Raw genomic sequence first — 57,671 nt, 5'->3', positions numbered from 1 at the left:
GGGGCTCACGCCTTCCACGCTGTTGCCGAATACCCCGTCGACGCCCGCGCAGGTGACGACGATGTCGACTCCGCCCATCTGCTGGGCCAGCTCATCGACCGCGTTGCGCAGCTGCGTCGGGTCCGTGACGTCGCCGCGCACTGCTACGCATGCCGGATCGTGTCCCGTCGCATCGCGCAGGGCCTCGACGGAGGACTGGCGGCGGGTGATGACCCCGACCTGGGCCTTCTCGGCCAGCGCGAGGCGGACCACGCCCAGGCCGATGCCGGAGGCCCCGCCGGTGACGAGCAGGCGCTTGCCCGCGATGCCCAGCGTGGTCACCTAGGCCCTCCCCCCGACCGCGGCATGCCGCGCCCACTCGCCCTGGGCTGCCTCGGCGAGGGCGTCCTCGAGTGCCGAGGCCAGGGTGCGGGCATCCTGGGAACCGAAGACCAGCGGCGGGCGCACCTTCATGACGTTGTCGTGGCGCCCGATCCGGCTTGCCAGCACACCGCGTTCCCGCAAGGCCTCGCTGAGCCACCCGGCCAGTGCCGGGGCGGGCTCCCCGGCCACCGTCAACTCGATGCCGAGGTACAGGCCCTGTCCGCGTACATCGGAGACGAATGGATCGGTCAGCGCGTAGCCGGTGAGATCCTCGCGCAGCGCACGTCCGATCTGCTCGGCGCGTGCCGCGAGCTGCTCGTCCGCCATGACGTCCAGCACAGCCTGTGCAGCCGATGAGGGAACCGCAGTGGTGGCGAAGGTGTTGAAGTACTGATTACGCGATCCGAATTCTTCCAGCAGCCCGTCCGGCAGGACGACGGCCCCGATGGGGATGCCATTGCCCATCGGCTTGCCGAGTGTCACGAGATCGGGGTCGACACCGAAGCGCTGGTGGCCCCACATCCATGAGCCCAGCCGCCCGAAGCCCGACTGGACCTCGTCGGCGATGTACAGGCCACCCGCCTTGTGCACGCGCTCGACGAGGCCGCGCAGATAGCTCACCGGGACCCGGGGCAGGCCCTCGGTGGAGAAGGAGGGGTCGAGCAGCACCGCCGAGAGGCGGTGTCCCCGGGCAGTGAGCAGATCGATGGCCCGGTCGACCTCGGCGAGCGCGCTGCTCACCAGCGAGGCAGTCTCCTGGGCGGAGGCGTCCTGGGGGACGTCGGGGATGCGGATGGGACGGACGTGATCGCCCAGCGGCTCGGCCACCTGCAGACCGGTGGTCATCTGGGCAAGGGAGGTCGTATTGCCGTGATAGGAGAAGTCGGAGATGAGCACGCCGTCGCTTGCGGTGTGCTGGCGCGCGATGCGCAGCGCCAGCTCGTTGGACTCGGAGCCGCTGTTGGTGAACATGACGCGGTCCAGCTGCGGTGCGAAGGTGGCGAGCAGGCGCTCGGCGTAGGCGATCGGCTGCTCGGTGAGATAGCGGCTGTTGATGTTGATGGTTCCCAGCGCCTTCGCAACGGCCTCACGGACACGCGGATTGCTGTGCCCGACGTGCGGCACGTTGTTGTAGGCGTCCAGATAGCGCTGGCCCTGCCGGTCGCTGACCCAGACACCCGAACCGCTCACCAGCTCGAGGGGCTCGCGGTAGAACAGGGGCGAATAGGGGCCGAGGGTGGCGATGCGCCGGCCCAGCAATTGGCTGTGTGCCTCCACCTTGCGGGGCTGTCCGTTGGATGCGTACCCGACTGCTGTCATGGGATGTCCTTCGTCTTGTCTGTCGTCGATCGTCGCTGCCATGTCGTGGTCCATCGGCGGTTCAGCCGCGCGGCTGAGCCTGGGGGACCGAGAGATAGTCGCGTGCCCGCTGCACGACATGGGCCATGAAGTGGTCATGGAGGAATTCGGCCGCCTCGTCACCGCGGCGATCCGCTGCCCAGCCCAGATAGGTCAGTGCCCGTGCCAGCAGCACGTCGGGCCAGCTTGCCAGTGCCTGCTGCGAGAGCGGACGCACCCTCTCATAGCCCCCCAGAAGGGCCTGCTCGTAGCGCACGAAGTCCGGCCTCGCCGTGAGGAACACTACTGCCGTTGCGAGGTCGAACAGATGCCAGCCCGTGCCGGCGTCGTCGAAATCGATGAGGATGAGCGAGCCCTCGCGGACCAGCAGATTCTCCGGGGTGAGATCGCCGTGGATGAGTCCGAAGTCCTCCTCGCCCTGGCCCAGTGCTTCCAGTCGCTCCGAGATCCGCCTCATCGCCCGGTCGATAACCCGCCGGTCGGCGTCGTCGTCGAGCAGACGCCGCGGATCTCCCCACAGCGGATGGGGGCCCACCAGGGCGTCGCGGTCCCAGCTCGGGCGTGCGGTGGCGTCGACTCGGCCCTCGGCGACGGCCCGAGCCAGCGCCGAGTGGGTCCGGCCAGCCAGTTCCCCAATTGCCTCGAAGGTGGCGGGCTCGGGAACCGGACCGCCCAGGAAGAGCTGTGTGACCTCGCCGAGCGGCTTGGTGTCGGCAATCCATTCCTGGATGTCGAGCTGATAGCTGCGGGAGTCATCCCCACGCAGGCTGAGCACCAGTTCGTCGCGGCCATTGGCCCGGGGGCGGGGAACCGGGAGCCCCTCTCGGCCCAGTGCGGTGAGCATGGCCATCTCGCACTGGATGGATGCTCTGCTCTGGTAGCCGGGGCGGTGGATGCGCAGTGCGAACTGGTCCCCACCGCTGGTGAGCTTGAAGACCCAGTTCTCCCGGTATTTGATGAATTCGGCGGTCGTATCGGTCAGGCCCCAGGCCTGGCAGGCGGCTCGGACGAGTGCTGCGATGGTGGGCTGGGGTTCGATGTCGAATCGGACGGGGGAGGTGGGCAGCTGCGAGGCCTGCGTCGCGATGCTCATGCGAGCGCCTCGATGTCGTCGTCGAGGGCCAGGTAGACCGCAGGGCGACGTGCCTTGAGGAACAGCGCATAGATCACGCCGGCAACGGCCACGATCGGGAGAAGCCAGGGTAGTGCCGCCACGACAGGGGAGTTGGAGCCGGCCATCACGCCGAAGTTCGCAATGGCGAGCGTGAGGATCACGGCGAGCCCGACAGTGCCGATTCCGGGGATCACGAGGGTGGTGAGCAGCCTGGTGTCGTGGCGGCGCCGGAAGAACACGATGATGGCAACTGCGGCGATCAGCTGGAGGGCGATGATGGCCAGCGTCCCGAAGCCGGTCATTGCCGGGACGACGGAGGTCATGGGCTGGGCACCGGCCACGACGAAGATCATCAGCACTGCCAGGGAGAGAACCACCTGGGTGGCCGATGCATGGACGGGAGCCCCATTGTCCGGGCGGGTGTGGCTGAGCCAGCTCGGCAGTGCCCTGGCTCGCCCCAGGGCGTACAGATACCGGGTGGCCGAGTTGTGCAGCGCGAGAAGGGCAGCGAACAGGCTCACGAGAAGGAGCAACTGCATGACAGTCGTGAAGGCGCTGCCGAGATAGTGGGTGGAAATGGTGAACACCAGGTCACCGGCCGCCAGGTGTTCGGCGGCGATCGACTGCGTTGAGGATGCCCCGAGTGCGCTCACGAACGCCCATGTGGTGAAGGCCGCGAACAGTCCGATGGTGAGGATTGCGGCGAAAGTGGCCCGCTTGATGGTGCGGTGGGGGTCGCGTGCCTCCTCCGAGAACAGGCTGGTGGCCTCGAATCCGACGAAGGCGTTGGCCGCGAAGAGCAGGCCGAGCCCGACCGAGCCGGACGTGATCACCGAGGGATCGAAGGCGTGGATCGTGAATCCCGTGGTCGCGAGGATCTTGACATCGAGGACCAGCAGGATCGCCATCTCGAGCACGAGCGAGATGCTGAGGATCTTGGTGCTGAACTGGATGCCCTGGCGGGTGAAGAGGAAGGCAATGACACCCAGCACGACGGCCCAGATCATCCAGTGGATGTCGATGCCGGTCAGCGACGCCACAATCGTCTGGAAGTAGAAGCCGGTGGTGCCGAATGCGCCGATGACGAAGCCGTTGTAGCCGAGCAGGGCGATGAGCCCGGACGCCATGCCCGCCTGCCTGCCCAGCGCCCGCACGGTATACGCGTAGAAGCCTCCGGCGTTCACGACGCTGCTGGACATCTGGCCGTAGCCGGTTGCGAAGCAGATCATGACGAGCATGACGGCGATGAACGATGCCACCATGCCGCCGCCGTTGCCGAGCGCCATGCCGATGGATGCGACGACGATCATCGCGGTGAGCGGCGCCACGGCCGCCATGACGAGGAAGACGATCTGGGTGGTTCCGAGCTGATTGCCCTTGAGGCGTGAACTATGGCCGGTAGCCGGTGGAGCGAGCTGGGTGTCAGCACTCATGGAATCCTCCGATGGGTCTCGGCGATCCGGGAGGACCGCTGAACCCACTGAATCAGACTCAGAGTATGAATTGACGACTTGAAATCTACCTTTAACGCGCTTGCAACATTCCCTTCCGAACAGCTTCGGGGAACCGCGGCGCGCCTGCCCAGGCGCCGTCCCGGCCAGCGCGCGACCGGCTCAGGCTCACCCGGGCGGCGTTGCCTCCGGTGAGAGGCCTTTGCGGCGTGGCGCACCGCCCGATGCTAACCGGCGCACGAGCGGCAGTTCCCACCTCCCGCTCACCAGCCGGACCCGCACCGCTCCGGAAATCTGGTCGATGGCCATCGTCACGATGATGACGACGAGGAGCAGCATGCCCACGACATCCCAGTTGCGGAACTGCACGTTGTCCTGGAGCATCTTGCCGATACCGCCTGCGCCGATGAGTCCCAGGATCGCCGAGGCGCGCACATTGATCTCGAAGCGGTAGAGCCAGAAGGACAGCACCTCGGGGGCCGAGCTGGGCCACACGCCCCAGCGCAGCAGGGCAACCATGCCGCCGCCGCTCGTGCGGATGGCCTCCAGCGGTCCGCTCTCGGCGGCCTCGAACGCCTCATATCCCCATTTGCCGAGCGTCCCGATCGAGCCGATGGCCAGCGCCAGGGCCCCGGTGAAGGGGGTCAGGCCGGTCACCGACAAGATGAGGATCGCGGTGACCACCTCGGGCACGGCCCGGATGATCGCGAACAGGCCGCGCAGCGGGAGCCGCACACCGAGGGGGGCCAGGGGCCTGGCCGCGAGAAAGCTGAGCGGGAACGAGACGACGATGCCCAGCACGGTGCCGAACCAGGCCATCTGAACCGACAGAATCATCGACGAGAAGGCCTCGCCGGCCTTGTGCCAGGCCGGCGGCACGAACAGCGCCCGCAGATACTTCGCGGACTGACCGGGGAAGTCGAGCAGCGCCGACCACTTGATGCGCACCGACCAGAATGCCGCCACCACGATGAGCGAGACCAGCCACCAGGCTGCCCGCTGGCCCCAGTTCGCGGGCCTCACGGGACGCACCGACCCTGCAGTGGCGCTCACAGCAACTTCTTCCGCAGCCAGGAGGAGAAGCCCTCGAGCAGGACGACGAGCACCAGGATCTCCACGATGATGAGCGAGAGATAGTGGTAGAGGAAGTAGTTGCGCACATTGTCGATGAGAAGGCCCAGCCCGCCGGCGCCCACCAGGCCGATCACCGTCGAGGCCCGGATATTCAGCTCGAAGGTGTACAGCACCTGCGAGGCGAAACTGGGCAGGATCTGGGGCAGCAGGCTCATCCTGTTGGCCCCGAACCAGCTGCCTCCGGCAGCCAGCGCAGCCTCCTGAGCGCCGAGGTCCTGGCCGTCCAGCGCCTCGGACACCAGCTTGACGATGATGCCGATATTGAACAGCACGAGAGCCAGGATGCCGGCCAGCGCCCCCACGCCGACGATGGCCACCAGGATTGCCGCGTAGAGGATGTCGGGAACCGAGCGCACCAGGTTCATGACGAAACGCACGACGCGTAGCACGGTGAGATTCGGGTTCGCGGCGCGCGATGCCCCGAATGCCAGCGGCAGGGAGAGCGCTGAGCCGACGGCTGTGGCGATGACGGCCATCTGGAGGGTTTCCACCAGAGCGGGAAGAGTCTGGGGGAAGAAGCTGTAGTCGGGCTGGAAGAGCTGGACGAGATTGCCGACGGCATTGGGCCAATTGGCGAGGATCGCCGCCGGATCCACGTCGATGCCGCGGGCCGACCACACTGTGATGGCCATGACGAGCACGATCACAATGCCGGTTCGCAGCCTGTGGTCGGGCCTGCTGGGCCGAGCCGTCGGCCGCTGCCCGCTCCCATCGACGGGGATCACAGCCTCACCCCCGAGTCCAGGACGTCCTCGGCGCTCAAGGAGCGTCCGTAGATCTCCTCGAAGACCGACTCGCTCGCATCGGCCACCGGGCCATCGAAGATCACCTCTCCGGCGCGCAGGCCCACCAGGCGCTCGCAATAGCGCCTGGCCAGGTCGAGGAAATGCAGGTTGACGAGCACGGTGATGCCCAGATCGGAACAGATGCGCTGCAGATCGCGCATGACGACGTGGGAGGTGGGGGGATCGAGTGAGGCGACCGGTTCGTCGGCCAGGATCACTCGCGGCTGCTGGGTGAGGGTGCGGGCAATGGCCACCCGCTGCTGCTGGCCGCCGGAGAGGCTGGCTGCCTTCTCGTAGGCCTTCGACACGATCTCGACGCGCTCCAGGGCCTGCATGGCCAGTTCGACATCGTCCTTTGACCACGCGGCAAGCAGGACTCGCCAGGCCGGATTGTGGTACAGCCGGCCCATCATCACATTGTTGAGGACGCTGGTGCGCTTCACGAGGTTGAAGCTCTGGAAGACCATTCCCACCGAGGAACGCAGCTGGCGCAGTTCCCGCGATGCCATCTGGCGCTGGCCGGCGGGGCGCAGCTCGTGATCGCCGAGCGTGATGGTGCCGCTGGTGATCGGTACGAGCCCATTGATGGTGCGCACCAGGGTGGACTTGCCTGCCCCAGACAGGCCGACGATACCGACCATCTGGCCGGCCGGAATGTCGAGGCTCACATCGCGCAAGGCGGTGAAGCCGTTGGGATAGGTGACCCCGACATGACGGATGCGGATGTCCGCCCCGGTGCGCGTCATGGGATCAGCCCAGTCCGATCGACCGGGCGGCGGCCTGCGTCTGGCCAAGGGCCTCGACGTCGGCTGGCTTCATGCCGGTGATCTGGTAGATGGCGGTGAGCGTCTTCACCCCGTCGGGAGTGCCGGCGTAATCGAGCATGGCGTTCTTCACCTTGTCCTGCCACTGTGCGCTCATCTTGCCGGTGATCGACATGCCGTCATTGGGAACCTCGTCGGTCAGGGCGAACACGACGACCTTGTTTCCTACGTCGGGGTTGTCCTTCTTGACGACCGTACGGGCGTCCCAGTAGCTGAAGCCCACCTCGGCATCACCCTTGTACACCGCAAGGACCGAGGCATCGTTGGCGGTCACCTTGACCGGGGTGACGTCGCCGACGGAGACGCCCTTCGCCTTGAGGGCTGCCACCGGGAAGATGTAGCCGGCCGGCGACGCGGCCGAGAGCATCGCCACCTTGGCGCCTTTCACCTTGGTGATGGAATCGAGCCCGGCCGGGCCATTGCCCGACTCGGTGCCGTTGCAGTAGAGCATGCCGTTCGCCCCGGGCTTGGGCGTGTCGGAGCAGTACTTGTCCGGATTGTTGGTGAACATCTGGGCGGCATATGTGCTCTTTCCCTGCCGCAAGGTCTGGAGAGCGGGAACGGCGCCGTATTTGTCGCAGGCCTGGCTCATCTGCAGCGAGGGGAGCATGCCGATCTGAGCCTGATTGGAGCCGATGGCCTCCACGGCGGCCTGGTAGTCGGCGGTGACGACGCCCTCGACGGGGATACCGAGCCTGCTGCTCAGGGCTGATGCCAGCGGCTTGACCGATTCGACGAGCTTGGTGGCGTCGCCCGAGGGCACGAGAGCGAGGGTCAGCTTGGTGGGCGCGGCGGCCGCGGGATCGCTCGTGCCGACGCAGGCCGCAGCGCTCGCCGACGCCGAGGCCGAGCCGTTGGTGCCCGAGGCGGCGTTCTGGCTCACGCCACAGGCGCACAGGGCGAGGGCACTGGCGAAGGCCAGTCCTGTCGCGATGACTCTTGATTGTGTGATCTTCACTGTTGGTCCTTCATGAGGGGTGGCACTCGGTAGCGGGTGGCGGCCCATGGGACTGCCGGAGTTCGGCGACCACAGACCGCGGTTCTGGGAGGGGCGGACGGATGTGTTGTCAGGAGCAGGCTAGCCAGTTATGAACGCTTCGTCCGCACGACGCTTGTAGATGAAATTACGGTTCACGCACTGTTCACCTTCGGTCAGCTGCCCGGGAGCGTCTGGTCTGCGTCGTTTCCGATAATGTGTCAGACACACTATAGTTGGTGACATGGGATCCGTAGCCCTCGAAGGACACCTGCAGGAGCTGCGGCGGGGCACCGTCGTACTCGCCTGCCTGCGGATCCTGGCGGTGCCCGGATATGGCTACAACCTGCTTCAGCAGCTCGACGATGCGGGCTTCGCGACGGACGCGAACACGCTGTATCCGCTGCTGCGGCGTCTGGAGAAGCAGGGCTTCCTCGACAGCGAGTGGAACACCGAGGACACACGTCCCCGCAAGTTCTATCGCACCTCGCCCGCCGGTTCCCGCCTTGCCCAACGGCTCGACCAGGAGTTCCAGGCGATCTCGAAGGCGATCGCCGCGCTGCCCCAGGAGGGTTGACATGACCAGCTACACCGAACGCTATGTGGCCGCCGTGACCCGCACGGTGCCACCCGCCGCCCGCCGCGATGTCGGCGCAGAACTGTCCGCCTCGATCACCGACCAGGTCGAGGCGCGGATTGCCGATGGCGAGTCCTTGCGAAGCGCAGAGCGGGCCGTGCTCGTCGAGTTGGGCGACCCGCTCGTGTTGGCCTCCCGCTTCACCGATCGGCCGCTGTGGGTCGTCGGTCCGCGGTTGTACGCCTCCTGGGTGCGACTGCTCCGGGCGCTCCTGTGGATCATCCTCCCGCTCACCGCGGCCGGTATGGCACTGGGTCAGCTGCTCGCGGGCGCGAGCATCGGCGCAACGGCGGGTGGCACTGCGGTGGGTGTCCTGCAGACTGGCGTGCACATCGTCTTCTGGACCACCCTCGTGTTCTTCGTCCTCGAGCGCGCCGGCGCCACTGAATCGGTGGGCGCTTCTTGGGAACCCGAACAGTTGCCGCAGGCACCTGAGGACTCCGGATCGGTCGGTGAACTCGTCGGCTCGCTGGTGGCCTCTGCGCTGTTCGCGGGCGCTATCGTGTGGGATCGCTTCCTGGGCTGGAACGGTGAGGGCTTGTGCGTCTTCGCCTCCTCGCTGTGGCCCTGGTGGATGTCTGCCCTGTTCGTCGCCCTCGCGCTCAGCGCAGCCATCGAGGTACTGGTCTTTCGCCGCCGGGGGTGGACGATCCCGACGGCCCTCGGCTATGCCGTGGTGCAGCTGGCGGTCACGACCGCGGCACTGGTGCTGCTCGGGCAGGGGATGCTGCTGGACGCTGCGCTGGTGGCCAGTTTCGACGCCGTGGCGCCTTCTGTGCGCACCGTGCTCGGCGTGCTGCTCGCAGGGGGCATCGCCGGTGTGGGTATCGCTTCGGTGGTGACTCCCCTGGGCAGGGCGATCACCGCCCGCGCCCGCCCCAGCTGAGGCAGGAGTGCGCGATGGAGATGCCCCTGCACCGGGGACCAGGTGACGTGCAGTTGACCGTGGCCCCTAATCTTGCTGTGAGTCATGCACCCCCCGGTCGGGGGCTGCAACGGTGCGCCGCCGGCCACCGGGAAAGGCATCGACGGTGCAATTGTCGCCCCACGCTGGTTCCGGGGACACCTGGGCCAAGATCATTCTGTTCGGTGAACACTCGGTCGTCTATGGCCATCCGGCCCTTGCGCTCCCGCTGCGTAGCCTGCGAATGCACGCCCAGGTCCGTCCAGCGGCCGGTGTCCCCATGCTGCGCAGCCTGGACTATCGCGGCGAGCTCGCCGCCTCGGGCCGGCGCTTCGCCTGCCTGCGACGGGCCGTCGACGTCGCTCTCGAAAGGGTGGGGCAACCCCACGCCCGGCTCGATATCGAGACGGTCAGCGATTTCCCGCCGGAACGGGGGATGGGCTCGTCCGCAGCATCCGCCGGCGCGGTGATCCGGGCAGTGCTCGGCGCCTTCGGCGTATCGGCCAGCCCAGCAGAGCTGTTCGAGCTGACCCAGCAGGCAGAACAGGTGGCCCACGGGCAACCTTCCGGGCTGGACGCAGCGGTCACCGCGGCACAGGGGCCGGTCCGTTTCGAGTCGGGGCGCATGGAACTCGTGCAGATGAAGCTCGATGCCCACCTGGTGGTCGCCGATTCAGGGATCCGTGGCAGCACCCGCGTTGCCGTGACGGGGGTGCGCGAGCGCTACGAGCGGGAGCCGGGTGCGGTGGGCGAGCTCCTGGCGGACCTGGGAGGACTCGCCCGGCAGGCCCTGCGCGATGTGGCCGAGGGCAATGTTCATCCCCTGGGCGAGGCGATGAACCACGCCCAGCAGCTGCTCACGAGCCTGGGGGTCAGCCACGAGAGACTCGACGTACTCAATGACGCCGCGATCCGGGCCGGGGCGCTCGGCGCGAAGCTGACCGGGGGAGGACTGGGAGGCTGTGTCATCTCGCTGGCGCCCACCGCCCGGATCGCCCAGCAGGTCCGCTCTGCACTGACAGGCGCGGGTGCGGTGGCGACCTGGATCCATCCGCTCCAGCCGGTCGAGGTGACGGCGTGAGCACGGCGTCCAGGTCTTTCGGGCCCGGCCGGGCGACCGCAGTCGCCCACGCGAACATCGCGCTCATCAAGTACTGGGGCAAGGCCGACGAGACGCTGGTGCTGCCCCGCACCTCAAGCCTGTCCCTGACCCTGGACGGGCTGGCCACCACGACCACGGTCACCTTCACCGGGGCCCGGTCCGACAGCCTGTCGCTGGACGGCGAGGAGCAGTCCGGGGAAGCACTTCGTCGGGTCAGCCGCTTCCTCGACATCGTCCGCGGTCTCGCGGGCATCGAGCAGCACGCCCAGGTCGACTCACGCAACGACGGACCGACCGCCGCCGGGCTGGCGAGTTCGGCATCCGGATTCGCGGCCCTGGCACTCGCTGCGTCGGCCGCCGCGGGCCTGGAGCTGTCCAGCCGCGAGCTGTCTCGACTCGCCAGGCGGGGTTCGGGGTCAGCCTGCCGCTCGATCTTCGGAGGTCTGGTGGTGTGGCGGGCCGGTCACGACGATCTGAGCTCGTTCGCCGAGCCACTGGACTGTCCGATTCCGCTGGCGGTGCTCGTCGCCCAGGTGAACGCCGGGCGCAAGGCGATCTCGAGTCGGGAGGCCATGCGCCGCACCGTGGCGAGCTCCCCGCTCTACGAGGCATGGGTGCAGCGCAGCGCAGTCGATCTCGAGGACGCGCTGAGTGCCCTGCGTGCCGGCGATCTGGGGGCCGCGGGGACGATCTTCGAGGGCAATGCCCTGGGCATGCACGCCACCATGATCTCGGCCCGCCCGGCGATCGTGTACTGGGAACCCGACACCGTGCGCGTCCTGGACGCGGTGCACCGGGCCCGGGACGCCGGGCTGCCGGTATGGGCCACAATGGACGCCGGCCCGAATGTGAAAGTCGTCACCAGCGCCGAACTGGCCACCGAAGCGGCGGCCTGGCTGTCAACGAGACTGGAGAACATACCCGTGTCGGTGAACTGCTGCGGCCCTGCCGCGCGTCTGATCAGTGAGGATGAGCGTGGCTGAGGTCCGTGCCCCGGGAAAGCTCTACATCGCCGGCGAGTATGCCGTGGTCGAGCCCGGGCAGCCAGCAGTGCTGGTTGCCATCGACCGATACATCACGGTGCGGGTCGTCGCCGCCACCGACGCCGGGCACATCCGTTCCGATCAGTACGAGAACCTTCCTCTGGTGTGGCATCGACTCGACGGCGATCTGGTCATCGAGTACGAGGAGACCCCCTACAGTTTCGTGCTCTCGGCGATCCGGGTCGTCGAAGAGGCCGCCCGCGCGCTGGGTGCTCCGCTCACGCTGTTCGATCTCGACATCACCAGCGAGCTCGACGACGCGTCCGGACGCAAGTTCGGGCTCGGCTCCTCGGCGGCGGTGACGGTGGCCACGGTGCGCGCCATGGCGCAGTTCTACGGCTTGCAGCTGAGCGAGATGGAGATGTTCAAGCTGGCCCTCATGGCCAGCGACGATGTGCAGCGCTCCGGCTCTGGCGGGGACATCGCCGCCAGCTTCTTCGGTGGTTGGATCGCCTATACCTCCTTCGACCGCTCGTGGCTGCGGACCCAGCGCTTCGACGTCCCCGTCGCCGAGTTGATCGCCCGCTCGTGGCCGGGCCTGTCGGTGCGCGAGCTCACCCCGCCCGGCGGGCTGCGGCTGCTCGTCGGCTGGACGGGCACGCCGGCCTCCACCTCGCGCCTGGTGGGCGATGTGCAGGCCCGCAAGGGCATCCGAGGGGTGCACTACGAGGACTTCCTCGCCCGCAGCGCCCAGTGCGTGGCCACCCTCATTGCCGCGTTCGACGAGGGCGATGCGGCGACGATCCTCGTCCAGCTCAGCCGCAACCGGGAGCTGCTCAATGCGCTGAGCGAGCACACCGGGATTGTCATCGAGACCCCCAAGCTGCGTCGGCTCGTCGAGATCGCCGAGTCGGCCGGTGCGGCGGCGAAGAGCTCCGGGGCGGGCGGGGGAGACTGCGGCATCGTGCTGTGCGACACGGGCACCGATGCCGCCAGGATCACCGAGCGCTGGGCGGGGGCCGGGATCACGGCTCTGGGCCTGTCGGTGCATCAGCCGATGCGGATGCCCCGATGAGCACCGAGCGGAAGGACCAGCACGTCGCACTCGCGCAGAAGCTGCGCGACGAGAGCCGGCCCAACGGCTTCGACGACATCGGCTTCATCCACCACAGCCTGGCCGCGATCGATGTGGCCCGGGTCGACCTCTCCACGAGCGTGCTCGGTGCGCGATGGCCACTGCCCTTCTACATCAACGCGATGACTGGCGGCTCGCAGCGCACCGCTCGAATCAACGCCGGGCTGGGCCGGGCCGCCCGGGCTGCCGGGGTGGCCATCGCCACCGGCTCGCAGCACATCGCGCTGCGCGATGCCAGCCTCGAGGACAGTTTCCGGGTGGTGCGCCGCGAGGCGCCCGATGCCTTCGTCTTCGCCAATGTCGGCCCGACCGTCAGTCCCGAGCAAGCTCGCCGGGCCGTGCAGATGCTCGACGCCGATGCCCTTCAGGTGCACATCAATCCCGCTCAGGAGATCGTCATGCCCGAGGGCGATCGACAGTTCAGCGACTGGGCACAGCGCATCGAGGCGATCGCCGGCGCAGTGCCGGTGCCGGTGCTCGCCAAGGAGGTGGGCTTCGGGCTGAGCCGGCGCAGCATCGAGGAGCTGGCCCGCAGAGGCGTCAGAGCAGCCGATGTGAGCGGGGCCGGCGGCACGAACTTCATCGACATCGAGAACCACCGCCGTCGGCGATCCGAATACGGCTATCTCGCCGGCTGGGGCCAGTCGAGCGCCTTCTGCCTGCTCGAGAGCCTGCACCTGCCTCCAGCCGTTCCGCTCGAGATCCTCGCCTCGGGCGGCGTGCGTCATCCACTCGACGTGGTCCGGGCGCTGGCGCTGGGGGCCCGCGCGGTGGGGGTGTCGGGGCACTTCCTCCATACCCTGCTCGACGAGGGCGAGGAGGCGCTCATCGCCGAGCTCGCGCGCTGGGCCGAGCAGCTGAGCTCGATCATGGCGCTCATGGGCTGCGCCAGCCTGGCCGAGTTGTCGAAGGTCGATCTCCTGGTCACCGGGCGGACCGCCGAGCTGGCCCGGCTGCGGGGCATCGACCTGGCGGCCCTGGCGCACCGCCAGCACTGAGCCGCCGGGCTCGGCTTGCTCAGTGGACCGCGAGCAGGTGGCCCAGCTGCGGCACGATCCAGGCGGAGGCGTACAGAGTCATGAACTGCACGCCGTAGTTCACGCCCATCTTGTTGAGCGTGCCGCAGACGATGCCGATGAGCAGCACGCCGAAGATGTTGAGGAATCCCGCATCGATGTAGGCGAGCAACAGGATGAAGGCGATGAACAGCGCGAGCACCGCCTCGTGCGGCACCTTCGTCATGACGAAGTGGGTGATCTGTGACGACCAGCGCACCGCGATGATGTAGGTGAGCACCAGGGCGACGAGTGCCCCGAAGCAGACAGCAACGACGAACTGGGGCATGGTGAGCAGATCGTGCAGGTTGTGCCCGACCGAGTAGACGGGCGGAGCGATGAACAGCGGCGAGGCCGGGCCCACCGAGACCCCGGACAAGGGGATGCCCAGCGCGACGAGCGGGATGATGACCCCGACCAGATAGGTGGAATGGGTCAGGGCGCTCATGACCGTGACCGCCCGCTGCGAGCGGGCCACCGGATCCTTGCGGCTGCCGGCCGTCGCCTCGCCGAGCAGGAAGGTCAGGCCGACCGGGCTGAGGAAGAACAGTGGCGTGGACGCCGCCGCCATGGCCGCGCTCCACCAGCCCTCGGTCCTGGTGATGAGCCGGTTGGGCAGGAGGCTCTGCCGCTCGAATCCGGATCGGGCCAGGGCCACCTGGGTGCGCCCCATCCTCGGCAACGCCGCGCGCTGTGAGGAGTTGAGCAGGCTGAGCAGGGAGACGAGCATGGGCCCCACCGTGATGCCGAGGAAGAAGGAGATGCTGATCGTCTTCTCCTGGGGAATCGCCCCGATGCTCTTGTAGAGCATCGGCAGGGACTGGAAGAGCAAGGACAGCGGGACGATCGCGATGAGTGCGAGCAGGCGGTTGCGCCCCAGCAGGGCCAAGACGACGGCCCCGACAGTGAGCAGCAGCGCGGCCTGGGACTTGAAGGTGCTGGCCAGTGGGGCGATCGCCACCGCGATCCCGAAGCTGATGGGGATGGACACGAGGGTGCCGATCGCCGAGCCGACGGCCATCTTGCGAATGGTCGTGGATGCCAGGCCCTTGGCCCTCAGCAGCAAGGAGTGCTCCATCATCGGCGCCGACATCACCCCGCCCGGCAGACCCACCAGTGCGGTCGGGATGGCGTTCATGAGGTTGAGCGTGACGATGGCGGCGATGAAGAAGGCGAGCACCACCATCGGCTGTACGCCGGCCAGGACGACGGCAAGAGTCACTGGGGCGAGGACGCTCGTCTCGTCGGTGCCCGGGATGAAGCCGATGAAGGTGTAGAGAGCCACCGCGGCGAGCACGGCGAGCAGCATCTGGAACACCACGGTGGCGGTCACCGCACGCCACCTTCCCAGGCCGCGGCGGATGCATCGATTCCGGCCTCGGCGTCGTCGACGATCCGCACATCGCGCTTGGGAGGCACGATGAGGCAGTTGACCGCGAAGCCGACGGCGGAGCCGCCGAGCCCCCAGAAGAGCAATGGCTGCCTGAGCAGGGTCGCGATGAGGCAGGCCAGGACCACTGCCGCCACGGAGACGGCCAGCGAGATGAGCAGATCATGCAACGAGACGAGGTCGTTCCAGACCTCGATGGTGCCGGTCTGCGCTGGCCGATCGGGCGTGGGGGAGTCGGGGGCTGAAGGAGGTACGGCGAGCGAGGACGTGATCGGCTCCTGTCATCGGGAGGCTGAAACGTCGCTACTGTAGCCGTGCCTTACATGACGGCGTTATGGCACGACAATGCCTGGTCTGCCATGGCCATGACGCCGTTATCGACGTGGCCCGCCAGGTGCGCAGGGACCACTCGCGGTGGATCTGGTGAGCTTTCGACCGCTCACGAGGAAGTCATGTCAGGATCGAGGGGTGAGTTCCTTGCGCGCGGTCTTTCTCGACTTCGATGGAACGCTGGCCGAGGGCGGTGTCGTGCCGCCCGCCCATGTCGAAGCGGTGCGCAGGGCACGGGGGCGGGCGCGTGTCCTGCTGTGCACCGGGCGCTCGAAGGCGATGCTCGGGCAGATCTGGCCCATCGGTTTCGATGGTCTGGTCGCCTCGGCCGGCGGATATGTGGAGGTGGACGGGCAGGTGCTGCTCGACCGCCGCTTCCCCTCGCCGCTCGCTGCGCGCACCGTCGAGGTGCTGGACGCGCATCAGGTGGCCTATCTGCTGGAGGCACCCGATAAGGTGCTCGGGCCGCCGGGAGTCATCGGCCGTATCGCCCAGCGGCTGGAACGCGGCGGGATCGATCCCGGCGCGCTCCTCCCGGGGCTCGGGGTACAGGAGAGCGGCGAGCTGCGCAGTGCATCGTTCGCGAAGGTGAGCTGCTACGACTCGCCCGTGCCCCTCGAGCGGCTGGTCACCGAGATCGGCGCGGGCGTCGCCACCATCGAGTCCTCCTTGCCCGGCGGCGCGCACGATGGCGGGGAGATCTACCTTCCGGACATCCACAAGTCCCTCGGCGCGGATCTCGCAGCGCGGGCAATGGGTGTGCCGCCCTGCGAGATCATGGCGGTGGGCGATGGCATGAATGACCTCGAGCTCCTCGAATTCGCGGGCCTGGGGGTGGCCATCGAGGGCTCCGATCCTCGGCTGCGCGCTGTCGCCCAACGGCTTGCCCCGCCTCCTGGCCGCAATGGGCTCGCGACACTGTTTGCTGAGCTGGGGCTCACCGACACCGCAGCGCCGGAGTGCTGAGGACAGCTAGGCGCCATTCGTGGCTGGGGCAGCGTCGGGCGATCCGGCGACCAGTGGGTCCACGAGTTCGCGTTTCATGAGGTCGAGGAGCGCAGAGGTCGCGCGGCGCAGCGGACGGCGGCGCGAGACCGCTGCCCACACCTCGAAGGGCGGGATGTCCTCCTGGGGGCGCAGCAGCCGCACGTCCTGGGCACCCATGGCCGCGAACTGTGGGACCAGGGCCAGCCCCAGCCCGGCCACCACATACTCGGCCACTGTGTCGATCTCCGCCACTTCCATGAGCACCCGTCGGCTGGTGCCCGCAGCAGCGAACGCGTCGTCGCTGATGCGCCGGGAGCCATAGCCCAGCGGCACGTCGATGAATCCTTCGCCGTCGAGCTGGCCGAGCGACACGGACTGGGAGCGCGCCAGTGGGTGCTGGGCCGGCACGACGACAACGAAAGGGGAGGACGCGACGACTCCGCCGCGCAGCGAGGCCGGCAGTCGGTTCACCGCCGCGAGCAGGGCGATGTCGATCTCGCCGCGCTCCAGCTGGGCCACGAGATCGGAGGAACCGAGCCGGGCCGTGCGCAATTGCACCGTGACCTGCGGGTTCGTGGCGTGGAACTCTCCGAGGAGACCTGGTACGTCCACGAGATTGACGGCCGTCATGAGCCCCATGCTCACTGTCCCGCGCAGCCCGGTACCCGGCTCGCTCATCGCCTCCTCGATCTGGCGCATCCGATCGACGATGTCCAAGGCCCTCACGAGCAACTCGTCTCCGGCACGGGTCAGGCGGATTTGGCGGTGGGTGCGATCGAACAGCTCCACGCCGAGTTCGTGCTCGAGCTCGCGCACGGTGGTCGACACGGCCGACTGGGCGAGCAGCAGCCGCTCGGCGGCTCTGGTGAAGCTGAGATCTTGGGCGACGGCCGCGAAGACCGTGAGGTGACGAATGTCCATGACACGATAATGCATCTGCCGATCAGATGAGACAGTTCGCGAATGGCGTCTTCTTCAGAAGGGACGGGCGCGTCACGATGGATCCACGCACAACGAAGGAAGAGTCTTGACAACGTTCGCCCAACCACTTTCCCCAGCCGAGCCGAGCCCGGAAACGACACCTGAGCCAAAGGTGGCCGCCAGCCAGCTTCCCCGACGATCCGCCGATCGCGTCGTCGAGGCGCTTTGCGCCGAGGGCGTGAAGTGGGTCTTCGGGGTCCCCGGCGCCAAGATCGATCCGGTCTTCGATGCCTTGGCCGAGGTCGAGGGCCAGCAGGGCGCCCCCCGGCTCGTCACCTGCCGTACCGAACAGGACGCCGCGTTCATGGCCGCCGCTGTGGGCCGTCTCACCGGCGTCCCCGGCGTCGTCCTGGTGACCAGTGGTCCGGGCACGAGCAATCTTGCTACCGGCTTGGTCACCGCCACCACCGAAGGCGACCCCGTCGTGGCGATCTGTGGTGCTGTCGCGAGGTCCCAGCATCTCAAGCGCACCCATCAGGCAATGGACGCGGTGAGCCTGCTCTCGAGCGTCACGAAGTCGGCCTGTGAGGTCACCGATCCGGACAATGTCGCGGAGGCCCTGATCGGGGCGTTCCGCACGGCACTCCACGAGCCGCGGGGCGCGGCCGCCGTGGTGCTGCCCTATGACGTGTCCACCGAACCTACCCGGATCGGCTTCAGCGATCCGGTGATGGCCGCTGCGAAGGGGCCGGCGTCCGCCCAGTCTGTCGACCGGGCGCTGGAGCTCATTCGCCAGGCCCGCTTCCCGGTGCTGCTCGCCGGCGCGCGCAGCGGCGACGACCATGTGGTTGCGGCCTTCCACGAGCTGCTGCGCGCGAGCGGCCTGCCGGTGGTGGAGACCTTCCAGGCCGCCGGTCTCGTCTCGCGCGAGCTGGAGGCCAACTACCTGGGACGTGTCGGCTTTGCCCGCAACCAGCCGGGCGACGTGCTGCTGGACCAGGCCGATCTGGTGATCTCGGTGGGCTACGACTTCGTGGAGTTCGGCCCGGCCGAGTGGAATGTCGGCAAGGCGCGCCCCATCGTCCATATCGACGAGATCGCCGCCGATGTCGACAACGACTACCGCCCCACCGTCGAGCTGGTCGGCGATATCGCCACGACCCTGGGCCTGCTCTCGCAGCGGATCGGCACCATCGAGTTCAGTGACGCGGCTCGGCATGTCATCGCGCGTGAGCGCGGCCGACTGGCGCTCACCGACCTCGGCGATCCCGATCACGACGATTCGGCAGGCCTTGACCCGGTGGCGGTGGTGGCCGCCATCCGCGAGGCGCTGCCCGATTCGGCGACTGTGCTGTGCGATGTCGGCTCGCACTATCTGTATATGGCCCGTCACTTCCGTACCTACCGCCCGCGTTCGCTGCTGTTCTCCAACGGCCAGCAGACGCTCGGGGTGGCGCTGCCCTGGGCCATCTCCGCGAGCCTGGCGCGTCCCGGCACGCCGATCTTCTCGGTCTCCGGGGACGGCGGCTTCCTGTACTCGGCCGTGGAGCTCGACACCGCCGTGCGGCTGGGCACCTCGTTCACCCACCTGGTGTTCAACGACTCGTCGTACAACATGGTGGCCTTCCAGCAGGAGCAGAAGTACGGCCGCACTGCGGGAGTCGATCTGGGCAATCCGGATCTGGTCGGATTCGCCCGAAGCTTCGGGGCGCACGGCCATCGCGTGACGCGGATCGGCGATCTCGTGGGGACCATCCGCGCAGCCATGAGCGAGGCCGGCCCGTCGGTCATCGACGTTCCGGTGGACTACAGCAACAATCTTCGCCAGCTCGGCGGCGATCTCCTCGCCGACGTCCTGCTGTAATACGGAAAGGTTGACAATGAGCAGCAATTCCCGTCATGCCCTTTTTCAGACGAGCCTCATGAGCGCGCTCCTGGATGGCGTCTACGAGGACGAAATGACCGTCGCCGAGCTGCTGGAGCACGGCAGTTTCGGTATCGGCACCTTCAACGCGCTCGACGGCGAGATGGTCGTCGTGGACGGCACTGCCTACCAGTTGCGCGGCGACGGCACTGTCGTGGTCGCGCAGGGCGCGGACAAGTCTCCCTATGCGGTGGTCACCGATTTCGAATCCACCGTGACGCGCCCCGCCCCGCACAATGCCACCCGGGCCCAGTGCGGCGCCTTCATCGACGAGCTGACCGATTCGCCGAACTATATGTATGCGCTGCGGATCACCGGGCGATTCTCCTGGGTGACGGCGCGGACCGTGACCCGCCAGGAGAAGCCCTACCGTCCGATGACGCAGGCCACCGATGACGACGCGGTGCTGCGGTTCGAGGACACGGTCGGCACGATCGTGGGTTTCCGCACCCCGCTGTACGAGCAGGGCATCGGCGTCCCGGGATGCCATGCGCACTTCATCAGCGAGGACCGCACCCACGGCGGGCATGTGCTCGACTTCACGATCGCCGAGGGCACCATCGAGCTGTGCCTGTGCACCGATCTGCACCTGCGCCTGCCCCTCAACCACGAGTTCCGCCGCGCTGACCTCAGCCCCGAGGATCTTGCCGCTCAGCTGGAGAAGGCCGAGGTGCACTCGGCGGCCAGTGCGGCCGCAGACCGCTGAGCTCAAAGATCGGATGGGCTCAGGGCCGCAGAGCTGGGCAGAGCCCGAGCGTTCTGTTCGCGGCCCGTGAGGCGTCAGCTGCGTCCGCGGGCCGCGAACAGGGCCCACACGGCGGCGACGAGAGCGATCCCCGCCACCATCGTCACCAGGCCACCCCAGCCGTAATGCAGCCAAGCCACCCCGCCCAGATAGCCGAAGACGCTCGACCCGGTGTAGTACCAGCAGTTGTACAAAGAGGTCGACTGGGAACGGTTGCGCGTGGTGCGCGCGCCCGCCCAGCCCGAGGCGATGGAGTGGGCCGCGAAGAAGCCGGCCGTGAAGATGACAAGCCCAACGATGATCACGGGCAGCGATGAGGACAAGGTGATGCAGATACCGGCGATCATCATCATCGTCGAGGCGATGAGCACCGTCCCACGGCCCCAGCGGGCCGCCAGATCCCCGGAGGCTCGCGAGGACACAGTGCCGGCCAGATAGGCGAGGAAGAGCAGGCTGGTGAGCCCGACCGGCATATTGAACGGCGCAGCCTCGAGCCGGAAGGCGAGATAGTTGTAGGTGGCCACGAAGCCGCCCATCAGCAGGCATCCCTGCACATACAGCACGACCAGCCGGGGACTGCGCAGGTGCTCAAGCGTCGCCCGCGCCACCTGGCGGATGGAGACGCTGTGGGGCGTGAATCCCCGTGGCGGAGGAGTGATCCAGAAGAAGGTGGCGGTGGCCAGTGCCGCCATCACCGCCACGACGAAGGTGCCGATCCGCCAGCCGGCCACGTCCGCAATCGGCGCGGCGACGAGCCGGCCGAGCAGGCCACCGATGGAGGTGCCCGAGACATAGCTGCCAGCCGCGATGGCCGCGTGGCGGGCGTCCACCTCCTCGTTGAGATAGGTCACCGCGATCGCCGGGATACCCCCCAGCGCAGCACCCTCAAGGATCCGCACCACCATGAGGGAGCTGAACCAGGGGCTCCACGGCATGACGAGGCCGAGAACGGTGGCGGCGACCAGGGCGATGCGCATCGCCCTCACCCGCCCGATCCGGTCGGCCACCAGCGACCAGGGCAGCACGGCCACCGCCAGGCCGATGGTGGACGCCGAGATCACCAGGCCGGAGGCCGCGGCGCTCACGTGCAGGTCGTCGGCGAGCCGAGGCAGGATGCCCTGCGGGGAGTACAGCTGGGCAAAGGTGGCGATTCCCGCGCCGAGCAGCGCAATGAGGATTCGGCGATACTCCACTGAATCCTTGCGATGCCCCGTCCAGGTCTGCTGAGCCTCTTGTTTGATCGTCACCGAACCCCCACACGTGCGCACTGCTCCCCTCGACGTTATGCCCGCCGCCTCGTCCGGGGCAACGCGCATCGAGTGTTCCCGAGGGGTGGACGGACCTGCCGATGGGTCCAAGTACCCGTGAATCAGCTGCGGTGCATGTCGCCACTCGTTCCGCACCTGGCCCGGTGACAGACCCGCAGGGCCGGCGAAAAGGTGTCGTGGACAGCGCTGACCCGGCGTTCCGCGATGGAGTTCGCCGTGTCGTGCACGGCGGCGCCCGAACCTCCAGATGCAATATTATGAAATAATTTGACACCGCGATCATCAAGATGTTTCACTCGCCATATGTTCTTCCCGCAGCGCACTCACGCGACGCCGGTGGAGTATCCCGCGTTCTCCTTCTGTTGGTGTTGATTCAGGGGTTCGCCAATGCGAACGAGGATGCTTGAATCCGCCGAATCAGATGTGAGGACAGTTTGTCATCGTGGTCTCTTCAATTGTGGTCATGTCGTCTATCAATGCCCTGCTTCAGACGTCGAATCGAATACTCCCATCAGCCGTGAGCGACATTTCCTGCGAATTCGGAGGCCAGCATCGGGTAACTGGTGACATGGCGAGCGGGTGGAATCGCTACCGATGATCAAATTACTGGTCCGGCGCTCGACGAGCTGGCTGATCCTCATTGTTGTCGCTACAAATGTCACCTATCTCCTGGCAAACCTTTTCCTCGATCCGCGCTCGAACTACCGGGAGACCCGGCCGATTCCCAGCGAGAAACAGATCGATGACTCGCTGGCAGCCTATGGACTCGATCCACGCGTTCCACTCATCGAACGCTGGTGGTCGTGGTTGCGCGATATCGTGCTGCACTTCGACTGGGGTCGATCGCCCAACGGTGGCTCGGTCAACGCCGAAATGGCCTATCGCACCCTGGTCAGCGCCCAGCTCGTCCTCATCGCGACCGTCCTGTGCGTCATCGTCGGCGTCGGCCTGGGGGTGGTCAGTGCAATCCACCAGTACGGTGTCATCGACCGAGTGCTCCAAGCGGTCTCGATCCTGCTCTACAACGTACCGACCGTCGTCATGGCCCTGCTCCTGGTGTTCGGGGCCATCCGGATCAACGAGTCGGTGGGGCACACCCTGTTCCTCGTCGCTGGTTCGCAATCACCGCAAGTCAGCGGCTTGTTACCGACCATCGTGGATCGGCTGGCGCACCTGCTGCTGCCTACTGTGTCACTGACACTGCTGGGATATGTCGGCTATCACCTGACCCAGCGCTCCTTGCTGCTTGACACCATCAATGCAGATTTCGTGCGCACCGCCAGAGCCACTGGGCTTCCCTACGGAAAGGCCATCCGGCGTCATGCCCTGCGCGCCGCGCTCATCCCCACGGCGACCTCCGTAGCCTTCAGCATCCCCGGAGTGTTCACCGGCGCGATCATCACCGAGAGCATCTTCGGCTGGCACGGCATGGGGGAGTACTTCTCGCTCACCTTGGCCAAGAACGATGTGAACGGCGTGGTGGCGGTTGCTGCCTTCGGCGCACTCATGACGGCCATCGGCGCCATTCTGGCCGACATCGCCACGGCCTTTCTCGATCCGCGTGTGAGGCTGGCATGAGCGTCACCACGGCCTCCATCCTCCGAATCGAATCGGTCCATGCTGAGCCCGAGCGGCTGGGACGCACACGCCTGTACGTGCGCCGTTTCATGCGCAATCGGGCGGCCTTCGCAGGCCTGCTGATATTCGCACTGTTCGTTCTAATATCGCTGTTCGGCGGCTTCCTCAGCCCGTACAACTATGCCACCCCAGATTTCTTGGCGCTGACCCAGCCTCCCAGCGCGGCACACCTGTTCGGCACTACGAGTGGCGGGAACGATGTTCTCGCGCAAGTGATTCATGGAATGCAAAGATCTCTGACAATTGCGATATGTGTCTCGCTCGCCACAGTGATTCTCTCGGCTGTTATCGGAGCCGGTGCGGCATATCTTCGAGGTACTGTGGAAAAAGTATCGCTGGGCCTCATCCATTTCCTGCTCGTCGTGCCATCCTTTCTTATTCTTGCGCTCATCGCGAATAGTGTGGCCGGCGATTGGCGGGTTCTCATCGTCGTACTGTCGGCATTCGGCTGGGTGGGTGCGGCCCGTGTCATCTGGTCGGTCTCCACGACGCTCAGGGAACGCGAGTACGTCGTCATGGCTGAGCTCATGGGAGTGGGGAGGTGGCGGATCATCGTGCGGCATCTCATTCCCAATCTGGCGTCCCTCCTCATCGTCAACGCCACCCTCGGCGTGGTCGGCACCGTGCTCACCGAGACCTCCCTGTCGTTCCTGGGCTTCGGCATCAAAGTTCCCGACGTCTCATTGGGTGTCTTGTTGCAAGAGGGTTCGAGCTCGCTGACGACGGCCCCGTGGATCTTCTTCTTCCCCGCGGCGGTGCTCGTCCTGCTCACGGTCTCGGTGACGCTCATCGGCGACGGGCTACGCGACGCCTTCGATCCCACCTCGGCGGCTCGAGGCCGGCGATGAGCCTACTGCAAGTACGCGACCTGAGCGTCACCTTCCCCTCCGAGCACGGGCCCGTGCACGCCGTGAGGGGTGTCGATCTCGAACTGGAGGCCGGCAGAACCCTGAGCTTGGTTGGCGAATCCGGCTCTGGCAAGTCCACTGTGGCAGGCGCCATCATTGGGCTGCTGCCACCCTCGGCGATCATCAGCGGCCAAGTCCTGCTCGACGGGCAGGAACTGACCGGCCGCACCGATCAGGAGCTTTCCCGGGTCCGCGGCCGGCGAATCGGCATGGTCTTTCAGGATCCGCTGTCCGCGCTCACCCCCATGTTCAGCGTTGGGCGCCAGGTCTGCGATGCCATCCGGGTGCACCAGAATCTCACCGCCAAGCAGGCGTGGAACAAAGCGGTGGACCTGCTGGAACTCGTGGGGATCCGCGACCCTGCGCGCCGCGCCAAATCCTTCCCTCACGAGTTCTCCGGCGGGATGCGCCAACGGGTCGTCATCGCCATCGCCATCGCGAACAACCCCGATCTTCTCATCGCCGATGAGCCCACCACCGCACTGGACGTCACTGTGCAGGCCCAGGTGCTCGAAGTGCTGCACACTGCACAGCAGGAAACCGGCGCGGGCCTGTTGCTCATCACCCATGATCTAGGGGTCGTGGCAGGTCACGCCGACGATGTCAACGTCATGTACGCCGGCGCTGTCGTGGAACACGCGAAGGTCAACGAACTGTTCGCCCGCCCACTCATGCCCTACACCATCGGCCTGCTCGGTGCCGTACCCACCGCAACAGCCGGGCAGCGCACTCCACTCATCGCCATCCCAGGCGATCCGCCCCAGCTCCATCAGGAGCCGTCCGGGTGCCCATTCATCGACCGCTGCCCGGCTGCCATCGAGGCTTGCGCCCAAGCCGAACCCGCATTGCGCTCCGAGACCTCGGGTCATCTCGTCGCCTGCATTCGCTCCGGCGAGATCGCCCACGACGGACTCGATATCGCCGCGCTGTATGCACGAGGAAACGAAGCCGTCGAGCAGCGCAGTATCCAGCACGGTGAACTCGTGCTGTCGACCCGTCGACTCGTGAAGTCCTATCCGATCACCAAGGGCACCTTGCTGCGTCGCCAAGTGGGCACCAATGTCGCGGTGCGAGGTGTCGACTTCGATCTGTTCGCTGGGGAGACGCATTCCCTGGTAGGGGAATCCGGAAGTGGCAAGACCAGCACGATCATGGAGATCCTGCACCTCAACCCGCCCGAGAAGGGCCAGATCGAGGTACTCGGCACGCCCATCACAGGGGCACTGGATGCGCACACCCGGCGCAGGCTGAGGGCGGGAATCCAGCTTGTGACCCAGGACGCGACTGCCTCGCTCAATCCACGCCTCACCGTCTACGATGTGCTGGCGGAACCCCTCCAGGCGGCCCACCGCTCGCGGGCGCAGATTCGCGGACGCATCTATGAGCTGCTCGACCTGGTGGGCCTGGCCCACGACGTGGCGGACCGTTTCCCGACAGCGTTCTCCGGGGGGCAACGTCAGCGAATTGGCATCGCCCGGGCGCTGGCATTGGAACCGAAAGTCGTCGTGCTCGATGAGCCGGTCTCCGCACTGGACATGTCAGTGCAGGCAGACATCCTCAATCTGCTGGTGCGCCTGCAGTCCCAGCTGTCGGTGGCCTATTTCCTGGTGGCCCACGATCTATCGGTGGTGCGCTATCTCAGCGACCGGGTGTCGGTCATGTATCTGGGAACGATCGTCGAGAGCGCGCCCGCCGAGGACCTGTTCGACTATGGCTTGCACCCGTACACGAAGGCTCTGCTGTCGGCGAGCCCGGTGCCAGATCCGGTGGTGGAGAGGACCCGTCAGCGCATCGTCTTGCACGGCGAGACCGGCTCCGAGGACGACGACGGCGGGTGTGTCTTCCGCCCGCAATGTCCGCTCTATTCGGCCCTTCCGGATGAGATGCGTGCCCGATGTCACCAACCTCAGGTGATGCGCGCTCGCAATGGCGTCCCTGGCCACCGCGTGGCGTGTCATGCAGTCGCGGTGGACTGAGCACACTCGCTGCCCGGAACCGTTCAGCACGCCTGCCTGCCAGCATTCCCTGCTCGGCACCCAGAAGATGCCCGATCGGGGCAAAACCGCCGGGCGAAGAGCCGTGAATTCCCTTTCCCCGATGAACCAATTCACCATGGAAGAAGTCTGATGAGAACAACCCGAAGACTGTCCCTCGCTGCCACGATCGCCGCGCTGGCGCTGCTGGCGAGCGGCTGCTCGTCCAGTGCCTCGGCCGGCGCCTCGCAGTCCCCCTCGGCCTCCGCCTCGGCGGTGAGCGCCAAGGTCGATTACAACCCGCAGAGCTATGACAACCTCAAGGATGGCGGCACCTACACCAGTGGCGGATCCTTCTCCGGGGACGACACCCAGGGATTGCCGTGGAATGTCAATGCATCACTGACCGGCGCTCGCATCTGGGCGTGGTACAACCCGGTGGCGATCACTTTCTCGCCGTCTGGCGATGTTCAGATCAACAAGGACTATTACACCGACGCCACATCCGCGACCGTGAACGGCAAGCAGGTCGTGACGATCACGATCAATCCGAAGGCCAGCTACAACGACGGGACACCCATTGACTGGCACTCCATCGAGGCCACCTGGAAGGTGAACAACGGCAGCAACAAGAACTACAAGGTCGGCGGTACCTCTGGATTCGACCAGATCGAATCGGTCAAGCGGGGCATCGATGACCGCCAGGCCGTTGTCACATTTGCGCAACCGTACAGTGCGTGGCCGGCGCTGTTCGCCCGCTTCATCAATCCCGAAGCTGCCAGCGAGGACGATTTCAACAACGCCTACTCAAATCGCCTGCAGCCCCAATGGGGTGCCGGCCCGTTCACAGTCGAGTCCTACGATCAGAATTCCAAGCAGATTGTCTTCACTCGCAATCCCAGGTGGTGGGGACGCACCGCGAAGCTGGACAAGCGTATCTACCTCGATCTTGGATCCCAGTCGGCCATCAATGCATTCAAGAACGGGCAGATCGACTACACGGGGCTGAGCACTGCTGAGGCGCTGAACCAGGCCAAGGGAACCCCCGGTACCGAGATCCGTCAGGGTGGTAGCCCCTTCGAGTACTATCTCTTCGCGAACGGCAGGTCGGAAGTCCTCAAGGACGTCGACGTGCGTCATGCCGTCTTCGCCGCGGTCAATCGCGCCGAAATCGCCCAGATCGAGTTCCAGGGGCTGAACTACAGCGAGCCGCTACCTGGATCGTCCATCTACTACGGGTTCCAGAAGGGCTACCAGGACAACGTCTCGAAGGTCTTGTCCTACTCCACCGATCAGGCCGGGCAGATCCTCGACAAAGCGGGCTGGAAGGTCGGCTCGGACGGTATTCGGACCAAGGACGGAAAGGCACTCGAGGTGAACTACGTGCTGTTCGGGGATGATCCGCTTGACAAGGCGGTCGCCCAGTCACTGGTTGCCTCGGAGAAGAAGGCTGGGATCAAGGTGAACATTCAGGCAACCGACTCCTCGGAGTGGGCGTCCACCATCAATGGCGGCAAGTTTGACCTGGTCCTCTCGGGGAACCGCTCGCTGGACCCGTACGGCTCGTACAGCCTGTCCGGTTTCTACAGTTCTGACAGTGAGAGCAATATCACCGGCATCGGAACTCCCGAGATCGACCAGGAGATCAAGCGTGTCAATGCCATTGCCGATCCTGCCGAGCAGATCGAGCAGGCGAATGCGGTGGAGCAGAAGGCACTTGCCCTGTACGGTGTACTGCCGCTGTACAGCGGCCCGTCGACGTACGCGGTGAAGAAGGGCCTGGCGAATGTCGGTGCGACGATCTTCTACTCACCGCTGCCCGAGGAAATCGGCTGGCAAAAGGGCGTCTGAGGGTCCCCGCCCGGTGGACACCAAGAATGCGGTCCAGTCTCTGCACGCTTGATGTCCACCGGTTCGCGCCGAGGTCGCGTGCTGCCCGGCGCCGCGGGGGACTGCCCTCAGCCGATCAGCTCGGTGTGGACATCGCGAACCCCGTCCTCGTTCATGTCGGCGCTGCGTGTCTTGTGGACATCCCACCGCAGCATGCCGGCCGCGAGGGTGGCGGAGATCAGTGTCGCGAGCAGGATGGCGATCTTGGCCCCCTGAGTGTGCTCGCTGTCGGGGAAGGACAGTTCGGCGATGAGCAAGGACACGGTGAAGCCCATTCCCGCCAGGAATCCGATGGGCAGCAGATCGCGCAGGCCGATGGCGTCGGGTAGGCGCAAGGGTGTGAGCCTGGTGACCAGGGCAGTGGTCCCCAGCACCCCGATGAGCTTGCCGAGCACGAGCCCGATGACGATCGCGAGAACAATCGGCTGGCCGATCACCCGGCCCGGGCCCCCGTCATCGACGAGAGAGACACCGGCGGAGAAGAACGCGAACACCGGCAGGGCCACTCCCGAGGAGAAGGGGCGCCAGGCGTCGTCGAAGCGGAGGGTCCGCGGTTCCTTGTCGTCGTGGATGGGCCGCGCGGGCACGCTGACACCGATGAGCACGCCGGCGATGGTGGCATGCACCCCCGAGGTGTGCATGAATGCCCAGGCCGCCACCGCGACCGGGACGAGCAGCCACCACCGCACACGGCGCATCCGCACGAGCAATCCGAAGACCACGACGGTTCCCAGCGCCGCGGCGAGCGCCAGGAAGTCGATGCTGTGGGTGTAGAACACGGCGATGACGATGATGGCGAGCAGATCGTCCACCACGGCCAGGGTCAGCAGGAAGGTGCGCAAGGCCTTCGGCAATCCGCGTCCGAAGATCGCCAGCACTGCCAGTGCGAAGGCGATGTCGGTTGCGGTCGGGATTGCCCAGCCGTGCACCGCGCTGTGCTCCCCAGTGAGGAGGATGACGAGGGTGAACAGAATCGCCGGGGTTACCATCCCCCCGACAGCTGCGAACACCGGGACAGCCGCTTCCCTGGGGTTGCGCAGGCTTCCGGCGACGATCTCCTGCTTGAGCTCGATGCCGACGACGAAGAAGAAGACGGCGAGCAGTCCGTCAGCCGCCCACTGGGCCAGGCTCAAATGCAGGTGCAGCGCCTCGGGCCCGAGCCTGAATCCGGACAGTGCAGTGAAGCCGGCACGCCATGGCGAGTTCGCCCACACCAGCGCGATGACCGCGCACACCAGCAGGAGCAGGCCGCTGACCGTCTCGGTGGTCACCCACCGACGGTAGCGATGGCGTAGCTCACGGATGCGGGCGAAGTGAGTCATCAATCTCCTCTGGCCGAAGAACTGCCGGTGGGCATGCCACCGATGATGTCGACCAGACTTCCCGACGCACCGGAATCGATTCTACTCAGTGCGCCCAGGGCTGCCCGTCCGGGCGGATGCGGTTCTGTCCGGACGGGCCGGTGGGGTGTCCGCAGAGCCCGCGAGGTGCTCGCCGTGGGTCCGGGCGCCGTGGGTCCGGGCGCCGTGGGCTCGGGCGCCGTAGCTGCCGAGGGTGCTCACGGATGCCGAGGTGCGGACTGCCCGTGAGCGGCGGCCGGGCGAAGGTCGATCCTTCGCAGCAGCTGGGCGTTGAGCGCGACAACGACGGTGGAGATGGACATGAGGATCGCGCCGAGCTCCATTGGCAAGGTGATGCCGATCGGGGCAAGGACGCCGGCAGCCAGCGGCACCGCGAGGAGGTTGTATCCGGCGGCCCACCACAGATTCTGGATCATCTTGCGGTAGCTGGCCTTGGACAGCTCGATCACCGAGACCACCGTGCGCGGGTCGTCGCCGGCGAGGATCACGCCTGCCGAGGCGATGGCGACGTCGGTTCCCGCGCCGATCGCGAGTCCGACATCGGCCTGGGCCAGGGCGGGAGCGTCATTCACGCCATCGCCGACCATGGCCACCCGCTCGCCTGCCGCCTGGAGCTTGGCGACCTCGGCTGCCTTGTCCTCGGGCCGCACCTCGGCCCGCACGCTGTCGATGCCCGCCTGGGCGGCCACTCGCTCACCGACCGGCTTCGCGTCGCCGGTCATCATCGTCACCCTGACCCCGAGCCGGTGCAGCGCGGCGACAGTATCGGCAGACTCGGGGCGAATCTCGTCGGCCAGGCTCAGCGCTCCCACAAGCTGTTCGTCTCGAAGCACGTACAGCCTGGTCAGTCCGGGGTCATGTGCCGTCGAATGGGCGAAGGGATCAGGGATTCCGGTCTGGTCGAGCAGTCGCGGTCCGCCGACGCGGATGGTCGACCCGTCCACCTGGGCACGCACGCCGAGTGCCGGCTCGGAGCTGAACTCACGGGCTTGCGGCACCTGGAGTTCCGCCTCCTGCGCTGCACGGACGATCGCTCGGGCGAGCGGGTGCTCGGAGCCGGTCTCGGCGGCAGCGGCGAGCCGGATCACGTCATCGCGGGTCGTGCTCTCGACGGTCTCGACGAGCTCGAGGGCGGGTTGGCCCTTGGTGAGAGTGCCCGTCTTGTCGAACACGACCGTGGTCACGGTCCGCATGCGCTCGAGGGCAGCGCGGTCCTTGATGAGGACTCCGGCGCGAGCCGCTCGTTCGGTCGAGATCGCCACGACCAGCGGGATCGCCAGGCCGAGAGCATGGGGGCAGGCGATGACCAGCACTGTGATGACTCGCACCACGGCCTGTTGGGGCTGACCGATTGCCGTCCAGACGATGCCGGTGAGCGCTGCCGCGCCAAGGGCAAACCAGAACAGGCCAGCTGCTGCCCGGTCCGCCAGGGACTGGGCTCGCGAGGTCGAGGTCTGTGCCTGGCGGACCAGGCGGCGGATGCCGGCCAGGGTGGTGTCCTCACCGGTGGCCAAGACCTCGACCCGGAGCCCCGAATCGGTGCTCACCGTGCCTGCCGTGACGCTCTCCCCGGGACCCCGGTGTACGGTGCGGGACTCACCGGTGACCATGGACTCGTCCAGATCGGCCTCGCCCTCGGTGATCCGGCCGTCGGCCGGGATGCTCCCGCCCGGGCGCACGAGGACGACGTCGCCAACCACCAGGTCGGCGGTTGGCAGCTGCTCGACCTGGTCGCCGCGCAGCACCTCGGCGGTATCGGGCAGCAGCTCCGCGAGGGAATCGAGTGCGCTCGTCGTGCGGGCGAGGGAGCGCATCTCCAGCCAGTGCCCGAGCAGCATGATGACGACGAGCAGGGCGAGCTCCCACCAGAACTCCATGGTGTGGCTCAAGAGGCCGAGGGTGGCACCCCAACTGGCCAGGAAGGCGACGGTGATCGCCAGGGCGATGAGCATCATCATCCCCGGTCGCCGAGACCTCGCTTCACCCAGCGCACCGGTGAGGAAGGGGGAGCCGCCCCAGGCGTACAGGACCGTGCCCAGGATCGGCGGCAACCATGTCAGGGCGCCGTCGACGGGAAGCCGGTAGCCGACCACCATCGCAAACATCGGCGACAGGGCGACAACCGGCACCGCCAGGACGAGCATCGTCCAGAACAGTCGGCGGAAGCGTCCGGCGTGGCCCTCGTGTCCGGCGTGGCCTTCGTGTTGGGTGCGGCCTTCGTGTCCGGCATGGCCTTCGTGTCCGGCGTGGCCTTCGTGTCCGGCGTGGCCTTCGTGTCCGGCGTGGCCCTCGTGTTGGGTGCGATCCGCATGGTCGGTGCGGTCCGCATGCTCACGGGGGGAACCGTGCTGGTCCGAGGCAGCCGCGCCGGTGGCGAGATGTCCTGCCATGTGATCCGAGTGAGTTGGATGTGCCTCCGTCGTCTCGGGCTGGGTCAGGTCGCTGTAAGAACCCTCGTGGTTGCCCATCTCGGCCTCCTCAGGAATGCTTCGCGAACACCCGCCCCAACCGGTCCGCCAGCCGATCCATTCCCCACCTGGCCCGGCTATGACCGAGCATCGGCATCGGCGGGCCGCGTCACCCGATAGCGCAGATAGACGACACCGGGGCACACGGTGCGGTTCTCCACCAGCTCGAGGTCGGTCCGAGCGCGCAGCGGCGCGAAGAACGGCGTGCCACCTCCGAGGAGCACCGGGTGGATCCGGATCCGGTATTCGTCGATGAGATCCAGTGCCGCTGCCTGCGCGGCGAGGCCTGCACCGCCGATCGCAATCTCACCCTGTACCGATTCGGCACGCAGCCGATGGAGTTCGCCGGCGAGTCCTTCGGTGGCAAGACGGGCATTCCCCTCCACCTGGTGCAAGGTGGTGGAGAAGACGACCTTCGGCAGGGCCCGCCACAGACGGGCCCATTCCAGTGTCGAGAAGTCCAGCGAGGGGCTCTGGTCCACGTCCTCCCAGTACAGCATCGTCTCGTACAGGCGCCGTCCCAGCAGATAGGTGCCCGTCTGCTTGATCTCATCGACCGAGATGCCGAAGAGCTCCTCGCTCGGGACCGTCCAGTCGAAACGGCCATCGGGGCCCACGATGTAGCCGTCCAGGGAAATGCCCATCGAATAGATCACGCGGGACATGTGTCCGCTCCTCACTCGGATGCCGTTCGCGGCGGCACCGCCGGCGCCGATTCTTCGGGTGGATGACTTCGCCCGTGTATTACCCCAGCTGGGGACAATCCATCCAGGCACCATCCACTCCGGCGCACCATCCACTCCGGCGCCGAGGCCCGCCGCAGGGGCAGATTCCCGCCGGTGAGCGGCGCGGATGACAGGTCAGTCTCGGTCTGCGGCGGCGACGAACCGGGTCACTGCCTCGCGTTGTTGCTGCACACGGGCGCGGTTGTCGGCGATTCGTTGCTCGAGGGCTCGCACCCTCTCGAGCAGCTGTGGGCACATGTGCACCCTCGTTGCGCCGCCCCGCAACTCGACGCAGTCGAGATAGCTGCGTGCCGCGGCCGTGCCGAGCCCGGCGTCCAGGATGACACGGATGCGCGCCAGGCTCTCGAGCTGGTCCTCGTCGTAGTCGCGGTAGCCGCTGCTGGTGCGTCGCGCAACGAGGAGGCCGCTCTGTTCGTAATGACGCAGGGCCCGCGGGCTGACGCCTCCGCGCCGCGCGAACTCACCGATCCGCATGTCATCTCCTGCATGCCCGGCACCGCAGCTGGGGCGGTTGTGCTTGACCTTCACGCTGACGTCAACTCCTAACGTCATCGCCATGACCGCCATTCCCTTGAATCCCACTGTCACCCGGGTGATTGTCGTTCCCGGCTTCGGCGCGACTCCGCAAGACCACTGGTTTCCTTGGCTGACCCGAGCGATCCCAGGTGTCGAGGTGCTGTCGATGCCCACCCCTCACGCACCCGAAGCCGCTCGTTGGGTGCCGGTGATCGCCAGGGCGATCGACCACCTGAGTGCCGACACGGCTCTGATCACCCACAGCCTTGGTGGCATCGCCGCTGTGCGGGCAGTCGAATCCCTGGCGAGACACCACAGCGGGCATCTGGCGGCATTCATAGCAGTGGCTCCGTTCGCCCAAGAACTGCCGGCCACCGGCGAGGGGGAGCTGGACAGCTTCGTCGCCACCGGATTGCCGGCATTCCTCACGGGTGCACGCCTCAGTTCTCTGCCAGACCGCCTGGCATCGGTCACAGTGATCCGCTCCGACAACGACCCCCTCGTGCCACCGGCCATCTCGGACAAGTTTGCCGAGCAGACCGGAGCCAGGAGCGTGGTCATCGCGGGAGCGGGCCACTTTCTCGCGAGTGAGGGCATCACCGAACTGCCGCAGGTGGTGCAGGCGCTCAACCGCGGAGCATCAGGCTGACTCAGCCGAACGGTGCGCTCGATGAGCCGCTCAGGCTCCGACGTCGATACGGGGCCCAGGTTTGCGATGCTGAGGCTCGGATGGCGATGCTGAGGCCCCGACGACGAAGGTTGTGTGCCTTTTCTGACGCACGTTGGGCCTGGCGGTGCCGAACCCCGCGTAACAGGCCAACGTGCGTCAGGAAAAGCACGCCTGACCGCCCTGACCAGCAGCACCAGGTTCGCCGTAGGGGGCGAGCCTGCCCGGATAACCCGCATCCCAGATTCGCTGCGCGATGGGTGCTCGGCATGGGGTGGGTGCTTGGCATTGGGTGGGTGCTTGGCATGGACATCATGTGCGCTGGGCAGCCCGATTCCCCCGGGCGAGCGTCCGGTCATCCGCTCCGCTTGGTGCCGGTGCGGATAACCGCGGTCGGTCCGGGAGCCAGTGTCGGTTCGGCGTTCCTAGCCGGCGTGCCGGACGCGCATTCGATCCGAGCCATCCCCGGGGTCCTGCTCGATTCCGGCGATGATGACGCGGATCGTGAAGTCGCGTCGGGCCCGCTCGTCCGGGCCTGTCAGGAGTGCTGCCGACCGCGTGACGCGGGGGAATAGCTGGGGGTCGGCATTCTGGTAGGCAGTACGGACATGCTCTCGCTCGCCGTCACCACGTGCGCGATCGTGCCGCACCGTGCGCTCGACTGCCGTGACGGCGGCGAACTGGGCGATGAGGTCTACCGCCAGGGCAGCACGGTCTTCGGCGATCCCGCCGGCTTCCATGAGCGCGAGCTCGTGTTCGGCGAGCCGGAGCGCTCCGGGAAGCGTGGGGATCGTGCCCAGGGCGACAGCGCTGAGCCCGGGGTAGAACTCCAGGGTCTCGATGGTGTTGGTGATCGTCCCACCCAGCGCCTCCCGCCAGTCGAGGGCGCCGAGTTCGACGAGCTCCACCCTCCCGTAGACGGCGTCGAGCACGTGCTCGAGCAGCACGTCGCGGCTTTCGAAGTAGGCATAGAGCGAGGCCGGACCTGTCTCGACCTGCTCAGCGACATGGCGCATCGACACGGCCTCGACGCCGTGCTCGCGGATGAGCGTCATCGCCGCGTCGAGGATCGAGCGGCGCGAGAGCGGGGACTTCGCAGGGCGCGCCCGTCGTGACACTGGCTCGCGGTGGTCTGGCATGGTTCGACGATAGCAGTTGACACGATTCATATTCGTGACGAATACTGTTCGCGAACGGTGTTCGTCAAAGATGGGGGAGAATCGTGACTGTTCTTGTCGTGGGGGCCAGTGGGTCTGTCGGCGGTGGCGTTGTGGCTGGATTGCTGGAGCGGGGTGTCGACGTACGGGCGACGAGCCGCACACCCGAGAAGTTGTCGCTGCCCGAGCAGGTGGGGGTGTTCGCCGCAGACATGAACGACCCGGCCTCATTCGCGGAGGTGCTGGAATCCGTCGACCGGATCTTCCTCTATGCGGATCTCGCACAGCCGCAGGCGCTGCTCGCTGCTGTCGCTGCAGCAGGCGTACGGCACGTGGTGCTGCTGTCGTCCTCGTCGGTGACATTCCCAGGGGCGGCCGAGGATTTCAACGGATCCCGTTTCCTCGCGGTGGAGCGTGCTGTCGAGGAGTCGGGGCTGGCGTACACCTTCCTTCGCCCGGGCGGGTTCGCCAGCAATGCGGCGCGCTGGAGCTGGGGGATCAAGGCAGACGGCGCCGTGCCTCTGCCGTATCCGGAGGCGGTCCAGGCTCCGGTCCACGAGCAGGACATCGCCGACGTCGCCGTCGTTGCCCTCACTGGTGACAGCCTGATCGGTAAGAGGCCGGTGCTCACCGGTCCTGAGCGACTGAGCTTGCGCGAGCAGGTGGCCACGATCGGCGAGGTGATCGGCCGTCGGCTGTCCGTGATCGAACAGACCGAGCAGGAGTCGTCCGCCATGCTCTCTCGCTATGTGCCCGAGGTGTGGGTGCGTCAGATCATCAAGGGGTGGCGGGAGGCCGTCGGGGCCACCCCGATCATCTCGGGCGAGTACACCCAGATCACTGCGCGGCCCTCTCGCACGTTCCGCACCTGGGTCGACGACAACATCGATCTGTTCCGCTGAGCGACGCCCGGAACCCATCGGGGTGCGCCGGGGCGATGGCGTGCTTTTCATGACCGAAGTTCGCCCTGGCGGCGCGGAACGGTGGTTTTGGGCAGACTTGGGGTAGAAAAAGCACGCCTTTCCCCCCTATAGGAGTCATTCTCGGTTGCGTGTCGCACCCTCGCGGTGCGAATTCCTGGAGTGGGACCACGTGGACTCGCACGGAGCTAGTGGCAGCGGTCCCATGCTTCGGGGGAAGCGCCGCCGCGATCCTCGAACGGAACACCGACATCGCGCGCACCCTTGCGACCGCGCGGCTGGTCGCGGTCACCGGATCGTGGGATCGCCTCAGGTCTGATTCCGCGTTCCATGCGGTGCTGTGGGTCTCGGAGTGGCCGCTGTCACAGGTGTATCCAGGATTCCTCGCCCCGGTACTGCTGTCGTCGGGGATTCAACGCTCGTTCTCGCTCGTGTGCACGCCGATCCGGTCGGATCAGGCAGCACGTGACATCAGGAAGAAGAAGACCGAACTGAACTCGGACGCGGCGCAGCGGCAGGAGATGGGGCGAATCGAAGACGCCTCCCAAACCGCCGAATACGGTGACGTGCTCCCACAAGAAGCCGACCTCACCGCCGGCCACGGCGTCCTCCGCTACACCGGCCTCATCAGCGTCTCCGCACCAACCCCGGAAGAACTCGACACCGCAGTCGCAGCAATCGAACAGGCCGCAATCCAAGCCTCTTGTGAGACCCGGCGTCTCGTCGGGCAGCAGGCCCAAGCCTTCACCGTCGCAGCGTGCCGCTGTGCCGCACCGTCTGACCGAGTCGATGCACGGTTCGAGGGTGGCGCTCGGTGGGGGATATCCTTGAGGCGTGGATTCCTGATACGTCTCCAACTCTTCGACACCACGACGTCGGCCATTATCGACCCCAGGAACTCACACGCACCAGTCTTCTCGTCCCGCTCCGTTTTCGTCGTTCACGACGGTTGAACTGTGGAGCGATCCGCACATCTCCGAGCAGATGCTGATTCAGCATCTCGACCCGATCGCCCCGTTGGCTTCACGAGCACACGGGTTCATCGACCAGTCGGCCGAGTGGCTCATCGGGGCGCTCGCGCTGCATCCGGGTTCGAGAGTGCTCGACCTGGGCTGTGGCCCTGGACTGTACGCGCATCGCCTCGCACGGCACGGCATCCAGGTGCTCGGCATCGATGTCTCACAACGATCCCTCGATCACGCCCGCCACATCGCCACACGCGAAGGTCTGCCTACGTGTTCCGGCTCGGTGACTACCTGAGTGCTGACCTGGGCGAGGGTCATGACGCGGCCCTTTGATCTTCGAGGGCTACTCCGCCCTCAGCCCGGACCACCGTGCGACTCTGTTGCGGCGGGTGCGGGCCGCGCTCCGGCCCGGTGGAAGGATCGTGTTCGACGTCACCGCTGCCGCTAGGTTCGGCTCCTTCGTCGAGGGAATCGTGCAGGAGCCGAATCTGTTGGGCGGGTTCTGGGCGCCGGAGCCCTATGACGGTGTCGTGGAGACGTGGACCTATCCTGCCCTGGCGCTCGCGCTGGAGAAGTACACGATCACCACGGCGCGTGAACAGCGAGAGTTCTGGAACTGGACCCACTGCCTCACTCCCGACCTCGTCACACAAGAACTCCAATTCGCAGGCTTCGACGCACCCGAGGTCTACGGTGACATCGCTGGTGCCGAGTACGAACCGTCGTCTCCGACATTCGCCGTGTGCGCGCAGCGGACGTAGCCGTCACCGCGCCGCCAGCTTGTGATCCACCACCGCGCCTGAACTGGTGCGATATCGGTCCTGTCTCGTACCTCGAACGTCACCGGCAGAAGTTTCCCGCTCAGCGCGGTCTCCGCGATCCACCGGCGAACCTCTGCGGGCAGCTCAGGAAGAGCGCAGAGCCGGTCGGGGTGGCGTTCGGAGAAGTGGAACGTGACTCGCACGGAGCCCTTCCCGACAGCGAGCCACGCGATCGTCTTGGTTTTCAGCGTCGCCTTCGCTAGCCAGCCCCCGTCGCGGTAGTACCGCCATGACACGGTGACCCCCGAATCCGTCAGCACCGCGGTCAGCAGGTCCCAGACCTCGGGGTCGGCGCTCAGGGCGGCACGGATTATCCGCCCATCGGGCTGAATCGCACTGTCCTGGAACACTGACCCCACCCATCAACGGCACAGGCCGTGGCGTACCTACTCGACACCCAGCAGAGCAGGAGGCCCCAGTGTCAACGTTCGAGAACCCGACTGTCGACGCAGCGGAAGCATCCGAAGCGCTGCGCGGCCTCGCACACGCGACCCGTGCGTGTGAGAACCCCGCCGACACCTACACGGTGCTCGGTGATGTCCTTGCCGGGGTGCGCTCCCTCCGGCACGTGCTCGACCAGCTCGCCACCGCCCACGGGACGAACCGGGTGCGCGCATACGACGACGCCGCGGATCAGACTGCCGGCGCGACCTTTGCTCTCACAGCAACAGCCGCGTTGCAGCCGGCCGCGGCGCTCCCGGACGGGGGTGCATGACCGGGTCAATGTGGCGATGTCTGCTTCTGGGCGGATCGCCTGGCATCCCGCACCACCGGTGTCGCGGTGGGGGAGCGTGGTGTTCTTGCAGGGTCAGGATGCTGACGAGGTGCTGGCGATCGTCGACCGCGACTGTACAGACGCCGCGATCGAGCATCTGGCCGGGTTCGACATGGGCGAGGAAACCACGCAGGCTGCGCTTGTCGACGGATACGTCTACGACACGATCCCCACCGGTCCCCTCGACCGCACCACCACCACAATCGCCTACGCGCTGACCTACAACCATGACCACGGGCACGTCTCCCTGCTCCGCGCACACCCAGAACCACGAGAGCGGAAGGTAGGAGGTGCGGCGGCGCGAACCGCGCCGAGCCGGTCACTGGCGCAGGCAAACACCCGTGGTCGAAGACGAGGATGACTGGTTCGCGCCATCGCAGTCCTCGTCGGCGCTACGGGGGCGAGCATTGTGAGCGATCAACAGAAGCCCCATACCGCGGCGCTGGTCGAACCGGCCGGAGAGCGCCGCCGGCAAGGGAAAGCCCGTAAACATGCCGCGAAGATCGAGGCCGAAGAACCTCGTCGTCATCGCACACCAGATCTTCCCCGGCAAGGGCGGGCTCGTCACGAAACCGACCAAGAGCCGCAAAGAACGCCGCGTGCCGATCCTGGAACCGCTGCGGCCCGTGCTGGAACGCCTTGCTGAAGGGAAGGAGCCCGAGGCGCAGTTCGTGGTCGGGCCCAAGGGTGGGGTGCTGACGAGGCCGACCGTCCGCGACGCCACGAACTGGGACGGCATCGTCGCGAAGCTCGGGCTGCCCGACCTCACCCGGCACGGGCTCCGTCCCACGGGCGCGACCTGGATGGCCGATGCCGGGGTCCCGCTGCACGTGCTTCAAGAGATTCTGGGGCACGCCTCGATGGAAACCACTCGCGGGTATCTCCACCCTGACGACCGTCACCTTGCCCCCGCCGCCGAGCAGGCCAATGCCTTCCTCTCCGCTGCCGGGCAACGCAAGCACGCCCGACGCAGCATCCCGGCACCCAGGGGCCTGGGATGCGCTCAGATGCTCGCGGGAGTGCTCCTGGAAGCGTTCTGGTCCCCTTTTGGTCCCCTTATCCACAGGAAGGGGGTTCAAGGCGCCCCTTCGGCCACAGGTGACCGCTGGCGAGAGCGCCGGGAGGGACCAGAGGGGACCACGGAAAAACGACCGCCGGACATGATGAAGCCCAGGCGAGAAACCTGCTCTCACCTGGGCTTTTACGTTGCCCTTATTGACCTCTGTTCCAGTAAATACCCAACAGGGGTAGAAACCGAGAACCTGCGCCGGATCAGGGGTTCTCTCGTCGCATCCCGGACAGCGGGCGCTGACACCTTGCCGGACGGCGCTCAAACCTCTCGCGCTGTCACGGCTCCTCGCCGCAAGTGGAAGCGCCTGAGCGACGAAGCCCGCGCGCAAGTGGTCGCACGGTACTCGGCAGGCGACACTACGACAGCCTTGGCGAAAGACTACGACGTCGCCAAGTCCACGATTATCGGTATTCTCCGCGCCAACAATGTCGTTGTCCGCCGACAGCCGATGACGACAGACCAGGTCAGTCAAGCCGCCCGCCTCTATGAGTCCGGCCTCTCCTTGTCACAGGTGGCCGAGGCGCTTAGCGTGAACCAGGAAACCATGCGGGTGGCGATCATCAGGGCAGGGGTCGCCCTTCGCGAGCCGCGAAGGCGAAGGCGCCGCAGCCGGGCTGAAGGGTATGGATATCACCGCTCAAGAACGCGTCAATTACCGACCAAAATCGATTGTCGCCTATCCATAGTTTTCAGATAGCTCGCAACCATGCTGGCGTCGAGAATCAGCAGCTACACAAGTTCCAGCAGCCCTATGGAAGCGTCTGGCATTGGACGCCAGAGGGCCATCCGAGTAGTTGGTGCACCAAGCTACTACACCCAGCATCGGCAAGCGCGATCGTGCCCATTGCGACGATCAGCGAGACGATCGCGACAAAGAGTGCCCAGCGGCCAATCTTGAAGGCATCGACCGACGCACCTAACGATGCAACGGTCGAGAGGATGTCACGGTAGTCGCGATCTGCCTGTGCGAGTTGGCGGAACTGCTTGTTGTGCTGCTTCCTCACCTCTTTGTTGAAGCTAGTCGGCTTATCAGGCTTTCGCCCGGCCTTCTCGTCTCGGAACTTTGTCCAAGGAGTCGGAACGTAATCAAATTCGGCTCCGCCATCCCAACGCCAGACAGGTGACTTCCAGAATTCCGTAACGTCTCGTCGCACCGTCGCAATGTTTAGGCTTAGCGTAAGCAAGTTCCTGCGGAGCTCCCGTAGAGCAGCGGGCTTGAACTTGCCATGTCTGGTGCTCGCATGATCTCGAATGGCTGCATACCGCTTGTTGCTGACATGAAGAAACTCCGAAACCGCCAACATCACTTGCATGTTGTACATGTATTTGACGCGGTAGGAGATAGCCCGCTCAGCACTCCCTCCTACCATCGAGAGCGTGTCTTTGCCGATAGCCTCTATGATCGCATCCCGATTGCCCCATAGCGTCCAGGTCGGAGCATCACCTAATGCCTCATGCAGGTGATCATTGAGGGGTGAAAGCACCAGATTGGGTAGGTGCTCTGAAGTGACGTGATGGAATCTGTGATCATCAAGTCCGAGCGCCCTAAGCGCATTACTTCTCTTGATCCGCTCTTCGTGTGCCAGCTCTACGTACGGCTCCTCGGTTGGATCGAGCTGCTCAAAGAGCAGCAGATCAAATAGTGGCTGAGCTGACTTATGGATAGCGAAATACCCAGGAACCATCTTCGACATCCAGTCACGAGCTGCATCGTGAAGGTCGCGGCGCTTCGTCTGAGTCTGCCAGTATGCAGACCACTGACGGTCAAAGTTTCGCGGCCGCCCGCCCCCCTTGGTTGGTAGCATCATCGGTTCATGCCGCCGATGCCACTCCTCATCCAGTGATGTTGCAGCCACCTCCGTGAGCGTGAACTCCGCAAGAACCGCGGTCAGGCCAGCACCAACCTGTATGGCTCGAAGATGAATAACCTCGAACTGCGGGGGTAGATCCGCCTCGACACCGTCCGGAACAAACCACTTTGAATCTCTCTTCACAACATCGATAAGTCGCCACCACCAGGCCCCACCCCCGGAGCGGGAGCGTTCGAGCACCGTTGAATTGTCCTCTTCGTGGGATGCCCATCGCTGCCGACGCTGCCAACCGTTCTTGCGAAGTGCATGTTCGAAAGCGTGGAGTTCAGCGGGCGGGAACAGTTCAATCGCCCAGATTCCTGCGACCTTGACATGTTCATCCTTGGGCACGAACAGGTTGTGGTGAAGGTCGTCGAGCGGCCAAACCTTGTCGCGGTCGTGCTCCGCGAACGGGATCAGATAGTTGACCCCTGACCAAATCCAGTTACCGGCTCGTCCTGGGAAGAGCTTTCGCCTCCAACCTGAGCCGAGCCAACGGAGCGATCGATATGGCCAGTCATACCAGCGATACCCCTCTCCGATCTCTGGAACCAGATCATAGGCTTCTTCGATCACCTTAGAGATCGACGATTCATCCAGATCTCGAGGCGACCGTGGCTTTCTACGCTTTTGGCGATACTTCTCTCGATCGCCGTAGTCATCTACCGCCGGCGGAACACTCTCTGGCGGCTGATCACTCATGCCAGTCCTCGCTCGCTAACGGGGCACCGTTAAGCTCGTCGCGGCGTGGGCGCCAGTCCGGCAAGAACTGATCCATCAGCTCGGTGAAGCGCCGGTTGTGGCTGCGTTCGCGCAGATGCGTCAGCTCGTGTACGACGATGTACTCGAGGCAACGCGGGTTTTTCTTGGCCAGCTCGGGATTAATCCAGATCGTGCGGGAGTGCGCCATGCAGGTGCCCCACTTGGTCTTCATCCGTCGCACAACGATCTTGTCGACTTCGACTCCCATGATCGGTTGCCACTTAGCGAGCAGGGTAGGCAGGGCGGCCTTGATCTCTCGGCGGTACCAGCGATCCAGAGCGGAGAGCTTGGCCTCACTGTCAGCACCGGCGGGCGTCACTACCCAGAGTGTCTGCCCCTTGGTCTCGACGTGGAAGTTGCCCGAGGTGCGCGAAACATCGAGCCGGTATCGCTGACCCCAGACGTAGTGAGTTTCACCGGATTGCATCTCACGCTTGGTCTGGCGATCTGCCTTCTGCAGCTGCTCACGCTGACGCTTGATCCATGGCAAACGTTGGACGATCGCTAGCCGGATGGTGTCCTCGTCGGTGGTATCTGGAGCGGCAACGCGAACTCGCCCGACCGGCGGGTAGACGGAGATGTGCAGGTTCTTGATGTCCTTATAGACCACATCAATCCCGAGGCCGGCGACGGTGAGGTAGGCGCTAGCGGTACTCATCGTGCCCCTTCAGAAGCTTCACGAGTGCCTCCAGACGCTCCGCTTCGAAGCCGTCCGGTAGCTCGCGGCGAAGCGTGCGGGCCAGGGCACGCTCCTTGATCGGATTGCCTGCCCAGTCGTGCTCTTTGTTGTTCTGGATGACGTTGCTCAGGTACTCGACATCGACGACGATGTCGCTCGGCCAGCTGAAGTCGACCAGTGCCCGACGAGCTGGAGTTGATGCCCAAGCAGGGTAGGCGGTGTCCGACTCCTTCTTTCCGACCTGAGCGGTCAGGGAGAGGAGGTCGCTCAGGAAGTCGGCGTAGGCCTCGGCTTCCTCACGACGACGCTCGATGATGGCGTCGAGCAGTGAAGACATCTGGTCGTAGTACTTCGGGTTCAGCGCCCGCTCGTCGACGATGGTCTTGCGGACGTTGTTGATGATGGTCTCAGCCACCGCCTCGGGATTCTTTCGGATACCTTCCGGCAGGGTGTCGATGGCCCCGGCACCGCGTTCAACGATCAGCTGCACCAAGCCCTGGTCCAGGGTCGCCACCGTCTCTGATGGCTCGGCCAGGATGTAGGTATCGAGTAGCGAACGCATGCCTGCTTCGAACTGCTTCATGTCTATGTTCTCGCCAGCTCCACGTTCGACCTCATTGCGGACGGCAACGTAGTGAGCGACCTCATTCTTGATGGAAGCCGCTTCGGCAGCCGTGTAACCAGCCGACTCCATGTCGTTTGCCAAGGTGCCGTAGGCGCGAACCAGCGAAGCGACCGACTTATACAGCTCGATACGCTTCGGTTCGTTGAGCTTGATCTGCTCCGCATCGCCCGGCTCAAGCGAGACGAAGTAGTGCTGATACTCCAAAGTTCCCTTCGGCGGAGCCACGGGTTCGCAGAGGGCACGAACTCGCTCCAGTGCCTCATCCAGATCCTGCCGATCCTGCTCGGTGCGATCCTTGAGCAGTCCTTCGATGTCTTCCTTGGCGTAGCCGTCGAGGGCACCCGATGTGTAGTCCGAGATGGCTTGATCGAGCGATTTGAACAGATCACGGTAGTCGATGACGTAGCCGTATGTCTTGTCGTCACCATCGAGGCGGTTGACGCGGCAGATGGCCTGGAACAGGCCGTGATCCCGCATCTTCTTGTCGATGTAGAGGTAAGTGGCGCTCGGGGCGTCGAAGCCGGTCAGAAGCTTGTCGACCACGATCAGCAGCCGCATCTGGCCGGGCTCTTCGATAAAGCGACGCTTGACGTCCTTCTCGAACTCCTCAATTCGCTGCACCGCCTGGTCTGCCGACTCGTGGAAGTAGTCCGCCAGCATCTGGCGGTAGATGTCGTATTTGATCAGCTCTTCATTGTCGCCCGCACCCGTATCCTCTTTCGAGATCGAGGTAGCGGTCGGGACGTAGCTCGACACGATGGCGACCTTTTCCTTGAAGCCCGCCTGGACGAACATTTCGTAGAACTTGCAGGCCTGGTAGACGCTCTCGCTCACCAGCATCGCGTTGCCGCGTCCAGACAGTAAGCGAGGCTCACGCTCGAAGTCCATAAGGATGTCCTGCACAATCATGGCCGCGCGCGAACGAGCCGACACGACCTTCTGCATGGTGCCCCACTTCTTCTTGAGGCGTGCCTTGCTGAGGTCAGTCAGTCCCTTGGTCTTGATATCGAACCACTTGTCAACTTGCTCAGGGCCGATCAGATCCTGGTCGATGTTGCGAGCCGTGTAGCGCAGGTCGAGCACCACGCCGTCGCGCACAGCTTCATCGAACTTATAGGTGTGGATGAACGAGCCAAAAGTCTCGATGCTCGTCATCTTGTCGGCTTTGAGCAGCGGCGTGCCGGTGAAGCCAATGAACATCGCGTCCGGTAGCAGGGCAGTCATCGCCTTGTGCAGCTTGCCGCTCTGAGTACGGTGCGCCTCGTCGACGAATACGAACAGATTGCCCTTGGGCTTGAAGTCAGCCGGGATGCGAGAGCCCAGCTCCTTGATGAACTCGTCGCTGTCGGTCTCGTCCACGTCGTCGGTCTGGTCGCCGGAGCGGAACTTGTGGACGAGTGAACAGAGTAACCAAGGCTGGCTCTGGTTGAGCTTGCCGATCAGGTCAGCGCCCGAAGTCGACCGATAGATCGACTCGTTGACGCCGCCGAAGACCTTCTCGATCTGCTCATCGAGTTCGGTGCGATCCGTGATAATCAGGACGCGGGCATCGGTCTGATGTTCGCGAATCCACTTCGCCAGCCACACCATCGTCAGGCTCTTCCCCGAACCCTGCGTGTGCCAAATGATGCCGCCCTCGCGCCGGCGGACACGCTCCTGAGCGGCCTTGACGCCAAAGAACTGGTTGTGTCGGGCGGTCTTCTTGACCCCCGAGTCGAACACGATGAAGTCGTGAATGATCTCCAGGAGCCGATCCTTGGAGCACATCTGGAGCAGGGAACGGTCGAGCGGGTTCGGCTCCTCGCCGGACTCCTTCCACTCGAGCCAGTACTTTTCGGGTGTATCGATCACGCCATAGCGCAAGCCCTCGACATCGTTGCCAGCGAACAGCAACTGGACAGTCGCGAAGAACGGCCGCACGAAGTGCTGCTTCTGGTTGCCGATGTTTTGGCGGATGCCCTCGCTGACGCTGACCCACGAGCGCTTCAACTCGATCACGCCCAGCGCGATGCCATTGACGTAGAGCACGACGTCGGGACGCTTGGTGTGCTCACCCTTGATGGTGACTTCCTCAGCCACGACGAAATGATTGGCCTGCGGATTCTCCCAGTTGATCGGCCATACCGTCTCGGTGGTCTCGCCGACGTCGCGCTTCACTTTGACGCCGTAGCGGAGCAGCTCGTAGAACTTGCGGTTCGAGTCGTAGAGCTTCTGGCCATCCGCCAGAGAGGCGGCGGTCAGGAGCTGAGAGACCGCACGACGAATCAGCTCGTCGTCGTAGCCGCGAGCCTTCAGATTCTGGACCAGCAGAGCCTCGTCGATGTTGCGGTTGTCGAGATCCTCGCGGTTGCCGCCGTAGTCGTAGCCGAGCCGTTCACGGAAGAGAGCCACGACACGGTTCTGCGTCTTGCGTTCGATCTGACCTACGGTGCTCATGCTGCGGCCCCCTCGGTGAGACGCGTGCCCCCAGTCAGCAGTTCCTGCATCATGCCCTGCTTGATAGCCCGAGCAGACTCGAGGCGACGCGCCAGAGCGGCGATCTCGTCGTCGATGCTCTGAAGAACCGCACCGATCGCACGTTGCTCGTCCAGTGGCGGAAGATCGAGCCAGGGGTCCGTGTAAAATCCGCGCCCGAGGTTCGGCATGGCGCTCAGGCCGAGGTGAGCATCCATGGCGGCCCGTGCGGAACGGGTTTGCAGAGCAAAGTAGAGATAGACGCCCGTGATGAGCTGCGGCCTCGGCCGAAGTGCTCGGATAAAATTTGAAGAGTAGAAGCCTGGATCGCTGATAAGCGCCACGTTGCCGATCGTTCCACTCGCTGTTATAACAACATCGCCGGGGAGCAGGGCAGCGCGAGCGGCCTCTGATGTGGTTAATCCACGCAATGCGTACCCCTTTATGACGTGGTCCGCCGTCACGTCTCCCGCACGAATGACACGGCCTTCCACGGCTGCGCCTCCGGGCGCGCTCCCCCAATAGCCGGAGAATTTTGTTGCAACCGCCAGTAGTGACTCTTTGCGGCGCCATGGTCCGGCGAACCCCGGCAGGCGTGTACGGCCAGTCAACAGCTCCTGGATCAGGCCCCGCCTGATCCCGCGAGCCTTTGCGATACGGCATTTCATATTCGTAATTAGTCGATCCGCACAGGATAGCGAATCAGCGATTCTCCGCTGTGCTTCTATGGGCGGCAACGGGAACTTCAACGACTTGAGCCGGGCAAGATTGAATCCTGGAACTCCAGTGCCTACGGCTCCGCCAAGTATCGATTGCTGCATCTCAGATCCTGAGAACAGATAGTAGAGATACTCTGGTAGGACGATGCTGGGATCAGGAGTCAACTTCATCTGCTTGTTTGAGATGACATACTCGCGGTATGCCGAAGTCCCGTCGAGCAGCCCAACTTGGTTGATCGTCCCCCAGCAGCTGAATATCAGATCCCCCTCCCGGACAACAGATCGCGAGAACTCCGCCGCTTTGGTCGGATCTAGAAAGACCAATCCTTCGTCCCTGAAGCGAATCTCAGAGTCGGCGCTAAGATTGCTTCCCCTAACAATTGGGATCCCCGATGGACGGAAGAACCGCGAACCGATCGACGACCCGAAAGGGCCAGTAGACATAGCGTTTGCGGAACGGGCCGCGATATCCTCGACGGAGACGATGGGCCAGTTTGTCATGAGTACATCCCCATCGACGCAAGATGTTGTACAACCTTCGCGCTCGACGCCTCGATCTCGGCGTCGAGATGCCCGACCGTGGTCTCGTATCGTTCGGCGAGCACACGTAGGCGAGCCGTGAACTTCTGCACTGCTGTCACAAGCTCGCTCTCTATGCCCGTCGCGATGGTGGCGCCCCATTTGTCGTCAATGACGAGCTGCTTGATGTCGTCGGTGGTGAGCTTGCCGTACTGAGCCAGAGCCTGCTCCTCGAGCTTGGTCGTCGCTTCCTTGACCGCCTTCTTGGCGGCTGCCTCAGCGGCGAACAGGCTGGCGACGTGGTTCAGCGCCTTGATCTCATCGGGATCGGCTCTCTCGGCCTTGGCTGCACGGAGCCGGTTCTTGACTGTGGTCGCGGTGATCTTGTCGTCCTCGACGGCCTCCCAGAGCAGGCCTTCCTCGACGGCGTGCTCTTCGGTGTATTCCTCGACCGCCTGCGTCGCAGCTTCGAAATCGGCGGCCAGCTGGTCGAGCTGGGCCTGTTCATCGGCGAAGAACCGTTCGATGATGTAGTTCGGCGGAATAAGGTCCATGACCCAGCGCTTGGCCTTGGCGCCGGTACCGAAGGTCAGATGAGCGTCTTCATACTTGGTCTTGTTGCTCTTGTCTTTCCAGGTGCGGGCAGTACGAGGCTTGGCCGCGGCGTCCCAGCCTTCGCCGACGATCAAGGCGACATCGTCATGCATCGATGCGTTCCAGTAGCTCATCAGCTGCTCGTAGACGGCGTACTCGTCGAGCAGTCGATGCGCGCGGAAGCTCTCCAGGAGCGACTCACCAAGATCGGATGACAGATCGTTCGGCCGGGTCGATCCATCAATCCCTTCGAGTGCCGCGCGGTTCGCGTGCCACCACGACTTGACGAGATCCGTTGTTTCAGAGCTGATCACTGCGTACTGGCCGAAGCCAAGCACTGTCGACTCGATGTAGGCCTTGCTGATCTTCAGTTCCGAGTAGCCATCGCGTAGAGGCGAGAACAGCTCTTCGCGCAGGCCGGGGAAGGCGTCCCAGTAGAGCTGCAAATCGTCGAGGTCGCGGTTCGGGATGCCGCCCTGCAGGTGGGCGCGGAGATCCTGGATGTCCTCCGGCTCGGACGAGCCGATGTAGCGAGGGATGTTGAGGTTGTAGTCGTTTTTCGCGTCCTCGATCTCGCTATTCGGTACAAAGCGAGAGAAGCGATCGATGTCCGCCTGAGACAGATAGGCATCGATGATCTTTCGCATATCGCGCGGGCGCAGACGGTTCTTCGGGCCGTCTTTCTCGAAGCCCTTGGAAGCGTCGATCATGAAGATGCCCGTGCGGTTAGCGGCGCTCTTCTTGTCGAGAACCAGAATGCAGGCCGGGATTCCGGTGCCGTAGAAGAGGTTCGCCGGCAGTCCGATGATGGCCTTGATGTAGCCGCGCTTGATCAGTTCTTTGCGGATCTGTGCCTCGGAGTTCCCGCGAAAGAGCACGCCGTGCGGCAGGATGACCGCGCCACGTCCGGTCGACTTCAGCGACTTAACCATGTGGAGCAGGAAGGCGTAGTCACCGTTCTTATCCGGCGGCGTTGCGAAGCCGTCGAAGCGGCCGTAGTCCTTCTCGAACCCGTTCTTCCAGGTCTTGACCGAGAACGGAGGGTTGGCCACCAAATAGTCGAAGGTGGTGAGCTTGTCGCCCTCACGGAACTTTGGATCGGCCAGGGTGTTGCCCTGCACGATCTCGTGGGTCTCGTTGCCGTGAAGGATCATGTTCATCCGCGCCAGGGCCCACGTGGCGTTGTCGTTCTCTTGGCCGTAGATGGTGAGGCCGTTTGGTGCCGCGTCGGCCACCTTGATGAGCAGCGAGCCCGAGCCACAGGTCGGGTCGTAGACCGTCGTCGACTTCGGCGTTCCCGCCGGGATCTGCAGCAGCTGAGACATCACGCGCGAGACCTCGGCAGGCGTGTAGAACTGGCCCTTGCTCTTGCCGGACTGCGTGGCGAAGTGCCGCATCAGGTACTCATAGGCATCCCCGAGCAGGTCGTCACCCTCGGCCCGAGAGCCGGTGAAGTCGATGTCCTGGAAAATGCCGATCAGGTTCGAGACACGATCCTGGAGATCCTTGCCAGACCCGAGCTTGGTCGGGTCATCGAAGTCGGCGTTGTTGATGACGCCCTGCAGGCTGTTCGCCTCCGCCAGCTTGCGGATGGCGACGTTGACCTTCTCGCCAACGTCCGGCTTGCCCTTGAGGGTGATCAGGTAGTCGAAGGAGCCATCCTCGGGCACCTCGATCAGAGCGTAGGGGTCAGCCTTGGCCTTATCCGAGACGTACTTCACGAAGAGCAACGTCAGGACGTAGTCCTTGTACTGGCTGGCGTCCATCGAGCCGCGAAGCTCGTCAGCACTGCTCCAGAGGGAGCTGTACAGGTCAGACTTCTTGAGGGCCACTACCACCTCACCGTCCTCGATGGCACGTCGTGTGCCGGGCGCGTTGGCTCTCTGTGTTGCTTCATCGGGTTGTGCTCCTCCGCGCCGAGGGCGCGTCTTAAGTTGTGCTCATAGTGCCGTGTCCCAAGGTACCCGCGACCTCCGACACTGCTAAGGTGCCGCGCCGCTCGGGCGGGTCGGGCTGTCGCAGGCGGGAGCCGGACGGCTCGACCGGGACGCTGCGATCTACCTCCCATTCTCTCATAATCCTCAATTTGCTGGAATAGGAATACCGATATCTGTCCAAGAATTGCCTGGTGAGAAGCCATTTCAGTATTGTCTCAGCAATCGATTCATGTTATATTCCGACACAGTAATGCGTCCGGATTTCCACCACACCATCACAGACTTTTCTTGCACCCTCACCATTCGAGGGGGTGACTTCGGAGCCACCCAGTAATGCGCCTGGTTCCGGATCTCTCACCAGTCGGTTGGTTCCTATTCGGGGCGATGGTGCTCCTGATCTTCACCTATCTCTACTTCTGGTGGATGGTGATCAAGGCCAGTGCTCACAAGCATGTATCTCGTGAGAAGGTCACCAACCTGAAGCTCGCCGCGTCTCTCGCTCATGCGAAGGGGAAAGGGAACACGCATCGCTTCCTGATCCAGATCACCACCAAGGGCGGTGCGCTCTCCGTCGTCCAGCGCGGCATCGACAACGTCCTCGCGGGCGTTGCCCGCTATCCGGTGCTGCAGAAGGTCGTCTGGGTCGAGATCATCACCGAGGACGCCGACGAAGTGGCCGCGCTCCAGACCCGCTATCGCAACGCGGTCATCCCGGTGACGCCGTACCTGCTGCCGACGGACTACCGCACGCCGAAGGACACCCGTCTCAAGGCTCGTGCGCTGGAGTACATGGTCGAGCAGCACCGCGCCTCTCCGACCGATTCCTACGTCGTGCACTACGACGAGGAGTCCGTCTTCACTCCCGACAACCTTGCACGCCTGGTGCATCGCCTGAGCCGTCATCCGGTCGGGATCTCGGAGGGCATAATCTCCTATGGTCTGGACTGGAACGAGACGACGCTGCTGAACAAGGCGATGGAGTCCAACCGTCCCTTCGGCTGCCACGAGTGCTACTCCGTGATGACCAGCCCGCCGCCGATGCATCTGCACGGCTCGAACCTCGTCGTCCGTCAGGATCTGGAGAACCAGATCGGCTGGGACATCGGCAACCTCGATGGTTCCGCCCTGATCGCGGAAGACCTTGTCTTCGGTCTCGCCGCGTATCTCAAGTTCGGGAAGGACGTGTTCGGGTGGCATCACACCGAGATGATCGAGCAGCCGCCGTTCACGTTGAAGGCCGCCTACAAGCAGCGTGAACGCTGGGTTTTTGGCGCGATGCAGGCTCTCGCGCACATCCGCCAGCAGCCGGATTGGATGCGTCTGTCCCGGAAGGATCGCTGGCACATCAACGTGATCATTCGCCTGCGGGTACTGACCTACGCCCTCGGCTTTCCGGTCTCGCTGCTTGCGCTGGGCTCTAACGTCGTCATCCTGCTCATCCTCGCCACTGAAGCCGTCCGAGAGGGCACCATCACGGTCGTCGCCCCCGAGCTGACTGTCTACGGCATCATCACGACGATCGGGCTCGTCCTCTGGATGGCGGGCACGCAGCTCGGCTTGTTCTACAACCTCCGTTATACCGGCATGAGTCGTCTGCAGAAGCTTCGCGACCACATCCTGGTGCTCCTCGTCACGCCGTTCGCCGGTGTCATCGACACCGCCGGCCCTCTCGTGGCCGTCCTGAAGTGGCTCGCAGGCATCCGTGAGGTGGCGTGGAAGCCGACCCCGAAGCTCGCCGTGGATCGGAAACGGCAACCTAAGCGCGTCGCTGCCGCCGAAGTAGCAGCAGGAGAAAAAGCAGCATGAGCAGTTACCACCAGCAACGAGAAACCCGCAGCCGGGTCATCTTCACCGTCCTGATCATTGCCGTCACCGTCGGCATTACCTATGGCCTCATCCGGCTCACCCTTCCAAGCCTCACCGGCCAGACCACGACCACGAACAACGCGAGCAATCAGACCGCCGAGAAGCAGGAAGAGGAGAAGGATCTCCCTCGCGGTGACGCGAAGCGCGTTGCCGACCTCGACCGCCTCGCCGCAGCACTCAAGACCTACAAGGAGCAGCACGGCGGGTATCCGATCAGCACCGGCACCTGCGCAGGCGGCAGCTTCGACAGCGACGCCGACCTCGGCCTCCAGACCGACCTCGAACGCGAAGCCGTCATCGACGCCATCCCACGTGACCCGGCAGGCATTGCCAAGACCACCAGGGCAGCGCAGGGCACCGAGGCGACCAGCACTGAGGACTGCGACACCATGTACGGGGCGAAGCACTACCTCTACTACTCCAACGGCACCAAGTTCGCCCTCATCGCCAGCGTCGACGACGCCGACGCCATCCCCGACGACGCCGCAGGCGTCTACCTCGCAGAAGGCGACCGCGAATGGTTCGACGGCTCAGCCCTCATCGCCGACTGGCACTGGAGCCGCAACGTCTACATCGTTAGCAACCAGAAGCTCGCAGAAGCCATCAAGAAGTAGCCCCCGCCAACAACGGTGAAATGTGGCGATCTTGAATCACTCGCGACAGGAGATCAGTAACCGCGACCCCATCTCCTTGTTTCCGAACAACGTCATCGCGTGGCAGGGCGCTGAGAGCCTCAGCCGTTCGTCACCAAGATAGTGTCCGGGTTCTCGTCGTCAGGCGAACCATCGCTTCGGATATCCCACGCCTCCGGCGCCGGACCGAGTATCTTTCTGGCTGACTTGACGACGAACCATCCGAACAGGCCATTGCCGCCACCTCCGATGGCGGCACCGATCATGAGCGGCACCTGCTTGCCGAGCACCAGGATCCCTTGCTTGGTGCCCCACTTCGTGATGAAGCGCGGCCCAAGCAGCTTGTTGGCTGCGTCGATCGCTGCCATCGGGATCGCCTGAACGACCTTCTTCCCCCAGTAGGGTGCGGCGCGACCGATCACCTTCTCGAGCACCTGCGTCGATGCAGAGTTACCCACCAGCACGCCCGTCACCAACAGCCGACGCCGTTCGATGTCTTCTAGATCCAGGCCATGAATCTCCGCGACCGACAGTGTGTACAACACCGACGCCTCAAGGTGCGTCAGCAGGTCTGCCAGAGCAGCAGGCACCTGGACGAACCCGTTGGGCACGACCGCTGCCGCGCCTGCTCCAACCCCTGTGGCGGACACTGACCCGATGTACCACTTGTTCATGTAGGCAATTAGCTCGGCAGGCGACTCGTCCGGATGCACACGGCGCAGGCGCGCCACGTTCGCCACCGCGACTGGCTGCTGACTGTCGAGCGCCTTATTGAGCCCCGCTTTGACCAGTGCCTTCGAGTCGAACTTCTTTGCTTCTGCCACAGGCGGATTATCTCAGGTCGATGTCTGCCGGCTCGACGGATACGACCTCGTCATTGCCACTCGGGTAACGTCTCGCGCCATGCGTGCTGCTCCGGTAGCCCCACACGTTCCTCCAGCGCGAACGCACGGTAGTGCCCAGGCAGCAGCACCGGCGCCTCTGTCTCGTCGACCAGCAGCAGATCCCACCGATCCTCGTAGCGCACGAACGTCGACAGCGAGACGCGGGAGCGCTCAACTGGCGCGTTGCGTTTGCCTGGCTCGATGCCGGGTTCGGTGAGCCAGTTCATGTGCTCGATCCACGCTGCCGCTGCAACGTGCGAACGGGGCACGACGAAGTTCCGCGGTGCCAACGTGAGGTCGTGTGGCACGGCCACCATGACGAAGTACTCACGCTCGTGCTGGCTCGGACTCTGCGACTTCGGGCCAAGCGGCCAGCTGATCGAATCCCATCTCCCGCCGCGCGCCGTCTTCACCTGGATCTCGACCAGGCGGCGGTTATCTGGCTCCGTCAACACGGCGAGGATGTCCGTACGCTCCAGACCATCGCGGGTCAGCGCTGGCGCCCATCCACGTCGCGCCAACTCCGCCGCAACATGATGCTCCCCGATCGTCTTCGTCTGCTTCGTATCCACCACGATTCGAGGCTACCGAGCGGCCCGGACATTGCCTGCGTCAGTCGGGGAAGGGCGGTTCGTCACCCCACATCGCGGACGCCACCCGGTTCGCTGAGGCGCTTCCGACCCGGTTGGCTGAGATGCTTGGGCTTGAGATCCGCGCCGAGTGCGTCGAGCGGTAGACCACCCGGTCGCCCACGATGGTTCCGGCGTAGTTGCCGGATGGGTCGAAGACATACTCGCCGCGGACGCGTCCGACGTACGTTCCCGAGCGCGCAAACAGCCGGTCACCGTCCCGCCTCAGCGGACGGCCATTCTTGGTGTAGAGATCTGCCATGCCGAGATTGTCCTTGATACCCCCGACATCCTGACGAGGAGCCTCCATGCCGCTGACCGATGAGCAGAAGGCAGCCCGAGCTGCCAAGCGTCGGATGACGAACGCACTCAAGGAAGAGGCACGGGCTCACCGGGACGAAGCCCGTCGCAGGGAGTGGGTTGAGAAGGGGATGTATCTCACGAGGGAAGAAGCTGCAGCGGGCGAGCCCTGTCGCGGGTGCGGTCTGCCCGTGATCGACAACCTCGGGAGCTGGCGCGGCACCATGTACCTCACACGAGAAGAGCGCATCGAGTACGACGAAGCCGAGGCGAGGTTCAAGGAGAGGCATCCCGACTGCGGCTCACACCGTTGGAGTATGTCCGGCTCCCGGGCAACCCACTGCGGCTACTGCTGTCCGCCGATCCCGTTCTCCGACGCCCAGCTCGAAGCCGTCGCTCGAATCTTCAGGAACTCCAAGACCCGTGAGGAAGACCTCGACATCTGGGAGCGCACGCTCACCTGCGGGCACACCGTGCAGCAGACCGTGCATCACACCAACTCAGGCCCAAGCTTCTCAACCCAGCACTGCGCTGACTGCGGTGTGACGCGCGGTGTCGTCTCGTCGGAGAAGATCGTCACTGCCGAAACCCGCAAGCGTGAAGCCCAGAAGGAGCGCGACAAGAAACTCGCCCGCGCCGAGCGCGAACTCGCCAAGGCCGAGAAAGCAGCAAAGGAGGCCAGACGAAAGCGCGATGAGCTTCGAGCAGGCGAGCCCTGACCAAGGGTTCTACGCGCTGCCCTGGAACTGCCACCAGGCAATGACCGTTGCCGCGACAGTTGCCAATCCCACAACAATCGCTCCAATCCGCCTACCCAATGTCCAGAACGGCCCGTCAGCACTCTGGTCGACCTTCACCGATGCGGATGCGCTCTCACCATCAGCGTGAGCGACGTTCACTCGGTTGCCCTTGCCGTGGATCACGATGTTGACTGCGTTCGCGGCCTGGGAGGCTGTCGGCGCATCAGCGTTCGCCGGTGTTACCGCACGTAGCTCTCCGAGCAGTTCCGCAAGTCGAGTGCGCACCTGGTCGACGAGCCCTTCAAGCGCGGATGCACTCACGCTCCAGTAGATCGCATTGATGTGCTGGTACGGGTTGCCGGACGCCTTATCCATCCACTGCGCGAGCACGCGCTCACCTGGCAACGAGACGCGCACGGTCTTACCTTCGCCGCTGCCATCGATCATGGCCTGGATCTCGCCAATGCCTTGAAAGAACAGCACCTGGTTCTTGATGTGTTCGCGTGCCTGCTCCGGAAGCTCGTGCGGTGCGATCGTCAGGTGCGAGACCCCTCCCGCGCCCACGATGGCATCGAGTTGGATGATCGCCGGGATCTTGCGGTAGTCGGGCAGGTCATCAACCAGCACGTCGGCATAGCCGCGTAGCTCCTGCGATGCCCAATCCCGCAGCTCGCTCGACCCGGCACGGCCGCCCAAGACAATGAGCTTCCGAAGCACATCCGCGACCGGCATACCGTCGAGCAGGTCACGCTCAATCTCAGTGAGCAGGGAGGGAACAGGAGCATCCGACACGACTCAAGCTTGACAGGCGCCACCGACATTGCCCGGAGCCAGAAGTGCGCACCGCGAGGCAGAGCGGCTCCCCTCCTGCGAGCTGGGAAGTAGGTGGCGACGAAAACGGCGGCATCCGCCGAGCGAGAGCGCATAGCTCTCAAGCTCGGTCGGATGCCGCCATGGGCACGACAGGTAGGTCAGCCGATGTGGGGTAGGTCGTCCATGAGGATCTGCATGCGCCGAGGAAGCTCCACGGCGGACACGACTCTCACGTTGACCGCGTCAGTCCACCGCTCGCGGAACACCACTGCCCACGCCGCCGCCGAGAAGTAGTCCTCGTGCCGGATCAGGCTGAGGCACCAGCTCGGATCGCCGTGCATGAGCGGCAACAAGACGCTCGACAGCTTGCCATCCGGCCAACTGGGCTCGAAAGTGCCGCCCATCTGAACGGCGACGGCATACTCTCCGGTGCGCGTGAGCAGATTAACGACCCCCTGTGACAGGTCGGTGCTGTCACCGTTCTCGTCGGGCAGCCCCACGATCACGGCGTTGCCGACGAGCATCGCCTTATGCGCGCCGGGCACGTGGTACCACCACAGGAACGAGGCCCTGGGGTTGAACGGCAGTCGAGATATCAGACCCTCCTCGTTGACATAGATCGTCACGCCGAGATCGGGCACGTCGACCGCCTCGATGCAGCCGTCCACGGCTTCCCGGTAGTCCTCGAGCGTCTCCAGCTCGCGGATCTGCAGGGCTTCACTGTCATCTGCTGGGACGCAGATTCCTTTGACCATGATTCGCCTCCTCCTGTGCGAGCGACCGGGAACCGAGATGGTTCCTGCTGCAGCCGCATGACACGGACAAGGCAGTAGGTGAGGAAGGGAAGGAACGGCGGTGGCCGGCCCGGAGGAGAGCGTGAAAGCTCTCAACTCCGGGCGGCCACCGCTGCGCATAGGTGGGTCAGGTGCTGGTCGCGCTTGACGACTGCGCCTGCTTGGGTGCGCGGGCCGACGCCTTGGTGTCCTTGCCTCCAAGGACGGCGTTGATCGCGTTGCGCCTCGTCTCAGCGTCGCGCTCGATCTCGGCCCGCACCTGCTCAGCGCGCTTGAGCACCGCAGGGTCGGACTTCGACTGCTCGACCCAGTGCTCCAGCGCGATCCGAGTCTCCTCGGTCACACTGCGCTCGTTCAGCAAAGCAAGGACTTCGAGCTGCGCTCGAGTGTCCTCGCTCGTTCTCACCGACAGCACCTTGTAGGCGGCACTGCCGTATCCCGACACGGCGGGTGGCTGCTCGCTCATGGCGAGACCTCCTTCATGCGTGCGGCCCGCGATCCAGGGCGGATCACGTTCAAGCCGCAGAGCAGGAACGAAGTAATCGCTGATTATGACGGAACAGATAGCCGAGTCAATGGTCCGTTCGGGAATGATGTTCATAATACAACGAGAAGCCCTTGAAAAACGTTCCCATTTCCCGCATATTCATAAGCAGTATATGCAAGACCATCAACTGAATAATTCACCATCCAACGCACAAAGGCGCTTAACGGTTAGGCGTGGAACAGCATCACGCGGATTCACAATCGTCGAACTTCTCATCGTGATCGTCGTCATCGCCATCCTGGCCGCGATTAGTATCGTTGCGTACAACGGAATCCAAGACCGAGCTCGTCAAACTGCTGCAACCTCAGCCGCCCGTCAGCTCTCCGACAAGGCAGAGATCTACTTCGTCGAGAACGACAGCTACCCCGCGAACCTTAGCGCCATTGGCATCGAGGACTCTGCCTCGACGAGCTACCAGTACCGCTTCAGTTCCTCGTCCCCAGACATCTACTGCGCTACGGCCACATCTGGCAACAAGAGTGCATGGGTGTCCAATGCACAGAAGACACCACAGGACGGCGCGTGTGCGGGGCACGCCAACGGAGGCGTCCAGCCAGAGATCGTGACGAATCTTGTAAGAAATCCTAAAGGCCTATCCGGCGCGGTCGGGAACGGCTTTTTTACCGTGACGAATGCGGGAAACGCACTCACCTTAAATGTACCTTTTGGCGAAAGAGATAATTGGACGCGCGTAAGAATTGCAGGTGCGACCGGCCTCTATCGAATGAGTGTTCAACCATCCGATCTCGAAGGCGGGGAGTCCTATACTGCATCCGTACTTGTCGCCAATCCCGGTACGACGACATTAAATGTATTTATGGACTTTTGTGACACTCCAGGAATATCCACAACACTAGCCGCAGGGGAGATTAAACGCATAAGCACCACGGGGGCACGAGCCAACTATGATTCTACATACAGCTTTATGGACATTTCGACGACGAACGCTGGAAGTGAATTCTTAGAGGCTTATTCCTAACTCGGTTACCAGCCGAGCCGGTAGAGTTCGAGGCGTGTGACGAGGTGGATGATGTTGGCTAGTCGTTTCAGCTGTCTGCGGTAG

Annotated in this window: 54 protein-coding genes (1 of these 54 running past the window's edge); 25 read left to right on the top strand and 29 right to left on the bottom strand. The window is 64.8% G+C overall.

What is annotated here, in order from left to right; genetic code table 11:
* The 8 genes from BMX93_RS01495 to BMX93_RS01460 all read right to left on the bottom strand — a co-directional run.
* On the bottom strand, positions 1–321 hold the 5' end (the start) of the coding sequence (locus BMX93_RS01495) for an SDR family NAD(P)-dependent oxidoreductase (RefSeq protein WP_091966973.1). Its footprint begins 438 nt before the window's first position; 321 of the gene's 759 nt are visible here — the first part of the coding sequence; its start codon is at positions 319–321; the stop codon falls past the left edge of the window.
* Positions 322–1,683: an aspartate aminotransferase family protein gene (locus tag BMX93_RS01490; RefSeq protein ID WP_091967232.1), complete on the bottom strand. Its 1,362-nt coding sequence runs from the start codon at positions 1,681–1,683 to the stop codon at positions 322–324.
* Positions 1,684–1,744: 61 nt separating this feature from the next.
* Positions 1,745–2,815, bottom strand: coding sequence for a phosphotransferase enzyme family protein (locus BMX93_RS01485; protein ID WP_091966971.1), 1,071 nt, complete (start codon positions 2,813–2,815; stop codon positions 1,745–1,747).
* Positions 2,812–4,269 (bottom strand): APC family permease, encoded by a 1,458-nt coding sequence (locus tag BMX93_RS01480; RefSeq protein WP_091966969.1) that lies wholly within the window; start codon positions 4,267–4,269, stop codon positions 2,812–2,814. The genes BMX93_RS01485 and BMX93_RS01480 overlap by 4 nt, the downstream gene beginning before the upstream one ends.
* Positions 4,270–4,455: 186 nt before the next feature.
* Positions 4,456–5,340 carry a phosphonate ABC transporter, permease protein PhnE gene (phnE, locus tag BMX93_RS01475; protein ID WP_218139182.1) on the bottom strand — a complete coding sequence of 295 codons (885 nt, stop codon included), beginning with the start codon at positions 5,338–5,340 and terminating at the stop codon, positions 4,456–4,458.
* On the bottom strand, positions 5,337–6,146 hold the full coding sequence (gene phnE / locus BMX93_RS01470; protein ID WP_281245630.1) for a phosphonate ABC transporter, permease protein PhnE: 810 nt from the start codon (positions 6,144–6,146) through the stop codon (positions 5,337–5,339). The genes phnE (BMX93_RS01475) and phnE (BMX93_RS01470) overlap by 4 nt, the downstream gene beginning before the upstream one ends.
* Entirely contained in the window at positions 6,143–6,952 is an 810-nt protein-coding gene (gene phnC, locus BMX93_RS01465) for a phosphonate ABC transporter ATP-binding protein (RefSeq protein ID WP_091966967.1), read from the bottom strand. Before phnC ends, phnE (BMX93_RS01470) begins: the two co-directional genes overlap by 4 nt.
* Before the next feature lie 4 nt (positions 6,953–6,956).
* Positions 6,957–7,988 (bottom strand): phosphate/phosphite/phosphonate ABC transporter substrate-binding protein, encoded by a 1,032-nt coding sequence (locus BMX93_RS01460; RefSeq protein WP_218139181.1) that lies wholly within the window; start codon positions 7,986–7,988, stop codon positions 6,957–6,959.
* A 262-nt stretch (positions 7,989–8,250) separates the two neighbouring features.
* Here BMX93_RS01460 and BMX93_RS01455 point away from each other — a divergent pair, with 262 nt between their 5' ends.
* The 6 genes from BMX93_RS01455 (at position 8,251) to fni (ending at position 13,765) form a co-directional block, all read left to right on the top strand.
* The gene (locus tag BMX93_RS01455) at positions 8,251–8,583 is read left to right on the top strand and encodes a PadR family transcriptional regulator (RefSeq protein WP_091966963.1); all 333 of its coding nucleotides are present in this window, start codon (positions 8,251–8,253) and stop codon (positions 8,581–8,583) included.
* Position 8,584: 1 nt separating this feature from the next.
* Positions 8,585–9,529, top strand: a complete 945-nt coding sequence (locus tag BMX93_RS01450; protein ID WP_091966961.1) for a permease prefix domain 1-containing protein — start codon at positions 8,585–8,587, stop codon at positions 9,527–9,529.
* 145 nt (positions 9,530–9,674) lie between these two features.
* On the top strand, positions 9,675–10,628 hold the full coding sequence (mvk, locus tag BMX93_RS01445; protein ID WP_218139180.1) for a mevalonate kinase: 954 nt from the start codon (positions 9,675–9,677) through the stop codon (positions 10,626–10,628).
* The gene (gene mvaD, locus BMX93_RS01440) at positions 10,625–11,632 is read left to right on the top strand and encodes a diphosphomevalonate decarboxylase (protein WP_091966959.1); all 1,008 of its coding nucleotides are present in this window, start codon (positions 10,625–10,627) and stop codon (positions 11,630–11,632) included. The genes mvk and mvaD overlap by 4 nt, the downstream gene beginning before the upstream one ends.
* Positions 11,625–12,707, top strand: a complete 1,083-nt coding sequence (locus BMX93_RS01435; RefSeq protein WP_245725669.1) for a phosphomevalonate kinase — start codon at positions 11,625–11,627, stop codon at positions 12,705–12,707. Before mvaD ends, BMX93_RS01435 begins: the two co-directional genes overlap by 8 nt.
* Positions 12,704–13,765: a type 2 isopentenyl-diphosphate Delta-isomerase gene (fni, locus tag BMX93_RS01430; protein ID WP_091966955.1), complete on the top strand. Its 1,062-nt coding sequence runs from the start codon at positions 12,704–12,706 to the stop codon at positions 13,763–13,765. The genes BMX93_RS01435 and fni overlap by 4 nt, the downstream gene beginning before the upstream one ends.
* A gap of 19 nt (positions 13,766–13,784) precedes the next feature.
* On the opposite strand, the gene BMX93_RS01425 is transcribed toward fni, so the two are convergent.
* Positions 13,785–15,155 carry a tripartite tricarboxylate transporter permease gene (locus BMX93_RS01425; protein WP_091966944.1) on the bottom strand — a complete coding sequence of 457 codons (1,371 nt, stop codon included), beginning with the start codon at positions 15,153–15,155 and terminating at the stop codon, positions 13,785–13,787.
* Positions 15,152–15,382 carry a hypothetical protein gene (locus BMX93_RS01420; protein ID WP_245725668.1) on the bottom strand — a complete coding sequence of 77 codons (231 nt, stop codon included), beginning with the start codon at positions 15,380–15,382 and terminating at the stop codon, positions 15,152–15,154. Before BMX93_RS01420 ends, BMX93_RS01425 begins: the two co-directional genes overlap by 4 nt.
* Positions 15,383–15,680: 298 nt before the next feature.
* Here BMX93_RS01420 and BMX93_RS01415 point away from each other — a divergent pair, with 298 nt between their 5' ends.
* The gene (locus BMX93_RS01415; RefSeq protein ID WP_218139179.1) at positions 15,681–16,508 is read left to right on the top strand and encodes an HAD hydrolase family protein; all 828 of its coding nucleotides are present in this window, start codon (positions 15,681–15,683) and stop codon (positions 16,506–16,508) included.
* A 6-nt stretch (positions 16,509–16,514) separates the two neighbouring features.
* On the opposite strand, the gene BMX93_RS01410 is transcribed toward BMX93_RS01415, so the two are convergent.
* On the bottom strand, positions 16,515–17,450 hold the full coding sequence (locus BMX93_RS01410; RefSeq protein ID WP_218139178.1) for a LysR family transcriptional regulator: 936 nt from the start codon (positions 17,448–17,450) through the stop codon (positions 16,515–16,517).
* A gap of 106 nt (positions 17,451–17,556) precedes the next feature.
* Here BMX93_RS01410 and alsS point away from each other — a divergent pair, with 106 nt between their 5' ends.
* Entirely contained in the window at positions 17,557–19,314 is a 1,758-nt protein-coding gene (gene alsS / locus BMX93_RS01405) for an acetolactate synthase AlsS (protein WP_218139177.1), read from the top strand.
* Between the two features lie 16 nt (positions 19,315–19,330).
* A complete protein-coding gene (gene budA / locus BMX93_RS01400) occupies positions 19,331–20,080 on the top strand; it encodes an acetolactate decarboxylase (RefSeq protein WP_091966939.1) in 750 nt (249 codons plus the stop codon).
* A gap of 74 nt (positions 20,081–20,154) precedes the next feature.
* Here budA and BMX93_RS01395 read toward each other — a convergent pair whose 3' ends face one another.
* On the bottom strand, positions 20,155–21,366 hold the full coding sequence (locus tag BMX93_RS01395; RefSeq protein WP_245725667.1) for an MFS transporter: 1,212 nt from the start codon (positions 21,364–21,366) through the stop codon (positions 20,155–20,157).
* A 615-nt stretch (positions 21,367–21,981) separates the two neighbouring features.
* On the opposite strand from BMX93_RS01395, the gene BMX93_RS01390 reads away from it, so the two are divergent.
* The 4 genes from BMX93_RS01390 (at position 21,982) to BMX93_RS01375 (ending at position 27,757) form a co-directional block, all read left to right on the top strand.
* Positions 21,982–22,965, top strand: a complete 984-nt coding sequence (locus tag BMX93_RS01390) for an ABC transporter permease (protein ID WP_091966935.1) — start codon at positions 21,982–21,984, stop codon at positions 22,963–22,965.
* On the top strand, positions 22,962–23,873 hold the full coding sequence (locus BMX93_RS01385; protein WP_091966933.1) for an ABC transporter permease: 912 nt from the start codon (positions 22,962–22,964) through the stop codon (positions 23,871–23,873). Before BMX93_RS01390 ends, BMX93_RS01385 begins: the two co-directional genes overlap by 4 nt.
* Positions 23,870–25,909 (top strand): dipeptide ABC transporter ATP-binding protein, encoded by a 2,040-nt coding sequence (locus tag BMX93_RS01380; RefSeq protein WP_091966931.1) that lies wholly within the window; start codon positions 23,870–23,872, stop codon positions 25,907–25,909. The genes BMX93_RS01385 and BMX93_RS01380 overlap by 4 nt, the downstream gene beginning before the upstream one ends.
* A gap of 150 nt (positions 25,910–26,059) precedes the next feature.
* Entirely contained in the window at positions 26,060–27,757 is a 1,698-nt protein-coding gene (locus tag BMX93_RS01375) for an ABC transporter family substrate-binding protein (protein ID WP_091966929.1), read from the top strand.
* A gap of 107 nt (positions 27,758–27,864) precedes the next feature.
* Here BMX93_RS01375 and nhaA read toward each other — a convergent pair whose 3' ends face one another.
* From nhaA to BMX93_RS01355, 4 genes are all read right to left on the bottom strand, one after another.
* Positions 27,865–29,118 carry a Na+/H+ antiporter NhaA gene (gene nhaA / locus BMX93_RS01370; RefSeq protein ID WP_091966927.1) on the bottom strand — a complete coding sequence of 418 codons (1,254 nt, stop codon included), beginning with the start codon at positions 29,116–29,118 and terminating at the stop codon, positions 27,865–27,867.
* A 236-nt stretch (positions 29,119–29,354) separates the two neighbouring features.
* Positions 29,355–31,547, bottom strand: a complete 2,193-nt coding sequence (locus tag BMX93_RS01365) for a heavy metal translocating P-type ATPase (protein ID WP_091967220.1) — start codon at positions 31,545–31,547, stop codon at positions 29,355–29,357.
* A 155-nt stretch (positions 31,548–31,702) separates the two neighbouring features.
* A complete protein-coding gene (locus tag BMX93_RS01360) occupies positions 31,703–32,290 on the bottom strand; it encodes a dihydrofolate reductase family protein (RefSeq protein ID WP_091966925.1) in 588 nt (195 codons plus the stop codon).
* 195 nt (positions 32,291–32,485) lie between these two features.
* Entirely contained in the window at positions 32,486–32,929 is a 444-nt protein-coding gene (locus BMX93_RS01355; RefSeq protein ID WP_218139176.1) for a MerR family transcriptional regulator, read from the bottom strand.
* Here BMX93_RS01355 and BMX93_RS01350 point away from each other — a divergent pair.
* Positions 32,928–33,536, top strand: coding sequence for an RBBP9/YdeN family alpha/beta hydrolase (locus tag BMX93_RS01350; protein WP_091966920.1), 609 nt, complete (start codon positions 32,928–32,930; stop codon positions 33,534–33,536). The genes BMX93_RS01355 and BMX93_RS01350 overlap by 2 nt on opposite strands.
* A 443-nt stretch (positions 33,537–33,979) precedes the next feature.
* On the opposite strand, the gene BMX93_RS01345 is transcribed toward BMX93_RS01350, so the two are convergent.
* A complete protein-coding gene (locus BMX93_RS01345) occupies positions 33,980–34,693 on the bottom strand; it encodes a TetR/AcrR family transcriptional regulator (protein ID WP_091967218.1) in 714 nt (237 codons plus the stop codon).
* A gap of 83 nt (positions 34,694–34,776) precedes the next feature.
* On the opposite strand from BMX93_RS01345, the gene BMX93_RS01340 reads away from it, so the two are divergent.
* The 4 genes from BMX93_RS01340 (at position 34,777) to BMX93_RS13040 (ending at position 37,357) form a co-directional block, all read left to right on the top strand.
* Positions 34,777–35,613: an SDR family oxidoreductase gene (locus BMX93_RS01340; protein ID WP_091966918.1), complete on the top strand. Its 837-nt coding sequence runs from the start codon at positions 34,777–34,779 to the stop codon at positions 35,611–35,613.
* A 209-nt stretch (positions 35,614–35,822) separates the two neighbouring features.
* On the top strand, positions 35,823–36,584 hold the full coding sequence (locus BMX93_RS01335; RefSeq protein WP_245725666.1) for an SCO6880 family protein: 762 nt from the start codon (positions 35,823–35,825) through the stop codon (positions 36,582–36,584).
* Between the two features lie 31 nt (positions 36,585–36,615).
* Positions 36,616–36,891: a class I SAM-dependent methyltransferase gene (locus tag BMX93_RS13045; protein WP_218139175.1), complete on the top strand. Its 276-nt coding sequence runs from the start codon at positions 36,616–36,618 to the stop codon at positions 36,889–36,891.
* A gap of 127 nt (positions 36,892–37,018) precedes the next feature.
* The gene (locus BMX93_RS13040; protein ID WP_218139174.1) at positions 37,019–37,357 is read left to right on the top strand and encodes a hypothetical protein; all 339 of its coding nucleotides are present in this window, start codon (positions 37,019–37,021) and stop codon (positions 37,355–37,357) included.
* Here the strand turns inward: BMX93_RS13040 and BMX93_RS13485 are convergent.
* Complete coding sequence (locus tag BMX93_RS13485) at positions 37,285–37,767, bottom strand: DUF3788 family protein (RefSeq protein ID WP_177170010.1); 483 nt, start codon at positions 37,765–37,767, stop codon at positions 37,285–37,287. The genes BMX93_RS13040 and BMX93_RS13485 overlap by 73 nt on opposite strands.
* Positions 37,768–37,835: 68 nt before the next feature.
* Between BMX93_RS13485 and BMX93_RS01320 the strand changes: the two genes are divergently transcribed.
* The 3 genes from BMX93_RS01320 to BMX93_RS13035 all read left to right on the top strand — a co-directional run bounded on the left by BMX93_RS01320 (position 37,836) and on the right by BMX93_RS13035 (position 39,961).
* Positions 37,836–38,132, top strand: coding sequence for a hypothetical protein (locus BMX93_RS01320; protein WP_091966914.1), 297 nt, complete (start codon positions 37,836–37,838; stop codon positions 38,130–38,132).
* A gap of 16 nt (positions 38,133–38,148) precedes the next feature.
* The gene (locus tag BMX93_RS01315) at positions 38,149–38,553 is read left to right on the top strand and encodes a hypothetical protein (RefSeq protein WP_143052772.1); all 405 of its coding nucleotides are present in this window, start codon (positions 38,149–38,151) and stop codon (positions 38,551–38,553) included.
* Positions 38,554–38,683: 130 nt separating this feature from the next.
* A complete protein-coding gene (locus BMX93_RS13035) occupies positions 38,684–39,961 on the top strand; it encodes a tyrosine-type recombinase/integrase (protein WP_218139173.1) in 1,278 nt (425 codons plus the stop codon).
* Positions 39,962–40,013: 52 nt separating this feature from the next.
* Here BMX93_RS13035 and BMX93_RS12640 read toward each other — a convergent pair whose 3' ends face one another.
* The 5 genes from BMX93_RS12640 to BMX93_RS01285 are packed head-to-tail and all read right to left on the bottom strand — an operon-like array spanning position 40,014 to position 49,298.
* Positions 40,014–41,816: a hypothetical protein gene (locus tag BMX93_RS12640; protein ID WP_143052771.1), complete on the bottom strand. Its 1,803-nt coding sequence runs from the start codon at positions 41,814–41,816 to the stop codon at positions 40,014–40,016.
* Positions 41,809–42,534: a M48 family metallopeptidase gene (locus tag BMX93_RS01300; RefSeq protein WP_091966908.1), complete on the bottom strand. Its 726-nt coding sequence runs from the start codon at positions 42,532–42,534 to the stop codon at positions 41,809–41,811. The genes BMX93_RS12640 and BMX93_RS01300 overlap by 8 nt, the downstream gene beginning before the upstream one ends.
* Positions 42,521–45,616 carry a type I restriction endonuclease subunit R gene (locus BMX93_RS01295; RefSeq protein ID WP_091966906.1) on the bottom strand — a complete coding sequence of 1,032 codons (3,096 nt, stop codon included), beginning with the start codon at positions 45,614–45,616 and terminating at the stop codon, positions 42,521–42,523. Before BMX93_RS01295 ends, BMX93_RS01300 begins: the two co-directional genes overlap by 14 nt.
* Entirely contained in the window at positions 45,613–46,854 is a 1,242-nt protein-coding gene (locus BMX93_RS01290) for a restriction endonuclease subunit S (RefSeq protein ID WP_091966904.1), read from the bottom strand. The genes BMX93_RS01295 and BMX93_RS01290 overlap by 4 nt, the downstream gene beginning before the upstream one ends.
* A complete protein-coding gene (locus BMX93_RS01285) occupies positions 46,851–49,298 on the bottom strand; it encodes a type I restriction-modification system subunit M (RefSeq protein WP_091966902.1) in 2,448 nt (815 codons plus the stop codon). Before BMX93_RS01285 ends, BMX93_RS01290 begins: the two co-directional genes overlap by 4 nt.
* 438 nt (positions 49,299–49,736) lie before the next feature.
* Here BMX93_RS01285 and BMX93_RS01280 point away from each other — a divergent pair, with 438 nt between their 5' ends.
* Positions 49,737–51,209 carry a glycosyltransferase family 2 protein gene (locus BMX93_RS01280; RefSeq protein ID WP_091966900.1) on the top strand — a complete coding sequence of 491 codons (1,473 nt, stop codon included), beginning with the start codon at positions 49,737–49,739 and terminating at the stop codon, positions 51,207–51,209.
* On the top strand, positions 51,206–51,883 hold the full coding sequence (locus tag BMX93_RS01275; protein WP_091966898.1) for a hypothetical protein: 678 nt from the start codon (positions 51,206–51,208) through the stop codon (positions 51,881–51,883). The genes BMX93_RS01280 and BMX93_RS01275 overlap by 4 nt, the downstream gene beginning before the upstream one ends.
* Positions 51,884–52,002: 119 nt before the next feature.
* Here the strand turns inward: BMX93_RS01275 and BMX93_RS01270 are convergent, their stop codons facing one another.
* From BMX93_RS01270 to BMX93_RS01260, 3 genes are read right to left on the bottom strand one after another with little or no spacing between them, the layout of a single operon-like run.
* A complete protein-coding gene (locus BMX93_RS01270; RefSeq protein WP_177170009.1) occupies positions 52,003–52,725 on the bottom strand; it encodes a hypothetical protein in 723 nt (240 codons plus the stop codon).
* 50 nt (positions 52,726–52,775) lie between these two features.
* Positions 52,776–53,360 (bottom strand): hypothetical protein, encoded by a 585-nt coding sequence (locus BMX93_RS01265; RefSeq protein ID WP_218139172.1) that lies wholly within the window; start codon positions 53,358–53,360, stop codon positions 52,776–52,778.
* 37 nt (positions 53,361–53,397) lie between these two features.
* Complete coding sequence (locus tag BMX93_RS01260) at positions 53,398–53,676, bottom strand: hypothetical protein (protein ID WP_091967216.1); 279 nt, start codon at positions 53,674–53,676, stop codon at positions 53,398–53,400.
* A gap of 46 nt (positions 53,677–53,722) precedes the next feature.
* Here BMX93_RS01260 and BMX93_RS01255 point away from each other — a divergent pair, with 46 nt between their 5' ends.
* Positions 53,723–54,433, top strand: a complete 711-nt coding sequence (locus BMX93_RS01255; RefSeq protein WP_091966894.1) for a hypothetical protein — start codon at positions 53,723–53,725, stop codon at positions 54,431–54,433.
* 9 nt (positions 54,434–54,442) lie between these two features.
* On the opposite strand, the gene BMX93_RS01250 is transcribed toward BMX93_RS01255, so the two are convergent.
* The 3 genes from BMX93_RS01250 to BMX93_RS01240 form a co-directional block, all read right to left on the bottom strand.
* The gene (locus BMX93_RS01250) at positions 54,443–55,246 is read right to left on the bottom strand and encodes an AbiTii domain-containing protein (protein ID WP_091966892.1); all 804 of its coding nucleotides are present in this window, start codon (positions 55,244–55,246) and stop codon (positions 54,443–54,445) included.
* 179 nt (positions 55,247–55,425) lie between these two features.
* Positions 55,426–56,022, bottom strand: coding sequence for a DUF3846 domain-containing protein (locus BMX93_RS01245; protein ID WP_177170008.1), 597 nt, complete (start codon positions 56,020–56,022; stop codon positions 55,426–55,428).
* Positions 56,023–56,188: 166 nt separating this feature from the next.
* Entirely contained in the window at positions 56,189–56,662 is a 474-nt protein-coding gene (locus BMX93_RS01240; RefSeq protein ID WP_177170007.1) for a hypothetical protein, read from the bottom strand.
* Here BMX93_RS01240 and BMX93_RS01235 point away from each other — a divergent pair.
* Positions 56,613–57,587 carry a type IV pilin protein gene (locus BMX93_RS01235; protein ID WP_143052770.1) on the top strand — a complete coding sequence of 325 codons (975 nt, stop codon included), beginning with the start codon at positions 56,613–56,615 and terminating at the stop codon, positions 57,585–57,587. The genes BMX93_RS01240 and BMX93_RS01235 overlap by 50 nt on opposite strands.
* The last annotated feature ends 84 nt before the right edge of the window (positions 57,588–57,671 follow it).

This window comes from Propionibacterium cyclohexanicum (genome assembly GCF_900111365.1).
GTDB classification, from domain to species: domain Bacteria; phylum Actinomycetota; class Actinomycetes; order Propionibacteriales; family Propionibacteriaceae; genus Propionibacterium; species Propionibacterium cyclohexanicum.
Note: the sequence above shows the minus strand (reverse complement) of the source record. Positions and strands in the feature narration are given on the sequence as shown.

Coding starts and splice junctions, on each gene's coding strand:
- BMX93_RS01490 (WP_091967232.1), bottom strand. CDS start 1,683: ATGACAGCAGTCGGGTACGCATCCAACGGACAGCCCCGCAAGGTGGAG.
- BMX93_RS01485 (WP_091966971.1), bottom strand. CDS start 2,815: ATGAGCATCGCGACGCAGGCCTCGCAGCTGCCCACCTCCCCCGTCCGA.
- BMX93_RS01480 (WP_091966969.1), bottom strand. CDS start 4,269: ATGAGTGCTGACACCCAGCTCGCTCCACCGGCTACCGGCCATAGTTCA.
- phnC (WP_091966967.1), bottom strand. CDS start 6,952: ATGACGCGCACCGGGGCGGACATCCGCATCCGTCATGTCGGGGTCACC.
- BMX93_RS01455 (WP_091966963.1), top strand. CDS start 8,251: ATGGGATCCGTAGCCCTCGAAGGACACCTGCAGGAGCTGCGGCGGGGC.
- BMX93_RS01450 (WP_091966961.1), top strand. CDS start 8,585: ATGACCAGCTACACCGAACGCTATGTGGCCGCCGTGACCCGCACGGTG.
- fni (WP_091966955.1), top strand. CDS start 12,704: ATGAGCACCGAGCGGAAGGACCAGCACGTCGCACTCGCGCAGAAGCTG.
- BMX93_RS01410 (WP_218139178.1), bottom strand. CDS start 17,450: ATGGACATTCGTCACCTCACGGTCTTCGCGGCCGTCGCCCAAGATCTC.
- budA (WP_091966939.1), top strand. CDS start 19,331: ATGAGCAGCAATTCCCGTCATGCCCTTTTTCAGACGAGCCTCATGAGC.
- BMX93_RS01390 (WP_091966935.1), top strand. CDS start 21,982: ATGATCAAATTACTGGTCCGGCGCTCGACGAGCTGGCTGATCCTCATT.
- BMX93_RS01385 (WP_091966933.1), top strand. CDS start 22,962: ATGAGCGTCACCACGGCCTCCATCCTCCGAATCGAATCGGTCCATGCT.
- BMX93_RS01380 (WP_091966931.1), top strand. CDS start 23,870: ATGAGCCTACTGCAAGTACGCGACCTGAGCGTCACCTTCCCCTCCGAG.
- BMX93_RS01375 (WP_091966929.1), top strand. CDS start 26,060: ATGAGAACAACCCGAAGACTGTCCCTCGCTGCCACGATCGCCGCGCTG.
- nhaA (WP_091966927.1), bottom strand. CDS start 29,118: ATGACTCACTTCGCCCGCATCCGTGAGCTACGCCATCGCTACCGTCGG.
- BMX93_RS01365 (WP_091967220.1), bottom strand. CDS start 31,547: ATGGCAGGACATCTCGCCACCGGCGCGGCTGCCTCGGACCAGCACGGT.
- BMX93_RS01360 (WP_091966925.1), bottom strand. CDS start 32,290: ATGTCCCGCGTGATCTATTCGATGGGCATTTCCCTGGACGGCTACATC.
- BMX93_RS01350 (WP_091966920.1), top strand. CDS start 32,928: ATGACCGCCATTCCCTTGAATCCCACTGTCACCCGGGTGATTGTCGTT.
- BMX93_RS01355 (WP_218139176.1), bottom strand. CDS start 32,929: ATGGCGATGACGTTAGGAGTTGACGTCAGCGTGAAGGTCAAGCACAAC.
- BMX93_RS01345 (WP_091967218.1), bottom strand. CDS start 34,693: ATGCCAGACCACCGCGAGCCAGTGTCACGACGGGCGCGCCCTGCGAAG.
- BMX93_RS13045 (WP_218139175.1), top strand. CDS start 36,616: ATGCTGATTCAGCATCTCGACCCGATCGCCCCGTTGGCTTCACGAGCA.
- BMX93_RS01315 (WP_143052772.1), top strand. CDS start 38,149: ATGTCTGCTTCTGGGCGGATCGCCTGGCATCCCGCACCACCGGTGTCG.
- BMX93_RS13035 (WP_218139173.1), top strand. CDS start 38,684: ATGCCGCGAAGATCGAGGCCGAAGAACCTCGTCGTCATCGCACACCAG.
- BMX93_RS12640 (WP_143052771.1), bottom strand. CDS start 41,816: ATGAGTGATCAGCCGCCAGAGAGTGTTCCGCCGGCGGTAGATGACTAC.
- BMX93_RS01300 (WP_091966908.1), bottom strand. CDS start 42,534: ATGAGTACCGCTAGCGCCTACCTCACCGTCGCCGGCCTCGGGATTGAT.
- BMX93_RS01295 (WP_091966906.1), bottom strand. CDS start 45,616: ATGAGCACCGTAGGTCAGATCGAACGCAAGACGCAGAACCGTGTCGTG.
- BMX93_RS01290 (WP_091966904.1), bottom strand. CDS start 46,854: ATGACAAACTGGCCCATCGTCTCCGTCGAGGATATCGCGGCCCGTTCC.
- BMX93_RS01280 (WP_091966900.1), top strand. CDS start 49,737: ATGCGCCTGGTTCCGGATCTCTCACCAGTCGGTTGGTTCCTATTCGGG.
- BMX93_RS01275 (WP_091966898.1), top strand. CDS start 51,206: ATGAGCAGTTACCACCAGCAACGAGAAACCCGCAGCCGGGTCATCTTC.
- BMX93_RS01260 (WP_091967216.1), bottom strand. CDS start 53,676: ATGGCAGATCTCTACACCAAGAATGGCCGTCCGCTGAGGCGGGACGGT.
- BMX93_RS01255 (WP_091966894.1), top strand. CDS start 53,723: ATGCCGCTGACCGATGAGCAGAAGGCAGCCCGAGCTGCCAAGCGTCGG.
- BMX93_RS01245 (WP_177170008.1), bottom strand. CDS start 56,022: ATGGTCAAAGGAATCTGCGTCCCAGCAGATGACAGTGAAGCCCTGCAG.
- BMX93_RS01235 (WP_143052770.1), top strand. CDS start 56,613: ATGACGGAACAGATAGCCGAGTCAATGGTCCGTTCGGGAATGATGTTC.
- BMX93_RS01240 (WP_177170007.1), bottom strand. CDS start 56,662: ATGAACATCATTCCCGAACGGACCATTGACTCGGCTATCTGTTCCGTC.